The organism is Stagnihabitans sp., assembly GCF_964946895.1.
In genome coordinates, this window is sequence record NZ_CBBQHX010000024.1 from 1 (window position 1) to 55,982 (window position 55,982).

The 55,982-nt window shown below is 64.0% G+C and carries 49 protein-coding genes and 2 tRNA genes (1 of these 51 running past the window's edge); 23 read left to right on the forward strand and 28 right to left on the reverse strand.

Translation table 11 applies throughout. The features are described 5' to 3' along the window. Positions 1–194: 194 nt before the first annotated feature. The 4 genes from AC1Y2B_RS15175 to AC1Y2B_RS15190 form a co-directional block, all read right to left on the reverse strand. A complete protein-coding gene (locus tag AC1Y2B_RS15175; RefSeq protein WP_482253949.1) occupies positions 195–1,184 on the reverse strand; it encodes a uroporphyrinogen decarboxylase family protein in 990 nt (329 codons plus the stop codon). Then, the gene (locus AC1Y2B_RS15180; RefSeq protein WP_482253950.1) at positions 1,181–2,236 is read right to left on the reverse strand and encodes a DUF4037 domain-containing protein; all 1,056 of its coding nucleotides are present in this window, start codon (positions 2,234–2,236) and stop codon (positions 1,181–1,183) included. Before AC1Y2B_RS15180 ends, AC1Y2B_RS15175 begins: the two co-directional genes overlap by 4 nt. A gap of 114 nt (positions 2,237–2,350) precedes the next feature. Then, positions 2,351–3,631 carry an L-rhamnose catabolism isomerase gene (gene rhaI, locus AC1Y2B_RS15185; RefSeq protein WP_482253951.1) on the reverse strand — a complete coding sequence of 427 codons (1,281 nt, stop codon included), beginning with the start codon at positions 3,629–3,631 and terminating at the stop codon, positions 2,351–2,353. A 3-nt stretch (positions 3,632–3,634) separates the two neighbouring features. Continuing rightward, on the reverse strand, positions 3,635–5,704 hold the full coding sequence (locus AC1Y2B_RS15190; RefSeq protein WP_482253952.1) for a bifunctional rhamnulose-1-phosphate aldolase/short-chain dehydrogenase: 2,070 nt from the start codon (positions 5,702–5,704) through the stop codon (positions 3,635–3,637). A 154-nt stretch (positions 5,705–5,858) separates the two neighbouring features. Here AC1Y2B_RS15190 and AC1Y2B_RS15195 point away from each other — a divergent pair, with 154 nt between their 5' ends. The 6 genes from AC1Y2B_RS15195 to rhaM all read left to right on the forward strand — a co-directional run bounded on the left by AC1Y2B_RS15195 (position 5,859) and on the right by rhaM (position 11,585). Then, positions 5,859–6,659: a DeoR/GlpR family DNA-binding transcription regulator gene (locus tag AC1Y2B_RS15195; RefSeq protein WP_482253953.1), complete on the forward strand. Its 801-nt coding sequence runs from the start codon at positions 5,859–5,861 to the stop codon at positions 6,657–6,659. A gap of 27 nt (positions 6,660–6,686) precedes the next feature. Next, positions 6,687–7,730 (forward strand): rhamnose ABC transporter substrate-binding protein, encoded by a 1,044-nt coding sequence (locus tag AC1Y2B_RS15200; RefSeq protein WP_482253954.1) that lies wholly within the window; start codon positions 6,687–6,689, stop codon positions 7,728–7,730. Between the two features lie 75 nt (positions 7,731–7,805). After that, the gene (locus tag AC1Y2B_RS15205) at positions 7,806–9,317 is read left to right on the forward strand and encodes a sugar ABC transporter ATP-binding protein (RefSeq protein ID WP_482253955.1); all 1,512 of its coding nucleotides are present in this window, start codon (positions 7,806–7,808) and stop codon (positions 9,315–9,317) included. Then, entirely contained in the window at positions 9,314–10,315 is a 1,002-nt protein-coding gene (locus AC1Y2B_RS15210) for an ABC transporter permease (protein WP_482253956.1), read from the forward strand. Before AC1Y2B_RS15205 ends, AC1Y2B_RS15210 begins: the two co-directional genes overlap by 4 nt. Continuing rightward, positions 10,315–11,265: an ABC transporter permease gene (locus AC1Y2B_RS15215; protein ID WP_482253957.1), complete on the forward strand. Its 951-nt coding sequence runs from the start codon at positions 10,315–10,317 to the stop codon at positions 11,263–11,265. Before AC1Y2B_RS15210 ends, AC1Y2B_RS15215 begins: the two co-directional genes overlap by 1 nt. A gap of 8 nt (positions 11,266–11,273) precedes the next feature. Continuing rightward, the gene (rhaM, locus tag AC1Y2B_RS15220) at positions 11,274–11,585 is read left to right on the forward strand and encodes an L-rhamnose mutarotase (RefSeq protein ID WP_482253958.1); all 312 of its coding nucleotides are present in this window, start codon (positions 11,274–11,276) and stop codon (positions 11,583–11,585) included. 30 nt (positions 11,586–11,615) lie between these two features. On the opposite strand, the gene AC1Y2B_RS15225 is transcribed toward rhaM, so the two are convergent. The 3 genes from AC1Y2B_RS15225 to AC1Y2B_RS15235 all read right to left on the reverse strand — a co-directional run bounded on the left by AC1Y2B_RS15225 (position 11,616) and on the right by AC1Y2B_RS15235 (position 13,712). Next, on the reverse strand, positions 11,616–12,983 hold the full coding sequence (locus tag AC1Y2B_RS15225) for an FGGY-family carbohydrate kinase (protein ID WP_482253959.1): 1,368 nt from the start codon (positions 12,981–12,983) through the stop codon (positions 11,616–11,618). 164 nt (positions 12,984–13,147) lie between these two features. Continuing rightward, positions 13,148–13,222: transfer RNA gene (locus AC1Y2B_RS15230), tRNA-Gly, on the reverse strand. Positions 13,223–13,637: 415 nt separating this feature from the next. Continuing rightward, positions 13,638–13,712: transfer RNA gene (locus AC1Y2B_RS15235), tRNA-Gly, on the reverse strand. Between the two features lie 312 nt (positions 13,713–14,024). On the opposite strand from AC1Y2B_RS15235, the gene AC1Y2B_RS15240 reads away from it, so the two are divergent. Next, complete coding sequence (locus AC1Y2B_RS15240) at positions 14,025–14,261, forward strand: EF-hand domain-containing protein (protein ID WP_482253960.1); 237 nt, start codon at positions 14,025–14,027, stop codon at positions 14,259–14,261. 315 nt (positions 14,262–14,576) lie between these two features. On the opposite strand, the gene AC1Y2B_RS15245 is transcribed toward AC1Y2B_RS15240, so the two are convergent. Both AC1Y2B_RS15245 and AC1Y2B_RS15250 read right to left on the reverse strand, forming a co-directional pair. Beyond that, entirely contained in the window at positions 14,577–18,023 is a 3,447-nt protein-coding gene (locus AC1Y2B_RS15245; RefSeq protein ID WP_482253961.1) for a pyruvate carboxylase, read from the reverse strand. A gap of 161 nt (positions 18,024–18,184) precedes the next feature. Then, positions 18,185–19,708, reverse strand: a complete 1,524-nt coding sequence (locus tag AC1Y2B_RS15250; RefSeq protein WP_482253962.1) for an MDR family MFS transporter — start codon at positions 19,706–19,708, stop codon at positions 18,185–18,187. Between the two features lie 116 nt (positions 19,709–19,824). On the opposite strand from AC1Y2B_RS15250, the gene AC1Y2B_RS15255 reads away from it, so the two are divergent. The 3 genes from AC1Y2B_RS15255 to AC1Y2B_RS15265 all read left to right on the forward strand — a co-directional run bounded on the left by AC1Y2B_RS15255 (position 19,825) and on the right by AC1Y2B_RS15265 (position 23,689). Further along, positions 19,825–20,406 (forward strand): MarR family winged helix-turn-helix transcriptional regulator, encoded by a 582-nt coding sequence (locus AC1Y2B_RS15255; RefSeq protein ID WP_482253963.1) that lies wholly within the window; start codon positions 19,825–19,827, stop codon positions 20,404–20,406. Between the two features lie 53 nt (positions 20,407–20,459). Next, the gene (locus AC1Y2B_RS15260) at positions 20,460–21,224 is read left to right on the forward strand and encodes a pyrroline-5-carboxylate reductase family protein (RefSeq protein WP_482253964.1); all 765 of its coding nucleotides are present in this window, start codon (positions 20,460–20,462) and stop codon (positions 21,222–21,224) included. 98 nt (positions 21,225–21,322) lie between these two features. Continuing rightward, the gene (locus AC1Y2B_RS15265; RefSeq protein ID WP_482254005.1) at positions 21,323–23,689 is read left to right on the forward strand and encodes an ATP-dependent helicase; all 2,367 of its coding nucleotides are present in this window, start codon (positions 21,323–21,325) and stop codon (positions 23,687–23,689) included. A gap of 103 nt (positions 23,690–23,792) precedes the next feature. On the opposite strand, the gene AC1Y2B_RS15270 is transcribed toward AC1Y2B_RS15265, so the two are convergent. The 10 genes from AC1Y2B_RS15270 to AC1Y2B_RS15315 all read right to left on the reverse strand — a co-directional run bounded on the left by AC1Y2B_RS15270 (position 23,793) and on the right by AC1Y2B_RS15315 (position 35,493). After that, positions 23,793–24,947 carry a benzoate/H(+) symporter BenE family transporter gene (locus AC1Y2B_RS15270; protein ID WP_482253965.1) on the reverse strand — a complete coding sequence of 385 codons (1,155 nt, stop codon included), beginning with the start codon at positions 24,945–24,947 and terminating at the stop codon, positions 23,793–23,795. Between the two features lie 40 nt (positions 24,948–24,987). After that, positions 24,988–26,043, reverse strand: a complete 1,056-nt coding sequence (locus AC1Y2B_RS15275) for an endonuclease/exonuclease/phosphatase family protein (protein ID WP_482254006.1) — start codon at positions 26,041–26,043, stop codon at positions 24,988–24,990. After that, positions 26,040–26,714, reverse strand: a complete 675-nt coding sequence (locus tag AC1Y2B_RS15280) for a TerB family tellurite resistance protein (protein ID WP_482253966.1) — start codon at positions 26,712–26,714, stop codon at positions 26,040–26,042. The genes AC1Y2B_RS15275 and AC1Y2B_RS15280 overlap by 4 nt, the downstream gene beginning before the upstream one ends. A 31-nt stretch (positions 26,715–26,745) precedes the next feature. Beyond that, the gene (locus tag AC1Y2B_RS15285; protein ID WP_482253967.1) at positions 26,746–27,240 is read right to left on the reverse strand and encodes a GNAT family N-acetyltransferase; all 495 of its coding nucleotides are present in this window, start codon (positions 27,238–27,240) and stop codon (positions 26,746–26,748) included. Continuing rightward, on the reverse strand, positions 27,237–27,845 hold the full coding sequence (locus tag AC1Y2B_RS15290; protein WP_482253968.1) for a VOC family protein: 609 nt from the start codon (positions 27,843–27,845) through the stop codon (positions 27,237–27,239). Before AC1Y2B_RS15290 ends, AC1Y2B_RS15285 begins: the two co-directional genes overlap by 4 nt. Continuing rightward, complete coding sequence (locus tag AC1Y2B_RS15295) at positions 27,845–29,395, reverse strand: Ppx/GppA family phosphatase (protein ID WP_482253969.1); 1,551 nt, start codon at positions 29,393–29,395, stop codon at positions 27,845–27,847. Before AC1Y2B_RS15295 ends, AC1Y2B_RS15290 begins: the two co-directional genes overlap by 1 nt. A 70-nt stretch (positions 29,396–29,465) precedes the next feature. Further along, the gene (locus tag AC1Y2B_RS15300) at positions 29,466–31,634 is read right to left on the reverse strand and encodes an RNA degradosome polyphosphate kinase (protein WP_482253970.1); all 2,169 of its coding nucleotides are present in this window, start codon (positions 31,632–31,634) and stop codon (positions 29,466–29,468) included. Positions 31,635–31,677: 43 nt separating this feature from the next. Next, positions 31,678–32,346, reverse strand: coding sequence for a P-loop NTPase family protein (locus tag AC1Y2B_RS15305; protein WP_482253971.1), 669 nt, complete (start codon positions 32,344–32,346; stop codon positions 31,678–31,680). Positions 32,347–32,348: 2 nt separating this feature from the next. After that, on the reverse strand, positions 32,349–33,419 hold the full coding sequence (locus tag AC1Y2B_RS15310; RefSeq protein ID WP_482253972.1) for an AI-2E family transporter: 1,071 nt from the start codon (positions 33,417–33,419) through the stop codon (positions 32,349–32,351). A gap of 268 nt (positions 33,420–33,687) precedes the next feature. Continuing rightward, positions 33,688–35,493, reverse strand: coding sequence for a HAMP domain-containing methyl-accepting chemotaxis protein (locus AC1Y2B_RS15315; protein ID WP_482253973.1), 1,806 nt, complete (start codon positions 35,491–35,493; stop codon positions 33,688–33,690). Positions 35,494–35,625: 132 nt separating this feature from the next. On the opposite strand from AC1Y2B_RS15315, the gene proS reads away from it, so the two are divergent. Further along, positions 35,626–36,963: a proline--tRNA ligase gene (proS, locus tag AC1Y2B_RS15320; RefSeq protein WP_482253974.1), complete on the forward strand. Its 1,338-nt coding sequence runs from the start codon at positions 35,626–35,628 to the stop codon at positions 36,961–36,963. Positions 36,964–37,098: 135 nt separating this feature from the next. Here the strand turns inward: proS and AC1Y2B_RS15325 are convergent, their stop codons facing one another. Continuing rightward, entirely contained in the window at positions 37,099–37,980 is an 882-nt protein-coding gene (locus AC1Y2B_RS15325) for a DMT family transporter (RefSeq protein WP_482253975.1), read from the reverse strand. Between the two features lie 166 nt (positions 37,981–38,146). Between AC1Y2B_RS15325 and AC1Y2B_RS15330 the strand changes: the two genes are divergently transcribed. Continuing rightward, positions 38,147–39,136 carry a potassium channel beta subunit family protein gene (locus tag AC1Y2B_RS15330; protein ID WP_482253976.1) on the forward strand — a complete coding sequence of 330 codons (990 nt, stop codon included), beginning with the start codon at positions 38,147–38,149 and terminating at the stop codon, positions 39,134–39,136. A gap of 144 nt (positions 39,137–39,280) precedes the next feature. Further along, positions 39,281–39,937, forward strand: coding sequence for a ThuA domain-containing protein (locus AC1Y2B_RS15335; protein WP_482253977.1), 657 nt, complete (start codon positions 39,281–39,283; stop codon positions 39,935–39,937). 17 nt (positions 39,938–39,954) lie between these two features. Here the strand turns inward: AC1Y2B_RS15335 and AC1Y2B_RS15340 are convergent, their stop codons facing one another. Beyond that, positions 39,955–40,632 (reverse strand): NADPH-dependent F420 reductase, encoded by a 678-nt coding sequence (locus tag AC1Y2B_RS15340; RefSeq protein ID WP_482253978.1) that lies wholly within the window; start codon positions 40,630–40,632, stop codon positions 39,955–39,957. Positions 40,633–40,699: 67 nt separating this feature from the next. On the opposite strand from AC1Y2B_RS15340, the gene AC1Y2B_RS15345 reads away from it, so the two are divergent. The 6 genes from AC1Y2B_RS15345 (at position 40,700) to AC1Y2B_RS15370 (ending at position 44,468) form a co-directional block, all read left to right on the forward strand. Further along, positions 40,700–41,284, forward strand: a complete 585-nt coding sequence (locus AC1Y2B_RS15345; protein ID WP_482253979.1) for a TetR/AcrR family transcriptional regulator — start codon at positions 40,700–40,702, stop codon at positions 41,282–41,284. Further along, the gene (locus AC1Y2B_RS15350) at positions 41,281–41,499 is read left to right on the forward strand and encodes a DUF4287 domain-containing protein (RefSeq protein ID WP_482253980.1); all 219 of its coding nucleotides are present in this window, start codon (positions 41,281–41,283) and stop codon (positions 41,497–41,499) included. The genes AC1Y2B_RS15345 and AC1Y2B_RS15350 overlap by 4 nt, the downstream gene beginning before the upstream one ends. A 1-nt stretch (position 41,500) precedes the next feature. Continuing rightward, entirely contained in the window at positions 41,501–41,992 is a 492-nt protein-coding gene (locus AC1Y2B_RS15355) for a DUF2937 family protein (protein WP_482253981.1), read from the forward strand. A gap of 112 nt (positions 41,993–42,104) precedes the next feature. Continuing rightward, positions 42,105–43,352, forward strand: a complete 1,248-nt coding sequence (locus tag AC1Y2B_RS15360; protein WP_482254007.1) for a lipoprotein-releasing ABC transporter permease subunit — start codon at positions 42,105–42,107, stop codon at positions 43,350–43,352. Beyond that, positions 43,345–44,019, forward strand: coding sequence for an ABC transporter ATP-binding protein (locus tag AC1Y2B_RS15365; RefSeq protein ID WP_482253982.1), 675 nt, complete (start codon positions 43,345–43,347; stop codon positions 44,017–44,019). The genes AC1Y2B_RS15360 and AC1Y2B_RS15365 overlap by 8 nt, the downstream gene beginning before the upstream one ends. A gap of 44 nt (positions 44,020–44,063) precedes the next feature. Continuing rightward, complete coding sequence (locus AC1Y2B_RS15370) at positions 44,064–44,468, forward strand: c-type cytochrome (protein ID WP_482253983.1); 405 nt, start codon at positions 44,064–44,066, stop codon at positions 44,466–44,468. 226 nt (positions 44,469–44,694) lie between these two features. Here AC1Y2B_RS15370 and AC1Y2B_RS15375 read toward each other — a convergent pair whose 3' ends face one another. Together AC1Y2B_RS15375 and parE are read right to left on the reverse strand one after the other, a co-directional pair. Beyond that, a complete protein-coding gene (locus tag AC1Y2B_RS15375; RefSeq protein ID WP_482253984.1) occupies positions 44,695–45,498 on the reverse strand; it encodes a hypothetical protein in 804 nt (267 codons plus the stop codon). A gap of 47 nt (positions 45,499–45,545) precedes the next feature. Further along, entirely contained in the window at positions 45,546–47,498 is a 1,953-nt protein-coding gene (gene parE, locus AC1Y2B_RS15380) for a DNA topoisomerase IV subunit B (protein ID WP_482253985.1), read from the reverse strand. A 97-nt stretch (positions 47,499–47,595) separates the two neighbouring features. On the opposite strand from parE, the gene AC1Y2B_RS15385 reads away from it, so the two are divergent. Beyond that, a complete protein-coding gene (locus AC1Y2B_RS15385; protein ID WP_482253986.1) occupies positions 47,596–48,489 on the forward strand; it encodes an NAD-dependent epimerase/dehydratase family protein in 894 nt (297 codons plus the stop codon). 300 nt (positions 48,490–48,789) lie between these two features. On the opposite strand, the gene AC1Y2B_RS15390 is transcribed toward AC1Y2B_RS15385, so the two are convergent. Further along, entirely contained in the window at positions 48,790–49,446 is a 657-nt protein-coding gene (locus AC1Y2B_RS15390; protein WP_482253987.1) for a glutathione S-transferase family protein, read from the reverse strand. A gap of 102 nt (positions 49,447–49,548) precedes the next feature. On the opposite strand from AC1Y2B_RS15390, the gene AC1Y2B_RS15395 reads away from it, so the two are divergent. Further along, a complete protein-coding gene (locus tag AC1Y2B_RS15395) occupies positions 49,549–50,898 on the forward strand; it encodes an MATE family efflux transporter (protein WP_482253988.1) in 1,350 nt (449 codons plus the stop codon). Here the strand turns inward: AC1Y2B_RS15395 and AC1Y2B_RS15400 are convergent. Together AC1Y2B_RS15400 and AC1Y2B_RS15405 are read right to left on the reverse strand one after the other, a co-directional pair. Further along, complete coding sequence (locus tag AC1Y2B_RS15400) at positions 50,895–51,308, reverse strand: hypothetical protein (RefSeq protein ID WP_482253989.1); 414 nt, start codon at positions 51,306–51,308, stop codon at positions 50,895–50,897. The genes AC1Y2B_RS15395 and AC1Y2B_RS15400 overlap by 4 nt on opposite strands. A 23-nt stretch (positions 51,309–51,331) precedes the next feature. After that, on the reverse strand, positions 51,332–52,534 hold the full coding sequence (locus AC1Y2B_RS15405) for a pyridoxal phosphate-dependent aminotransferase (protein WP_482253990.1): 1,203 nt from the start codon (positions 52,532–52,534) through the stop codon (positions 51,332–51,334). Positions 52,535–52,605: 71 nt separating this feature from the next. On the opposite strand from AC1Y2B_RS15405, the gene AC1Y2B_RS15410 reads away from it, so the two are divergent. Both AC1Y2B_RS15410 and AC1Y2B_RS15415 read left to right on the forward strand, forming a co-directional pair. Next, positions 52,606–52,875, forward strand: coding sequence for an FAD assembly factor SdhE (locus AC1Y2B_RS15410; protein ID WP_482253991.1), 270 nt, complete (start codon positions 52,606–52,608; stop codon positions 52,873–52,875). Positions 52,876–52,986: 111 nt separating this feature from the next. Then, a complete protein-coding gene (locus tag AC1Y2B_RS15415) occupies positions 52,987–53,484 on the forward strand; it encodes a MarR family winged helix-turn-helix transcriptional regulator (RefSeq protein ID WP_482253992.1) in 498 nt (165 codons plus the stop codon). Positions 53,485–53,811: 327 nt separating this feature from the next. On the opposite strand, the gene AC1Y2B_RS15420 is transcribed toward AC1Y2B_RS15415, so the two are convergent. Continuing rightward, on the reverse strand, positions 53,812–55,851 hold the full coding sequence (locus tag AC1Y2B_RS15420; protein WP_482253993.1) for a capsular polysaccharide biosynthesis protein: 2,040 nt from the start codon (positions 55,849–55,851) through the stop codon (positions 53,812–53,814). Then, positions 55,852–55,982, reverse strand: partial view of a polysaccharide biosynthesis/export family protein gene (locus AC1Y2B_RS15425; RefSeq protein ID WP_482253994.1) — the 3' end only. 1,027 nt of this gene lie beyond the right edge of the window; 131 of the gene's 1,158 nt are visible here — the last part of the coding sequence; its start codon lies off the right edge, out of view — the gene reads right to left on this strand; the stop codon is at positions 55,852–55,854. It lies immediately after the preceding gene.

Genomic DNA, 55,982 nt, shown 5'->3' on the forward strand with positions numbered 1-55,982 from the left:
GGTCGCGGCGGAAGTTGATGTAGACCTCGTGCAGGTCGAAGGGGTGGTCGGAGCCGATCCAGAAGGTGCCTTCGGGGGTCGTGGGATGGGTCATGTGGCAAGCCTCCCTTGGGCACGGACTTGTGCGACGTCTTTGGGGTTAGAGTGCCGGGTATGGGCCGCCCTTGCCAGCGCAATCGGGGCGGCCCTCGGCCTCAGGCGGCCAAGGTGCCGTAGAGGGGGGCCAGTTTTTGCACCACGCGGTAAGCGTGGATCAGGCGCGCGGGCGGGATGTCGGGCTGGATGAAGTGGCCGCCGTTGAAGATGAAGCCGCCGCCGGGGGCGTAGATGGCGAAGCGGTTGGTGATGTATTCCTCAAGCTCGTCGCCTTCGAATTTCAGGAGGCCGTCGATCACGTCGAGGGAGCCGTAGATGGTGATCTTGTCGCCCCATTTGGCTTTGACCTCTTTGGGGTCCATGCCGGCGGATTCCTGCACGGGGTGCCAAGAGGTGTAGCCCATCTCGATGATGTCATCGACGATTTGCAGGATATAGCCGTCGGAATGGAGGTTGACAGGCAGGCCTCGGCTGCGGGCGTGCTGGACGACGCGCATGGCGTAGGGTTTGATCAGCTTGCGCCAGCTTTTCGGAGAGAAGAGCATGGTGCCGTTCGAGCCCCAGTCATCGGACAGGGTCATCATGTCGACCCCGGCTTCGACAAGGTTATCGACCTGGATGCACATCCAGTCGGCGTATTTGTCGAACCATGCGGCCATGCGGTCGGGCTGGCCGCCGAGATGCATCCAGCAATTCTCGATGCCAAGGAAGGAGGAGGTGCCTTCCACCATGCCCCAGCAATGCGCCAGAACGGCGCGCTTGCCCTTTTGCTGGGCCACGGCGGTGGCGATGTTGGTGCCGCCGAAGTCATAGTTCCAGGCGGTGTAGTTCAGCCATTTGGGGTCTTTGGGATCCTCGAAACTGAGGGAGTCCAGTTCCATGATGTCGAACTTGCGGCCGTATTGGTTGGGGAAGGGCATGAGGCCGACAAAGACATCGACGCCGAACTCCTCCATGAATTTCTCGCGGGGGCCGTAGTCTGCCTCCAGCCGGTCAAGGAACTGGCGTTGATAGAGCCAGCAGTCGATGGGGGTGCGGTCAGTCGGCTGGCGGTTGATCGTGGCCATCACGCGTTCTAATGAGTTCATGCTTGCTCCAATACCAACATGCGCCGCCAATCGGCGATATCCACCCCGTCGACGAAGCCGGAGTGGAAGGATTCCCAATGAACCTGTTCCCATTGCGGGATCAGGAGTTTGATGTCTGCGGGGCATTTCTGGATCAGTTCGGCATAGGCCGATTCCAGAAGCCGGTAGCCCGAGGTGGGCGAGACCTTGAAGCGCGGGTGCGGGGCGATCAGGCCGTCTTCGACCATGGCGGCGTCGAGGATGTCGGACATCTGATGCAGCAGGTCCAGCTTCTCCTCCCACGATGTGGAAAGCTGGGGCGCCTTTTCGACGATATGGGCCAGACGCGCGCCCATGCGGGGCAGGCGGTGGAACATCTCGGTCAGCCATTTGTCGTAGGGGTAATAGGTGCGGTCCAGCAGGAAGGCCATCTGCACGCCCCAGCGCAGCGAGCGGGCGAAGGTGGTGGAGGCGTAGAGGGTGTTGTTTCTGAGGAGCGCACGTTTCAACGCATAGACGCCCATGCCGGAGAAGTAACGGGACCAGTGGGCAAGGCGGCGCAGGCGGACAGGTTCGGGATAGTAGTTGAGGAGTGCCGTGCGGATGGCGGAGAATTGCTGCGAGGGGTCGTGCCAGACCTCGCCGGCGATGATGTGGGTGATGTCCTCCTCGGGGATCGTCAGCCACTCGGCCAGGGTTTGCGGTGGATGGTCAAGGCCGATGGTGGAGAGGAGGTGGTGGTCCAGCGAGGCCAGCGCCACGCCCTTGGTGCGGGTGTAGCCCTCGCGCAGTTCCCGGCCGCGCCAATGTTGTGGCAGGAGGGCGGCCAGCGTGTCTTCGATCTGCGCGCCCTTGGTGTCCATCAGGGTTTGGGGGAGGAGGATGTTGACCCGCAGGCCAAAGTGATGGTCGGTGGAGTATTCGTCGTCCAGCCGCAGCACTTCCGAACCGTAACCAAAGAAACCGGCGGCCATCTGGGCTGTTTCGGCGGGGTAATGCTGGGTCAGCAGGGGCAGCACGATGTCGGACCAGAAATCGTGGCTTTCGTCGATGATGGATCGTTTGTCTGCCATGGTCCCGGCCTCCCCTCCGGTGTCTGGCGTCAGGTAGGGTGGGGTTAAACCCCACCCTACGGTGGCAGGCGGTGCTTGTAGGGTGGGGTTTAACCCCACCCTACGGGGTCGGCGTCAGACGATGCCGGACGATGCACCGATCACTGCGGGGCGCTCTTTCGCCTTCTCGGCCCGGTAGCCCGAAGCGCGGTAGGTGGCGATCGGGTCCAGGGCGCCACCTTGCCGGGCGCGGGCCTCGGCCAGAATGGGCGAGACGTCGGTGATATAGGCGGCTTTCAGCAAACGGTGCGCGGCGAGAACGTCGTTGGCGTCCTGCGCTTCGGTCAGGGCCTTGCGGTCCACAAGGCTTGCCTGCACGTAGGCGCGGGCGATTTCGATGGACGAGGACATCAGGCTTTCGATCGGGTCGGTGACGTTGTGGCTTTGGTCGATCATATAAGCGAGGTTGAGGCCCTTGGGTTCGGCATACACCAACTCGTTGAAGACGAGGAACAGGCGGAAAGGGTCGACGGAGCCGGCATCAAGGTCATCGTCGCCGTATTTGCTGTCGTTGAAGTGGAAGCCCGCGAGTTTGCCGACATGGATCAGGCGGGCGACGATCTGTTCGATGTTGGTGTTGGGGGCGTGGTGGCCAAGGTCCACCAGACATTTGGCTTGGGACCCAAGGGTTTGGGCGGCGATGAGGCTGCTGCCCCAGTCGGAGATGACGGTGGAATAGAACGCCGGTTCATACATCTTGTGTTCGATATACATCGTCCAGTCTTGCGGCAGGCCCTCGTAGATCTGGCGCATGGCGTCGAGGTAGTGTTCAAACATCCGGCCCATGTTCTGCTGGCCGGGGAAGTTGGTGCCGTCGCCGACCCAGACCGTCAGGGCGGTGGAGCCAAGCTTCTGGCCGATCTCGATGCATTCAAGGTTGTGCTCGATGGCCTGATGGCGGGTCATTGCGTCGGCATTGGACAGGGAGCCGAACTTGTAGCTGTGGGTCTGGCCCGTCTGATCCTGAAAGGTGTTGGAGTTCATTGCATCAAAGCCGAGGCCATACTGGGCGGCCTCTTGCCGGAGCGCGTTGTAGTCGGTGACCTTGTCCCACGGGATATGGGGGGAGACGGTGCGGGTGCCGCGCGTCAGGGCCTGGATGACGCCGCAGTCTTCCAGCTTGTCATGGATGTTGCGCGGCTCCCCCAGCCCCGGGAAGCGGGCGAAGCGGGTGCCGCCGGTGCCGACGCCCCAGGTGGGGATGGCGACAGACCAGTTGATCGCGCGTTGGGTCAGGGTTTCGATATCGACACCGCGGCGGGCGAGTTGGCGGCCAAGGGAGGCGTAGTCTTCGGCTTGGGCTTCGGCGGCTTGGTGGTTCAGTGTGCCGATCAGGTCGGTTGAGATTTCGGTCATCGCTTACCTCGTAAACGACACGGCATTGCCCGCGTCGACGTTCAGGAAATTGCCGGTGCTCTTGTTCGACAGGTCGGAGGCGAAGAAATAGACGCCTTCCGCGATATCCTCGGGGAAGACGGACCGCTGCAGGAGGGAGCGCTTGCGGTAGTGATCCTCCAGTTCATCGACGGAGATCTTGTTTGAGGCGGCGCGTTGCTGGCTCCATTCGCCTTTCCAGATCTTCGAGCCGCGCAGGACGGCGTCGGGGTTGACCACGTTGACGCGGATGCCCATGGGGGCGCCTTCCAGCGCCATGCAGCGGGCGAGGTGGATTTCAGCGGCTTTCGCGGTGCAGTAGGCGCTGGCGCCGGGGGAGGCGGCGACGCCGTTTTTCGAGGCGATGAAGATCATCGAGCCACCGAGGGCTTGGGTTTTCATCACCCGGTAGCCTTCACGCCCGACGAGGAAATAGCCGGTGGACAGGATGTCCATCGTCTTGTTCCACATGGCCAGCGTCGTATCCTCCACCGCTGCGGCAGAGGTGATGCCGGCATTGTTCACCAGCACGTCCAGCCCACCGTATTCGCCGATGGTATGCTCGATGGCGGCGAGGACTTGCTCTTCCGAGGTCACGTTCATCAGGACGCCGCGCACCATGTCCTTACCGTAGCGTTTGGCGAAGCCTGCGGTGACGTCGTCCAGCGCGGTCTGGTCGATATCGGCCAGAACCACATTGCAGCCTTCGCGCAGCAGGCGTTCGGCGGTGGCCGAACCGATCCCGCCAGCCCCGCCGGTGATGAAGGCCACACGGCCCTGCATCGACTTCGGTTTGGGCATGCGTTGCAGCTTGGCCTCTTCGAGGAGCCAGTATTCGATGTTGAAGGCTTCTTGGGTGTCGAGGCCCTGGTATTCGGAGACGCCAGAAGCGCCGCGCATGACGTTGATGGCGTTGACGTAGAACTCGGCCGAGATGCGGGCGGTCGCCTTGTCCTTGGCAAAGGACAGCATGCCGACGCCGGGGATCAGGTAGATCACGGCGTTCGGGTCGCGCATCGCGGGGGAGTTGGCGTGCTTGCAGCGGTCGTAATAGGCGGCGTAGTCGGCACGGTAGCCGGCGATCAGGGTGTCCAGGGTGGCGGCATCGGCGTCGGCGGGGACGATCAGCGGCTTGATCTTGGTGCGCAGGAAGTGGTCGGGGCAGGAGGTGCCCAAGGGGGCCAAGGCCTCCAGCATGTTGGAATTCACGAATTCAAGCACTTCCGGCGCGTCGGTGAATTGGCCCGCCTTCATCTCGGATTTCGAGATGCGGCCGCGGATCAGCGGCATCAGGCGACGGGCGGTGGCGGCTCGTTCGTCTTGCGGTAGGGTGGGGTTCTTTACCCCACCAAACGCTGGGCGTTTCACATGCGCATCCAGCCAGACGGCGGCCTTGTTGATGATGCGCAGGGTTTGTTCATAGGACTCTTTGGCCGTGGCGCCCCAGGTGAAGAGGCCGTGACTGCCCAGAACCAGCCCGACCATGTTGGGGTTTTCTTCCGCCATCTTGCCAAGCTTGATGCCAAGGTCGATGCCGGGGCGCTGCCAGGGCAGGTAGCCGATCTCATCGCCGAAGATCTCGTTGGTCAGGGCGATCTGGTCTTTCGAGGCGGCAATCGCGATCACGGCGTCGGAATGGACGTGATCGACATGGATGTGCGGCACGAAGCCATGCAGCCAGGTATCAATCGACGGCGCACGCGGGTTCAGGTTGAAGATGCAATGCCCCAAGGCATCGACCATCGCGTCTTCCTGATCAAGGCTTTTGTACTGCGCCTTCAGTTGGAAGAGCTTGTCCATGTACAGCGTGGCAAACCCGTCCAGCTTCATGCTGCCGATGTCGCCACCCGAGCCCTTGACCCACAGCACCGTCACCTCCGCCCCGGTCAGCGGGTCTTTCGCCTGAACCTTGGCCGAGGTGTTGCCGCCGCCGAAGTTGGTGATCCTGAGGTCCGAGCCCAAGAGGTTGGAGCGGTAGAGCAGCTTGCCCGGCTCATCAAGCGTGGCAGCATGGGCGTCGTCCCACAGGGACGGAAGAAGGATGTCTTGGGTCATCGCTTTTTCATGTTTGGGAAGGTTGCGGTCAAGGATAGGGGTAAAACGCTCATAGTCAATCACGAAACGTCGCGCTGCGCTGCAGAGAATCTACTGCGATGCAGCATTGCGATTGTTTGTTGACGGATGTGAGCGATTCTGACTAGCTTGAGCTATGCATGAACGTGAAAGATGGCAACTTATCCTGACCCGGCTGCGCGAACGCGGGATTGTTCGTGTAAACGATCTTGCCGCAATGACGGGTGCCTCATTGGCCACACTGCGCCGGGATCTGGCGCGGCTGGAAGATACTGGGCAACTGCGCCGTGTGCATGGCGGGGCGGAAACGGCGGAAGTCTCCAGTCAGGGTGACCTGACGGCGGTTTCGTTTGGCGCAAGCCAGACGACGAATGCCGACAACAAGCTGGCGGTGGCGCGCAAGGCGGCCAGCCTGTGTGCGGATGGCGATTCGATCATCCTCAACGCGGGATCCACCACATGGTTCATGGCGCAGTGCCTGCGCCAGCACCGGATGCAGGTGCTGACCAACTCTTTCCCGATTGCGCAGGAGTTGATCGCCAACTCTGGCAACCGGGTCGTGCTGCCGGGCGGGGAATTGTACCGCGAGCCGGGGATCATCCTGTCGCCGTTCGAAGAGGATGCGATCCAGCACTTCGCGGCCGGCAAGATGTTCATGTCGTGTTATGCGATCACGCCCATGGGCGTGATCGAAAGCGATCCTTTGATCGCGCGGGCGGAAGCAAAACTGCTCAGCCGCGCGGAAAAGCTGATCGTCATTGCAGATTCCTCGAAGTTCGAGGCGCGGGGCAACATGGTTGTCTGCCCCCTGACGCGGGTCTCCACGGTGGTCACCGATGCCGGTGCGCCAGCGGGGATGGTGGATCATCTGCGGTCGGTGGGGGTGGAGGTCCTCATTGCCGAAGATGAACGGATAACGAAGCTATCGGCGGCTTGAAGCCGGGAACCAAACGGGAGGACGACAATGAAGATGAATAAATTTGGTGTGGCCTTGACCATGGCGGCAAGCCTCTTGGGCTCGACCGTGATGGCGGATGTGATCGAGGCCAAGCCGGGCCAAGCGGTGAACATGGTGCTGCTGCCGAAATTCCTGGGCATTCTGCCCTTCGATCAGGCCGATCGTGGCGCGCAGGAAGCGGCGAAGGAACTGGGCAACACCGGGACCTATCAGTACATCGGCCCGACCGCCGAAAACTCGGCGGCCGGTCAGATCGAAATGCTGACCACGGCCACCACGCAAAAGCAAAACGTGGTGATGATGTCGAACAACGCCGGCGACCAGATCGCGCCGACGGCCGAGGCCGCACAGGCCGCGGGCACCAAGGTTGTGACGTGGGACTCGCCCATTCCCTCGGGCAAGGGCGAAAGCCTGTTCGTGGCGCAGGTTGACTTCGGCTCGATCGGCACCGTTCTGGCCGACATGGTCTATGACGAAGCCGGTGGCAAGGGCGAGTTCGCCATCCTGTCGGCAAGCCCCGATGCGGCCAACCAGAACGCCTGGATTGATGCCATGAAGAAGGTCCTGGCGTCCGACGCCAAGTACAAGGACCTGAAACTGGATGACGTCGTTTACGGCAATGACCAGTCGGAAGAATCCTACAACCGCGCCTTGGGCCTGGTCGACAAATACAAGGACCTGAAGGTGATCATGGCCCCGACCACGGTCGGTATCGTGGCCGCTGCCAAGGCGATGCAGGACGAAAAGCTGTGCGACAAGGTCAAGGTATCGGGCCTTGGTTTGCCGGCGGAAATGGTGTCCTACACGATGAACGGCTGCGCGCCGGAATTCGCGCTGTGGTCCTTCGTCGACCTTGGGTATCTGACCTATTACACCAGCTACCTGCTGGCGACCGGGTCGATCAAGGGTGAGATCGGCGAAGAGTTCAAGGCTGGCCGTCTGGGCACCATGAAGATCGACGAGGATCCGGGCCGCAAGGGTGCCAAGCGCGTCCTGATGGGGCCGTTCACGGTGTACAACAAGGACAACGTCGAAGCCGCCTCGAAGTAATCGCGGGCCGTTTCAACGATTTGCAGGGCCGCCCCGGTGGCGGCCCTGTCTTCTCTCATATCCCGGATTCCGCCCGTGACAGCTGTTCTGGAACTGCGCAACATCGCCAAGAGCTTTGCCGCCACCGCGGCGCTGAAGGAGATGAACCTGGCCATCGAGCCGGGGGAAATCCACGCCATCGTGGGCGAAAACGGCGCGGGCAAATCCACGCTGATCAAGATCATGACCGGGGTGCATCAGCCTGACACCGGCGAGATCCTGGTGGATGGCAAGGCGGTCGCAGTACGTTCGACCCAGGATGCGCAAGGTTTGGGGATCGCGGCCATCTATCAGGAACCAATGGTGTTTCCCGATCTGGACGTGGCCGAGAACATCTTCATCTCGAACCGGGCCGAGGGCGCTTTCATGAACTGGAAGCGCATGTATGCCGAAGCGGCCAAGCTGATCGCGCAGTTGGGCGTGACCCTTGATGTCCACCGTGCCGCCGCCGGCCTGACGCTGGCCGAACAGCAGACGGTGGAAATTGCGCGGGCCTTGTCCTTGAACGTCAAGGTCCTGATCATGGACGAACCCACCGCCAGCCTGTCGGCGCATGAGGTGGCGCGGCTGTTGAAGATTGCGCGCGCGCTGAAGGCCAAGGGCGTGTCGGTCATCTACATCTCGCACCGCTTGGATGAGATTTTCGAGGTGGCGGACCGGGTTACGGTCATTCGCGACGGTCAGCACATCTCGACCAAACCGATTGCTGCGGTCACGCCGGATGGCATGGTCAAGGACATGGTCGGGCGGGCGATTGACTCGTTTGCCGTCAAGACCCACGCCAACCCGCATGGCGCATCGGTGCTGCGGCTAGAGGGTCTGGGGCGGGCGGGGGTGTTCGGGGGCATCAGCTTTGATCTGTCAGCCGGAGAAGTCTTGTGTTTTGCGGGCCTTGTGGGCGCGCGGCGGACGGATGTCGGGCTCGCGGTTTTCGGCATTGCGCCGGCGACCGAGGGGCGGATCCTGATCGACGGGCAAGAGGTGCAGATCACCAGCCCACAAGAGGCGATGGCCAAAAGCATCGCCTATGTCTCGGAAGACCGGCGCAAAATGGGGCTGGCGATGACGCTGCCGATCTTCGCCAATATCTCGCTGGCCAGTCTGGGGAAACTGCTGGGCGCGTTTGGCATCATTGACCGGCGGGCCGAGATGGCCATGGCCGAGAAATACCGCAAGCAACTGGCGATCAAGTCGCCGGGGGTGACGATTGACGTGGGCAAGCTGTCGGGCGGCAATCAGCAAAAGGTCATGCTGGCGAAATGGCTGGAGACCAAGCCGCGCATCCTGATCTTTGACGAACCGACGCGAGGCGTCGATGTGGGGGCCAAAGCGGAAGTGCACAACATCATCCGCCAATTGGCGAAAGAAGGCGTTGCGGTGCTGGTGATTTCGTCCGACCTGCCCGAGGTGCTGGCCTTGGCCGACCGCGTGCTGGTGATGCGGGAAGGCCGTCAGGCGGGGATCCTTGAAATTGCGGATGCAACGCAGGAACGCGTGATCGGTTTGGCTGCAGGACATGAAGCCCGTTTGCCGGAGGCGGCGCTATGATTGCCAAGATCCACCCCCAGACCCTGCGCATCATCGCGCTGTTCGTGGCGCTGCTGGCGACGGTGCTGTTCTTTTCCACCCAGATCGACAGTTACCTTAGCCCGCGGATGTTCACCCGCATCACCACCTCGGCGGCGGTGATCCTGCCGATTGCGGTGGGGCAGGCGATCGTGGTGATGACGCGCAACATAGACCTGTCGATCGGATCGACCGTGGGCGTCGTGGCCTATCTGACCGGCGAGTTTCTGGGCGGGCATCCGGATTTGAACCCGCTGCTGGTCGCCGTTCTGGCGATGGGGATCGGGGGCTTCATGGGGGCCATCAATGGCGTGCTGGTGTGCTGGGGCCGGGTGCCCTCGATCATCGTGACCTTGGGAACGCTGGCCTTGTACCGCACCTTTCTGGTGCAATATTCCGATGCCAAGACGATCACCACGGCCAGCTTGCCGCAATGGCTGGTGGACCTGCCGCAGGCCAATGCGTTTTCCATCTTCGGGCTGGATATTCGCGTGACGGTGGTGATGGCCCTTTGCGCCGCGATCGCGATGGGGCTGGCGCTGACACGGCTTAGGGCGGCGCGGCGGATCTATGCGGTGGGGTCCAACCCGGATGCGGCGGTGATGGCGGGGATCAATTCGGCCATGGTGGTGTTCGTGGCCTTCGTGCTGTCGGGCGCGTTTGCCGGGCTTTCGGGGCTGATTTTCCTGGCAAAGTTCGGGAATATCACGGTCGTGGCCGGCATGGGGTTCGAGTTGAAGGCAGTGGCTGCGGTGGTCGTGGGCGGGGTTTCGATCCTTGGCGGTTCCGGCAGCATGATCGGCGTGGTGATCGGCTGCGTGCTGGTCGATACGATTGACAACTCGCTGACCCGCTGGGAACTGGTGTCAGAGTTCTGGCGCGATGCCCTGCTGGGCATGCTGATCATGGCGGCGGTGACGGTCGATACGGTGATGTCACGCTCGCTTGGTCGGCTGGGTGCGAAGAAGGGAGCGCAGTGATGGCGCGTTTGAAATCCTGGGAGGGGATGCTGCTGGTCCTGTTCCTGATCACCTTCGCCGGCAACGTGGCGCTGGCGCCCGAGTTTCTGACCATTCAGAACCAGATCAACCTGTTCCAGTTGTCGATTGAAAAGATCATCGTGGCCCTGGTGATGACGCTGATCATCATCAACGCCGAGATCGACCTGTCGGTCGCCTCGGTCATGGGGCTGTCGGCCTGCGCCTTTGGCTACATGCTGACCAATGGCTGGTCTGCGGGGCTGGCGATTGTGATCTGTCTGGCGCTGGGGCTTTTGGCGGGGCTGATCAACGCGCTGTTGATTGCGCGGGCGAAGATCCCCTCGCTGGTGGTGACGCTGGCCATGCTGATCGGGTTTCGCGGCTTTGCGCGCGTGCTGGTCAAGGATCAGAGCATGGGCGATTTCCCGGCTTGGGTCACGTTCTTGGGTCAGGATGCGCTGGTGGGACCGTTTCCGCTGTCGCTGATCCTGTTTGTCGTGTTTTTGCTGGGGCTTGGCGTGTTGCTGCACCGCACCGGATTTGGCCGACAGATCGTGGTGATTGGCACCAATGCCGAGGTGGCGCGGTTCTCTGGCCTCAATGTGGCAAGGGTCAAGACGGTGCTGTTCTTGATGAGCGGCTTCATCGCGGCCCTTGCGGGGCTGCTCTATGCCGCCCGCTTGGGCTCGGTGCGCGGCGATGCCGGGACGGGGTTTGAGCTGGATATCATCACGATGGTGCTGCTGGGCGGCGTCAGCATCTTTGGCGGCAAAGGCTCGATGACGGGGGTGCTTTTGTCGATCCTGATCATCTTGAACCTGAGGAACGGCATGGCGCTGACCAATATCACCGGGCATATCCAAACCGGGGTGATCGGCGTTCTGCTGATCGCCTCGGTCCTGATCCCCAATCTGTTGTCCGATCTGCGCGCCCGCCGCGCCAAAGCCTGAGGGTTCCCATGCGCCACGCGTTCAAGATGTATATCAACCCCGGGATGGAGGCGGAGTATATCCGCCGCCACGATGCGATCTGGCCGGAACTGTCGGCGCTGCTGACGGCTTCGGGGGTGTCGAACTATTCGATCCACCTTGACCGCGAGACGAACACGCTGTTCGGCTATCTGGAGCGCAGGGCGGGCCACACGATGGCCGATCTGCCCAAACATCCGGTGATGCAGAAATGGTGGGCCTACATGGGCGACATCATGGCCACGAACCCGGATGGCTCGCCCGTGGCGATTGACCTGACCGAGACGTTCTACTTGGCGTAAGGGCTTGGCAAGATGGGCAGATTGCCCATCTTACCCCAGGGCCGCCCACAGCGCCTGAACCTTGGCGCGCCAAAGTGTGGCATAGGCGGCAAGGCGCGGGTCGCCAGAGGGCAGAACCGGCGCGACCTGCGCCTTGGCGGCGGTCAGCGGCCCGGCCAGCAGGGCCGCACCCAGGCCGGTGCCGGCGCTTTGGCCGGCGGCAAGCACCGGTCGGCCGGTGACCGTGGCCAGCATCACCACAAAATCGGGATTGCCGCCGAAGGGGCCCTCGACATGGATCGGACCTTGCGCCCCGATCAGCGCCAGACACTCGGCCCCCATCAGCGCGGTGTAATAGCTGGCGGTAAGGGTGCGCTGGCCATCGGTGGCAGGCTCTGCCGTCCAGACCTGGCGCAGGCCGGGGAAGGGGCCGGTGTCAGGGTGTAGCGAGGGCAGGGCCATGAGGCCTGTCAGAACCGCCGCCCGGTCCGCCTCGGACGGGGAGGCGATCTGGCCGCGTGTCATTTCGTCAAACTCGCGGCCGCCCATGTAGCGGGCCGTGGGGGTCGGTGTGCCACGCGCATTGACGTTGACCAGCGTGTCGCGGCGCTGGTCCAGCGTGACCGTGGGGCCACCCACCGCAAGGTTGATCATCCAAGTGCCTGTGGAGACAACGGAAAACGCCTGCGCCTCGCCCAGATAGGGCAGAAGCGAGGCGTTGGAATCGTGGATGCCTGAGAGGACCGGCAGGCCTTGCGGCAGGCCGAGGGAGGCCGCCAGATCGGCACGCAGCGGGAAGCGCGCTGCGGCGGGCTGGACGGGCGGGAACAGCGAAGACCAGCCCAGCGTCGCCACCAGCGACGAAAACCGCGCCTGCCAGGGGTTCCAAAGGTCAGTATGGCAGCCAAGCGAGGTCAACTCGCTGGCCGCAACGCCGGTCAACCGATGCGCCCAGTATTGCGGATAGGTCAGGATATGGGCGGTGCGGGCAAAGGCCTCGGGGAAGGTCTGCGCTTGCCAGTACAGCTGCGCGCCAAGGTTGAGACCGCCGGGCAGGCGGGGGGAGCCTGTCTCGGCGAAGGGGGGGCGCAGGGTGTTGTAGGCGGGCAGGCTGTCGGGGCCGGGGTATTCGTAGTCCAGGATCGGCAGGGTCAGGACGCCCGAGCCATCCACCAGCGCCGCACAGGCCCCGTGGGTGGTGATGGAAATCGCGTCGATCGGATGCTGTTGGCCAAGGGTTTTCAGGCTGGACATGAGGAAGGTCCAAAGCCCCTCGGTGTCGAACTGCGGATAGGGGGGCGTGTCCAGCACACGGTTGGGCGTCTTGAACACCTGCACCTCTGCCCCGGTGGCAAGGTCGATCAGCAGGAGTTTGGCATTGGTCTTGCCAATGTCGATGACGGCCACATGCTGCACCATGATTTCCCCCGGAAAGCCTGTTGAAACCCTATCGGCAAGGCGACGAAAACCCAAGGAAAACAACGCGGCGCAGGGCGGTTTGGGTTTGATTTCCGCGGCTTGCCACGGGCCGATCCCGCAGGTCTGGAAACCAAAAAGGCCAGCCTTGCGGCTGGCCTTTTTATTGGAGCGGGCGAAGGGATTCGAACCCTCGACCCTAACCTTGGCAAGGTTATGCTCTACCCCTGAGCTACGCCCGCACTCCGTGGCGGCTTACTAGCGCGTGTCCGTGGCGGGGGCAAGCGGGTTTATTGCAGGATTTTGACAAGCTTGCTGCAATTGCGCCAAAAGCCCGGACAAGTCCGGCAAAGCAGGCGTCAGGCGTGGTGGAGGGTAGGACCTGCGCCGGAATTTGGGGGCGCGGGCGGGATGGGGGCTGGCGGTGCCATGACGGGGCAGTGGGGGCTGGGACATAGGGCTTGCGGTTGCGCGTGATTTGAACCGCCATCGGTGGTGGTGCCAGCGGCGGTTGCGCTGCGGCGGATCCGGGAAACTGCTGGCCTTGGGCGCGGTGTGCCGCAAGACGACCCGATCAACGCAGGGCGGTCTTTATGTGCAACTTCGTCGCCGCGCCAAAGCAAAAGGGCACCCTAGGGTGCCCTTTGAGCCTTCAACTGGAGCGGGCGAAGGGATTCGAACCCTCGACCCTAACCTTGGCAAGGTTATGCTCTACCCCTGAGCTACGCCCGCACTCCGTCGATGCGGACTATCTAGGCAAGGGCGCGTCGGGCTGCAAGAGGAAAAGTGAGGCGCAGCATGATTTTACCGCGTCCGAACCGCAAAAGAGCAAGACTCATCTGCGGATCGGGCCAAGCCAACCCGCCACCAAACGCGTTTTGCTGCGCCGCGTCAATTTGCTTTGCACCTGCAGTAAACTCGCCGTGAAGTGAGCGCTATCGGTGCTGTCTCCTCTGGAATTCATGATCAGAATCAATATGGTGCCCGGCGAAGGTCTTAACCTTCCCTATGGCTCGCAATGAGCCTGATTTTTTGGAGAACACCATGAAGTACACCGTTCTGGCCGCCGCTGCCCTGTTTGCCCTGACCTCGGTTTCCGCGATCGCCGCAACCGAAATCAAAGACACCGACGGCAATGGCACCTATTCCTTCGACGAACTGAAGGCCGCTTTCCCGGACCTGACCGCTGAAGTGTTCAAGGCTGCTGACACCAACGCTGACGGCCAACTGTCGGCTGACGAGCTGGCTGCTGCGCAAAAAGCTGGCAAGATCCCGGCTTGATTTGACGCGTCTGATCGTCTGATCAGAACGGGGCCGTCGTGGGAAACCACGGCGGCCTTTTGCGTTGCGGCGGCGGGGTTTGTTCATCATTGGCGCGGGGCTGCGCCGAATCGGGGCGGTTTTCCGGGGTTAACGCGGCACATCAGCGGGTTGGGGGCGTCGGGGGGCCGGCATTTCCGCGTCAGGTTTGCGTCGGGTTTGCGTAGCTACAGGGCGCGCGGCGGGCGGACTTAACGCAACGCGCGCTGCACAGGGCAAACCAAAGAAAAACGCGCCCCGGAGGGCGCGTTTGGGGGGCTGGACCGTGGGCCGGGATCACTCGAACTCGACGAGCAGGTCCTTGGCTTCGATCTGGGAACCGGGGTGGACGAAGACGGCTTTGACGGTGCCGGCGCGTTCGGCATGGATGCCGGTTTCCATCTTCATGGCTTCGATGGTCAGCATCAGATCGCCGGCATTCACCTTCTGGCCCGCCGCAATGCCGACCGAGGCGATGGAGCCGGGCATCGGCGCGCCGACATGGGCGGGGTTGCCTTCCTGGGCTTTCGGTTTGGCGGCGGTCTTGCCCTTGATGGCGCGGTTGGGGACGCGGATCACGCGGGGTTGGCCGTTGAGTTCGAAGAACACGCGGACATCGCCGTCTTCGGTGGTTTCGCCGACGGCTTGCAGGCGGATTTCGAGCGTCTTGCCGGGGTCGATTTCGGCGGAGATTTCCTCGCCCGCTTCCATGCCGTAGAAGAAGGTCTTGGTCGGCAGCACGCGGACCGGGCCATAGGCGCGGTGACGGGCGAGGTAGTCGAGGAAGACCTTGGGGTACATGAGGTAGCCGTTCAGGTCTTCGTCATCCAGCTTGTAGCCGTCGAGGTCTTTTTCGAGCTTGGCGCGGGTGGCTTCGAAATCGACCGGGGGCAGGGATTTGCCGGGGCGGTCGGTCAGGGGGGCTTCGCCCTTCAGGACTTTCTTCTGGATGGCTTCGGGCCAGCCGCCATGGGGTTGGCCGATGTTGCCTTTGAGCATGTCGACGACGGATTCGGGGAAGGAGACTTCCACGTTCGGGTCTTCGACTTGGGCGCGGTTCAGGCCTTGGGCGACCATCATCAGGGCCATGTCGCCTACGACCTTGGAGGAGGGGGTCACCTTGACGATATCGCCGAACATCTGGTTGGCATCGGCATAGGCCTGGGCGACCTCGTGCCAGCGTTCTTCGAGGCCCAAGCTGCGGGCCTGAGCCTTGAGGTTGGTGAACTGGCCGCCGGGCATTTCGTGCAGGTAGACCTCGGACGCCGGGGCGGGCAGGCCGGATTCGAAGGCGGCGTATTGGCCGCGGACGGCTTCCCAGTAGTTCGAGATTTCGCGGATGGCGGCGATATCAAGGCCGGTGTCGCGGTCGGTGTGGCGGAGGGCCTCGACAATCGAGCCGAGGCAGGGTTGCGAGGTGCCGCCGGAGAAGGCGTCCATCGCGGCGTCGACTGCATCCACTCCGGCGTCGCAGGCTGCGAGGATGGTGGCGGCGGCGGCGCCGCTGGTGTCATGCGTGTGGAAGTGGACGGGGAGGCCGACTTCCTGCTTGAGCGTCTTGACCAGCAGGCGGGCGGCGGCGGGTTTGAGGAGGCCTGCCATGTCTTTGAGGCCGAGGATGTGGGCTCCGGCGGCCTTCAGTTCCTTCGCAAGGTCGACGTAGTATTTCAGGTTATACTTGGCCCGGTTGGGGTCGAGCATGTCGCCGGTATAGCAGACAGTGCCTTCGCAGACCTTGTTGGCCTCCAAGACTGCGTCCATGGCGACGCGCATGTTTTCGACCCAGTTGAGGGAGTCGAAGACGCGGAAGACATCAACGCCGGATTTGGCGGCTTGGGCGACGAAACCCTGGACGACGTTGTCGGGGTAGTTGGTGTAGCCGACGCCGTTACTTGCGCGCAGCAGCATCTGGGTCATCAGGTTGGGCATGTGGCTGCGCAGGTCGCGCAGGCGTTGCCACGGGCATTCCTGCAGGAAGCGGTAGGCGACGTCGAAGGTGGCACCGCCCCAGCATTCAACCGAGAAGAGTTGCGAGAGGTTGGCGGCGTAGGCGGGGGCGACCTTGATCATGTCGAAGGAGCGCATGCGGGTGGCCAGCAAAGATTGGTGGCCGTCGCGCATGGTGGTGTCGGTGATCAGGACCTTTTTCTGCTTCAGCATCCAGTCCGCGACGGCTTGCGGGCCTTTTTGTTCCAAGAGGTTGCGGGTGCCCATCAGGGCCTCGGCGCCGACGCGCGGTTTGGGGGCGCGGGCCTTGCGGGCCTCGGCATGGGGTTTGGGGCGGCCGGCGGTTTCGGGGTGACCGTTCACCGTGATGTCAGCGATGTAGGTCAGGATCTTGGTGGCGCGGTCTTGGCGCTTCTTGAAGGTGAAGAGTTCCGGCGTCGTGTCGATGAATTTGGTGGTGTAGGAGTAGTCGAGGAAGGTCGGGTGTTTCAGCAGGTTGATGACGAATTCGATGTTCGTGCTGACGCCCCGGATGCGGAATTCGGACAGGGCGCGGTCCATGCGGGTGATGGCGGCTTGCGGGGTTTGGGCCCAAGCGGTGACCTTGACCAGCAAGGAGTCGTAGTAACGGGTGATGACGGAGCCTGCGTAGGCGGTGCCGCCGTCAAGGCGGATGCCGTTGCCGGTGGCGGAGCGGTAGGCAGTGAGGCGGCCGTAGTCGGGGATGAAGTTGTTTTGCGGGTCTTCGGTCGTGACGCGGCATTGCAGGGCGTGGCCGTTCAGGCGCACCTCGGCTTGGCTGGCGACGCCAGTGGCGGCGGCGAGGGTTTTGCCTTCGGCGATCAGGATTTGCGCTTGGACGATGTCGATGCCGGTGACCTGTTCGGTCACGGTGTGTTCGACCTGAACCCGGGGGTTGACCTCGATGAAGTAGAACTTGTCGGTGTTCATATCCATCAGGAATTCGACGGTGCCGGCGCATTCGTAGCCCACATGGGCGCAGATGCGGCGGCCGAGGTCGCAGACTTCGGCGCGTTGGGCCTCGGTCAGGTAGGGGGCGGGGGCGCGTTCGACGACCTTTTGGTTACGGCGCTGAACGGTGCAGTCGCGTTCGTAAAGGTGGTAGATCTCACCGTGCTTGTCGCCGAGGATTTGAACCTCAACGTGGCGCGCGCGGATGATCATCTTTTCCAGATAGCCCTCGTCGTTGCCGAAGGCGGCGGCGGCCTCGCGGCGGCCTTCCAGCACTTTGGCTTCGAGTTCTTCGGGGTTGTTGATCGGGCGCATGCCGCGACCGCCGCCGCCCCATGACGCTTTCAGCATCAGGGGGTAGCCTACCGCAGCGGCCTCGGCCTTGATGGCGGTGAAGTCGTTGCCCAAGACTTCGGTGGCGGGGATGACGGGGACGCCTGCGGCCATCGCCACCCGGCGGGCGGAGGCCTTGTCGCCCAAGGCGCGCATGGTTTCGGCTTTGGGGCCGATGAAGGTGATTCCATTCTGGTCGCAGGCATCGACCAGATCGGGGTTTTCCGAGAGGAGGCCGTAGCCGGGGTGGATCGCATCGGCGCCCGCCTCTTTGGCGACGCGGATGATCTCGGCAATCGAGAGATAGGCGCCGACCGGGGACAGGCCTTCGCCGATCAGATAAGCCTCGTCGGCCTTGAAGCGGTGGAGCGAGAGCTTGTCTTCCTCGGCATAGACGGCGACCGTCTTCTTGCCCAACTCGTTGGCGGCGCGCATCACGCGGATGGCGATTTCGCCGCGGTTGGCGATCAGAATCTTCTTGAATTCGGTCATGTCAGCCCCTTGGTCCCTGCGGGCGTTTGTCGCAGGTTTGGGACGCCATCCTAAGTCTGCTGCGGTGCGGCGCAAGGGGGGCAAAGGGGCAAACGCGCAAGAATTCCGCAAATGACTTGCCCCTGCCTTGGAATCAGGCAGGGGCGTGACCGGTTGCGGTCCTATTCGCCCTTGGGGACCATGCGGTTGACCAAGGCGACCTCTTCCAGCACGAAGGCGAAGCCCAGAGCCACGACGGCCATGGCGGCGGCGATCCAGTAAATCGGGTGGATCGCGTTGATCACGGCGGCGGCGACGGTGGCTTGCAGGTCGGGGGAGAGTTTGGCCATGGTTTGCGGGCCAAGATCGGCGCCGCCGCCCAGTTGGGCTGCCGCATCGCCCAGGCCGGACAGCAGGCGGGCCGAGAAGAGCGCGCCGAAGGCGGCCACGCCCAAGGCGCCGCCGCATTGCCGCAACAGGATGCCGGCGGCGGTGGCGGTGCCAAGGGTCTGGCGCGGCACGGCGTTCTGCACGGCGGTGGTGACGACCGGGAAGATGCAGCCCATGCCAAGGCCGACCATGACCAGCACAAGGCTGAAGGGCAGGATGCCGGTGTCGCGCGCCAGTTGCGTCAGGGCCAGCATGCCGATGGACAGAAGGCTGGCGCCGATGATCGGCAGGATCTTGTATTTGCCGGTCTTGCCCATGTAGCGGCCCGCAAGGGTAGAGGCCGCGACGATGCCCATGGTCAACGGGATCAGCTGCAGGCCTGATCCGGTGGGCGAGGCGCCCTTGGCGATTTGCAGGTAAAGCGGCAGGAAGGTGATTGCCCCGAACAGGGCCGCCCCCACGACAAAGCCAAGGATGGCGGTGACCCAGAAGACGTTCATGCCGAAAAGCCACATCGGCAGGATCGGCTCGGCGGCGCGACGCTCGATCAGGACGAAGGCCACCAGCGCCATCAGGGTGACGGCGGCCAAGGCTGCGGCGTTCAGCGAGGCCCAGTCGAAGCTGCGCCCGCCGAGGCTGGTCAGCAAGGTCAGCGCGCCAAGGCCGAGGGTCAGGGTGATCGCGCCCCACCAGTCGATCTGGTGATCGGTGCGGGCGGGACGGGCCTTGAAGCTGAAGGCAAAGCCCACGAGGGCGATCAGGCCGAGCGGGATGTTGATGAAGAAGATCCAATGCCAGTTGGCGTTTTGCGACAGCCAGCCGCCCGCCAAGGGGCCCAGCACGGAGGAGGTCGAGAAGACGGCGGCAAAGACGCCCTGGATCTTGCCGCGCTCCCGCGGGGGGACGACGTCGCCCACCACGGACAGGGCCAGCACGAACAGGCCACCGCCGCCAAGGCCTTGAATGGCGCGGGCGATGATCAGGAAGGTCATCGAGGAGGCCAGGCCACACAGCGCCGAGCCCGCGATGAAGATCGCCACGCACGAAAACACCATGATCCGGCGGCCATAAAGATCGCCCAGTTTGCCGTAGAGCGGGGCCACGATGGTCGAGGTCAGGATGTAGGAGGTCACCACCCAGGACAGGTGATCGAGACCGCCGAGGTCCGAGACGATGGTGGGCAGGGCGGTGGAGACGATGCTTTGGTCCAGCGCCGCCAGCAACAGCAGCAGGCCGATCGACAGGATGGTCAGCCGAAGCGACCCTGTCTCGTGCGGGGCGTGGCCGGGCGGGGCTTCGGAGGGGGCTTGGCTCATGGTTTTCTCCTGTTCGCAGGCGTCAGGACTAGGGGAGGGGCGTTTATATGTCAACAGCACATGATTGCGCAGGTCACATACTTGACAGTGGCACAGAAGGTCTTTTAGTCAAGGCCATGCCCGAGAAAACCCTGTCTTCCGCACCCTTGCCCCCGCCCCAGCCCCAACGCCCGCATGAGCGGGTGAAGGCCGCGCTGCAGGCGGCGGGCTTTGCCGAAGCGGCGGTGATGGCCATGCTGGCGTTGGATGCCGACCATTTCCACTATGTGCGGCGGGTGATGAAGGGCGACGTGCCGCAAAGCCTGATGGCAGAGCTGGGCGCCGGGCTGGAGGCGACGCAGTTTCACGCGCTGTCGGCGATCTTGCGGATCAAGGGCGGCTATGGGCGGCCTGCGGCAGAGGCGACGGTGGGGCTGTTGGCGGAAGAGATGGCGCTGGACCCCTCGCGCGCCAGCCGGATTGCGGCGGATCTGGTGGAGCGCGGGCTGTTGAGCCGGGCGGTCAGTCAGGAAGACGGCCGCCGGTCTGTTCTGGTGCCGACCGAGGCGGCCTGGGCCTTGATGGACGGTTTCTTGGCGGCCAAGTGGGCGCGGACGATGAAGCTGTTCGCCACCTGGTCCGAGGCGGATATCGTGACCTTCGCCCGCCTCTTTGGCCGCTATAGCGACGGGATGCGGGAACAATATCCGGCGGCCTGACCTTGCGGTGCCCGGCGCTTTGGCCGAGGCTTGCGGCAAAACGAGGGGCTGCGATGAAGCTGGGCATTCTGGGCGCGACGGGTTGGCTGGGGCAGGCTTTGGGGCTGCGGCTGATCGGTCAGGGGCTTTGGGCCGAGGGCGATCTGGTGCTGGCCAATCGCTCTGGCCGGCGCGCGGCTTACGGGGCCGGTGTCGTGTGGGGCGATGCGGCGGCGGTGTCGGCCTGTGACGTGGTGGTGATTGCCGTGCGGCCCGAGGACTTTCCGGTGGCGGGATTTGATCCGGGCGACCGGCTGGTGATTTCCTTCATGACGGTCTGGACGCAGGCCAAGCTGCGCCGATTGTTCCCGCAGGCGCGGATCGTGCGGGCGATGCCGAACGGGGCGGCGCCGGTCGGGCGGTCTTACACGCCTTGGGTGGGGGATGTTGACGCGGAAGATGCGGCGTTGGTCGGGCGGATCTTGTCCGCGATGGGCGGGCAGGACCGCGTGGCGGGCGAGGATGACCTGGACTATCTGGCGGCGTTGAGCGGATCGGGCGCGGCCTATCCGGCGCTGATGGCGCAGGCGATGCTGCGCGATGCCTTGGCGCGGGGGTTGCCCGAGCCTGTTGCCATGGCGGCAGTGGAGGCGGTGATCTGCGGCTCTGCCCCGTTTCTGGAGGGCAGGATGGGGGAACTGGGGGCGATCCTTGACACCTATCGCGGCTATCAGGGGGTGACGGCTGCGGGGATTGAGGCGGCGGAGGCGGGGCTTTCGCGTGCCGTAAAGGCCGCATTGGCCGCAGCAACGGCAAAGGCCAAGGCGCTGGGCGCTTAGGCTATCTTGCGGTGGAGAGGCGGATTTCTACCGTTCTTTGTGGCGCGGCAAGAACATAAGCGGAACAGCGCTTCCCATCCGGCCCGCATCGCGCTAGGCTGGCGCGCATGAGCGAGTCTGCCCCTTCGGAAGTCATTCCCCTGTCACGCCGTGCGCTGGCCGCCCGGCCTGCGCCCTATCTTGACGATCTGAACCCCGCGCAGCGCGCGGCGGTTGAGGCGCTGGACGGGCCTGTGCTGATGCTGGCGGGGGCTGGCACCGGCAAGACCAAGGCGCTGATTGCCCGGATCGTGCATCTGCTGGCGATGGGCAAGGCGCGCCCGAACGAGATTCTGTCGGTGACCTTCACCAACAAGGCCGCGCGCGAGATGAAGCTGCGGGTGGGCCGCATCCTGGGTGAGACGGCGGAGGGGATGGGGTGGATGGGCACCTTCCACTCATTGTCGGTCAAGATCCTGCGGCGGCATGCGGAACTGGTGGGGCTGAAAAGCAATTTCACCATTCTGGACACCGATGACCAGATCCGGCTGATGAAACAGCTGATTTCAGCGGCGAATATTGACGAGAAGCGCTGGCCGGCGCGGTTGTTGGCCAGTTTGATCGACAGCTGGAAGAACCGGGCGCTGTTGCCGGATCGGGTGCCGACCTCGGAGGCGTCAGCCTACAACAACCGTGGGACGGAGTTGTACGAGGCCTATCAGAACCGGCTGAAGACGCTGAACGCGACCGATTTCGGCGATCTGCTGATGCATTGTGTCACGATCTTCCAAGGCCACCCGGACGTGCTGGAGCAGTATCAGCGCTGGTTCAAATACATTCTGGTGGACGAGTATCAGGACACCAACGTGGCGCAGTATCTGTGGCTGCGGCTCTTGGCGCAGGGGCATCGGAATATCTGCTGCGTGGGCGATGACGACCAGTCGATCTATGGCTGGCGTGGCGCGGAAGTGGGCAACATCCTACGGTTTGAAAAGGATTTTCCCGGCGCGAAGGTGGTGCGTCTGGAGCAGAATTACCGGTCAACGCCGCATATTCTGGCGGCGGCCTCTGGCGTGATTGCGGCCAATGCCGGGCGGTTGGGCAAGACGCTGTGGACCGAGGAGACCAAGGGCGAGAAGGTGCGGCTGATCGGCCATTGGGATGGCGAGGAAGAGGCGCGCTGGATTGGCGAAGAGATTGAAGCGCTGCAGCGGGGCGGGCGCGGGATCGGGCTGTTGTCGTTGGATGACATGGCGATTCTGGTTCGCGCCTCGCACCAGATGCGGGCGTTTGAGGACCGGTTTCTGACGATCGGCATGCCGTACCGGGTGATCGGCGGGCCTCGGTTCTACGAGCGGCAGGAAATTCGCGACGCGATGGCGTATTTCCGGCTGGCGGTGAGCCCGGAGGATGATCTGGCGTTCGAGCGGATCATCAACACGCCGAAGCGGGGCTTGGGCGACAAGGCGCAGGCGGATGTGCAGCGGGCGGCGCGGCTGGCGGGCCTGCCCTTGCTGGACGGGGCGCGCGAAGTGCTGGCCAAGGGGGCGATTGGTGGCAAGGGCGGCAGTCATCTGCGCGCTTTTGTCGAGAATGTGGACCGCTGGCACCGGGTCATTCAAGGGCCGCACAACCATATCGAACTGGCCGAGCAGATCCTGGAGGAGTCGGGCTACACCGACATGTGGCAGAACGACAAGACGCCGGAAGCGCCGGGGCGGCTGGAGAACTTGAAGGAACTGGTCAAGGCGCTGGAACAGTTCGAGAATTTGCAGGGGTTTCTGGAGCACGTCTCGTTGATCATGGACAATGAGACGGAGGAGGCCGCCGAAAAGGTCTCGATCATGACGCTGCACGCGGCCAAGGGGCTGGAGTTTCCGGCGGTGTTTTTGCCGGGCTGGGAAGAGGGGCTGTTTCCCAGCCAACGGTCGATGGACGAAAGCGGGTTGAAGGGGTTGGAGGAGGAGCGGCGGCTGGCTTACGTGGGGATCACGCGGGCGGAACGGTTGTGCACGATCTCTTTCGCGTCGAACCGGCGGGTTTATGGGCAGTGGCAGTCGCAACTTCCCTCGCGGTTCATTGATGAACTGCCGAGCGAGCATGTGACGGTGCTGACGCCGCCGGTGCTGTATGGCGGCGGGTTCGGGGCGGCAGCGGTCAGTTTCAATTCCTCGGTCGAGCAACGGGCGACCAAGGCGGATGTCTATGCCTCGCCGGGGTGGAAGCGGATGACGGAGCGGGCCAATGCGGGGCCGGTGGGACGCACGCTGAGCCAGCCCCGCGAAGCGCGCGGCATCACGATCGATGCCGAGGCGGTGTCGGGGTTTGGCATTGGCGACCGGGTGTTTCACCAGAAGTTCGGCTATGGCGAGGTGATGATGGTGGAAGGCGACAAGCTGGACATCGAGTTCGACCACGCCGGAAGCAAGAAGATCGTCGCGCGCTGGGTGATCCCGGCGCATCAGGTGTCAGACGTGCCGTTCTGAAGCGGGCGGGGGGGCAGGCCCCCCCGCACCCCCCCGCCCCCCCGAAGAGCGGGGGTTTCACACCCCCGCGCCCCCGTGGGATATTTGGACCTGGATGAAAGGGTCAGCGGCGCAGGCGTTTGGCTTGGGTTTCCAAGGCGAGCATGGCAAGGCCGGCGAGGAGGCCCCAGAAGGCGGCGCCGATGCCGAAGAGGGCGATGCCGGAGGCGGTGACGGTGAGGGTGATGCTGGCGGCGAAGCGGCTTTGCGGTGGGGTGTAGGCGCTGGCGAGTGCGCCGGTCAGGGGGCCGAGGAGGGCCAGGCCGATCAGGAGGGTCAGGATCTGCGGTGGCATGGCTTGCAGGATGGTGATCAGGACCGGGCCCACGAGGGCGAGCGCCAGCCAGACCCCGGCATAGGCGAGGCCGACTTTCCAGCGTTGGCTGCGGTCGGGGTGGACATCCTCGTCCAGGCAGATGGCGGCGGTGATGGCGGCCATCGAGATTGTGTGGGCGCCGAACAGGGCGCCGAGGGCGGAGAGGCCCCCCGTCGTGATCAGGGCAGGGGCCACGGGGGGCTCGTATCCTGCGGCGCGCAGGGTCGCGAAGCCGGGCAGGTTCTGGCTGGCCATGGTGACGAGATAGAGCGGCAGGCCGAGGCCGATCAGGGCTTGGGCGTGGAACTGGGGCGGGATGAAGGTCAGCGTCGGCAGGGGCAGGGTGAGGGCGGGGAACAGAGCTGCGCCGGGGCCGAAGGCGGCGATCAGGCCGGCGGCCAGGGCGGCGAGGACGGCAAGGGCGGGGTTGTAGAGGCGGACGAGGGCGAAGACCATGCCCATGGCGAGGGCCATGGGACCGATCAGGCCTGCGGCGGCCATGCCCTTGAGGCAGAAGGGCAACAGCACGCCGGCCAGCATGGCGGCGGCCACGGCGTCAGGGATTTGGGCGATGATCTTGCCCAAGGGGCGCAGCGCGCCGGTCAGGGCGATGAGCGCTCCGGTGAAGAGGAAGGCGCCCACGGCTTCGGCCATGGTGAGGCCTTGGGTGGCGGCGATGAGGGCGGCGCCGGGGGTGGACCAGGCCAGCACCACCGGGACGCGGGACCTGACCGAGAGGAAGGCCGAGCCTGCGGCCTTGATCAGGCAGATGGCGGTGATCCACGAGGCGGTTTGCGCGGGTGAGGCGCCAAGGGCCTGGGCTGCGGCGAGGATCAGGGCGATGGTGCTGCCATAGCCGACAAGGGCCGCGACAAGTGCGGCTGAAATCATGGAAAAGCGCATACTGCCCCCGGTTTTCGCCATGTATCGGGGGTGGGGCGGTTCAGGGCAAGTCGATTGTCACCGGAAAATGGTCGGAGGCGGTGAGGATCGCCTCGGCCAGATCGGGGATGGCGGTGATGCGCGGGTCGTTGAACGGGTGCCAGATGCGCCAGCCGGGGTGGGTGTCATAGAGGTCGGCCGAGACCATGATGTAATCGAGAAGCGCCTCGTAATAGCACTGTTGCGGCGGCAGCCAGAAGCGGGCGGTGGTGGGGGTCAGGCCGGCGCGCTGGTTCAGGGCCATGAAGGCATGCGGATCGTACAGGCGGTTGGGGCGCGGGGTGCCAAGGCCCAGCACCACCTCGACCCCGGATTGGCCGAAGAGGCGTTCGTATTTGTCCAGACCGGGGCCATCGTTGAAATCGCCCATCACGATCAGGCTTTCGTGCAGGGCAAGGTGTTCATCGGCACGGGCCCGCAGCCAGTGACACTCGGCCAGTTGCTTGCGGCGGTTCTCGATCGAGATGCGGCGGAACTCGTCCTTGGACAGGGTCCCGTGGGGCGCCTTGGACTTGGCGTGGACGCCGATGAGGTGAAGGGTGCGCGCACCGGCGGTGACGGAAAGTTCCAGCGGGGGTTTGGAGAAGATCACCAGTTCATCGACCCCATCGGCGTTGATGTCATGGCGCAGGCCGGTGTCGAAGCGCGGGGCCCCGGCCGGGCCGAGTGGGGCGCCTTTGGCGGGGGCGGGCGCGCCGCGCGGGTCGTGGGTGACGGTGAGGACATCGGGGTCGTAAAGGAAAGCGATTTCCTGTTCGGTGTCGGAGGCAAAGCCGATCACGGCCTTGCGGGTGCGCAGACCGAAGTGGGCGGCGAAGGTTTCAAGGGCGCGGGTGGTGGAGCGTTTGCTGCCTTGATCCGGCGCCTCGATGATCATCACGCCGTCGGCGTTCAGCGCGGTAAAGACGATGCCGAGCGCGGTGAGCTGGTCGGCCTTGGAGATGTTGTAGCGGGCTGAAAGCGCGTTGGTGGCCAGAAGGTGGCCCTGATCATCGAAGAGGGCGTTCATCCATTCGACGTTGTAGGTGGCCACTCTTAGCAGGGGGGGCCGCATCAGGCGGCCCGCCGGGTGATTTCCTCGTAAGCGGCGTTGAGTGCGCGCATGCGGTCTTCGGCGAGCTTGACGGCCTCGGGCGGGACGCCGCGGGCGATCATCACATCGGGGTGGGAGGATTTTACCGCCGCGCGCCAGGCTTTCTTGATGACCTCTGGCGGGGCATCGGGGGCGACGCCCAGAACGGCATAGGGGTCATCGGCCACGTAGCGGGCGCGCAGCGAGCGGAAGCACCGCTCGTCAAGGCCGAAGATGCGGGCGACCTCGCGCAGGAAGTTTTCCTCGGCGGGGTGGAATTCGCCGTCGGCCATGGCGATGTGGAACAGGCCCTCCATCAGGTCGATCAGCACGTCGCGGTCGGTGGGGCCGAACATGGCGCGGATCTGGCGGGCATAGGCGTCAAAGCCCGCGACGTCCTGCCGGGCGAGGTTGAAGACGCGGGCGGCGCTGCCCTCTTCGGACTTCGGGATGGTGAAGACGCGGCGGAAGGCTGCAACCTCGTCCCGGGTGACCTGACCGTCGGCCTTGGCCATCTTGGCGCCCAAGGCGATGACGGCGATGGTGAAGCCGACCGATCGTTCGGGCGTGACCTTCAGGCGGTCGAACAGGGTGCCAAGCCCTTCGCCTTTGGCGAGGGCGGCGAGCGCTTCGGTGATGCGGGACCAGAGTGACATGGGCACAGTCTAACCCGGCCCGCGCCCGCTGTCAGGAGAGGAATTTCTGCATCAGCACAAGATCCATGTAGCGCCCGAACTTGTAGCCGGCCTCGCGGATGCGGGCGCATTCGTCATAGCCCATGGCAAGATGGAACCGGATGCCATCGGCGTTTTCCGAACTGACCCCGGCGATGATCTGATGCGCGCCTTCTTCGCGGGCATGGGCCTCGATCCGGGTCAGGAGGGCGCGGCCAAGGCCTTTGCCCCGGGCAAGCGGTGACAGGATGATGGAATGTTCCATGGTGCGGGCATAGCCGATGCCGCCGCGAAACTGGCTGTAGGTGGCAAAGCCGAGGATGCCGCCCGTGTCATCATCGGTGGCGACCAGAAAGCCGTGGCCGGCGGTGGTGCGCGCAACGATCAGGTCTGCGATGTCTTCGGGGTGTTTGTCGACGGCGTTGAAGGTGATGCCGGTGTCGCGGATCCAGGGGTTCCAGACGTCGGCGATGGCTTGGGCGTCAAGGACGATGGCGGGGCGGATCATGACAGGCTCCTGTCACCGGAGGGGGTTGAGAAGGTGGCACTCAGGGCTTTGGCGGGCCCCTGGACGATCTGGACGCGGGGATCTTGCAAGGGGACGGCGGCGCGCAGGGCAACGGCCTGCGGGTGGGTCAGGGTCAGGGTCTTCAGCCGCACGCCGGAGTCCGGCAGGGTTTGCGTGGGGTGCAGCGGGGTCAGCCACTGGATCAGCGCGGGAAAGCCGTTGTCGAAGGGCAGGATGCCATCGGCCGGCACGGCCATTTTCCAGCGGTAGTCGCCCCGGGCCAGAGAGACGGGGACGCCGACACCCTGCGGGCTGCGCGCCACTTCGGCCGTGATGTCATCGGTGCGGGTGATCCAGTTGGTCAGGCGGGGCGGGCCGCGGAAGCGGTCCATGTCGAACCAGCGGGGTTGGGCAGGTGGGGCGCCTTCGGGGTCGATGGCGATGACTTCAAGGTAGAGGTCGCCCAAGCCAAGCAGGCGGTTGTGGGTGGCCATCAGGTTGTGTTTGCCGCCGCCCGCCAGTGTCACGCCCAGCGCGGCTTCGACCCAATCGACCCCCTCCTGCAATGTGGTTGCTGTGATGGCGATATGGTCGAAGGTCAGCATCAGACGGGCTCCACCACTTTGACTTCGGCCCGCATCGCCAGGGCCAGCGAGGCGAAGCGGGCCTGCGCCACCTCGCCGTAAAGATCGTGGCCGTCGGGGGTAAGGTGCAGTTCCAGAATGCGCTTCTTGGCGGACCAAGCCAGCCGCCCGGCCTGCGCCGGGTCGCCAGCGGCGAACATGGCACCAAAGCGCATGGCTTTGCCCAGCACCTCGGCCTCTTGCATCTGTTGGTCGGTCAGCAGGCGGAACAGCGGTTCCAGGCGCGAACCGGCGCGGGAGTTCTTGTAGCGGTGCAGCAGCGCCAGCCCCAGGAAGACGCGGCCCGGATGGTCAAGCCCGCCCAGGTTGGCGCGGGTGGCATTGTCAAAGCAGGCCTCGGCCCGGTAGTCGGGGTGGGCGCGCCATGTCGTGTCATGCAGCAGGCAGGCGGCCTTCATCAGGCGCTGGCGTTCGGGATTGGCGTTGGGGAACAGCGGTTGCAGAAATTCATAGAGCCGCTTGCCGGTGCCGGGGATGCGGGCGGCGGTGAGTTCGCTGATCCGGGCCGCCTCGATCAGCGGGTCGCGCTGGCGGAGTTTTTCGGGCATCACCTCGTAGAGAAGACCTTCGCGGATGCCGTAGGCGGAGATGTCAATCTCGGACGGTTTCAGCATCAGGATCAGTTCGCGCAGCACTTCGCAGGCCAGAGGAACCAGTTCCATCCGTTCGGCACTGGTGCCGGTGCGGGCGCGCAGCACGGCAAGGTCAGAGGACTGGATCCAGGCCAGCGTGTCCAGCAGGCTTTGCGGCATCATGCGGTATTCGTGCAGGACGGTGAGGGGATAATTCCGCCGTTCCATATCCAGCCTTGCGATCACCCGCCATGAGCCGCCAACCAGATAAATCCGCTCGCCCTCGGATTTGATTTCGGACTGCAAGCCTTTGAGAATCTTGTCAATGTGATCGGCCCGCGCCTTCGGTCCGCCCAGCACCTGCTGCAGGCGGAACGGGCCCAGCGGCGAGGTGGCGCGGCGGCCAACTTTGCCGTCGCCGATGCGGGCCAGTTCCATCGAGTTGCCGCCCATGTCACAGACGACGCCCTTGGCATCCGGCCAGCCCAGAAGCACGCCTTGGGCCGACAGCCGCGCCTCTTCGTCGCCATCGACGACCCAGATCTTCAGGCCGGTCTGTTCAAGGACCTCTTGCTGGAAGGCCGGGCCATCCTCGGCTTCGCGCGCGGCAGCGGTGGCGACCACGGTCAGCTTTTCGATGCCCATGCCCTTGGCCAGCAAGGCAAAACGCTTCAACGCCTCCAGCGCGCGCTTGCGGCCTTCGGGGTTCAGTTTGTTGGTTTCGGCCAGACCCTTGCCCAGACCGCACATGATCTTTTCGTTGTAGAAATAGGCAGGGCTGCGCGCCGCGCCGTCAAAGACCACCATCCGGACCGAGTTCGAGCCGACATCCACCACGCCAACGCGGGACAGCGCCCGGACAGACGGGTCATCGAACAGAGGCCTGCCGAAGGGACCCCAGTCGGCATCTGCGGGGGCGGTGGTTCTGTCAGCCGTCATGTCGATTCCCCCCGGAACGTCTTCTTTGCCCCTGCATGGCCCAAGGCAGCACCTTGGTCAATGCAATGGATCAGTCTCCGGCGAGGCGCGGTGCGTCCTTGGCCCCGGCGGTGCCGCGACCGGAGAGGGAGGGATTTTCCATGAAGAAGCGGTGGCAGTTGAACAGGGTCTTGCCATCCGAGGCGAGGTCGCGCTGGTAGCCGCCATCGGGGGTCAGCATCCAGCTTTGCGACTCGTCCGCCATGTTGGCGGCCATGATCTGGCCCATGATCTGGGCGCGGACGGTGGGGTTGTGAATCTCCACCAGCGTTTCCACCCGGCGCGACAGGTTGCGGTCCATCCAGTCGGCCGAGGACAGGAAGACATGGGCCTGCTTGGACGGCAACCCGTGGCCCGCGCCAAAGCAGACGATGCGGGAGTGTTCCAGAAAGCGGCCCACCACGGACTTGACGCGGATGTTTTCCGACAGGCCCTTGATCCCGGGGCGCAGGCCGCAGATGCCGCGGATGATCAGGTTGATCTTCACGCCGGCTTGGGAGGCGGCATAGAGGGCGTCGATCACATCCGGCTCGAACAGCGAGTTCAGCTTGATCCAGATTTCGGCGGGGCGCCCGGCCTTGGCATGCTCCGCCTCGGCGGCGATGAGGGACAAGAGGCGGGGTTTGAGCGTGGTGGGCGCGATGGCGAGGTTTTCCAAGCCTTCGGGCTGCACATAGCCCGACAGGTAGTTGAAGACCTTGGTGGCATCGCGGCCCAAGGGCGCGTCGCAGGTGAAGAACGACAGGTCGGTGTAAATGCGGGCGGTGATCGGGTGATAGTTGCCGGTGCCGTAGTGCGTGTAGGTCACAAGGTTCTCGCCCTCGCGCCGCACGACGGTCGAGATTTTCGCGTGGGTTTTCAGGTGCATGAAGCCGTAGACGACATGGGCACCTGCGCGTTCTAGACGGCGGGATTGCAGGATGTTGGCGGCCTCGTCAAAGCGGGCTTTCAGTTCGACCAAGGCGGTGACGGACTTGCCGTTCTCGGCGGCCTCGCACAGCGCCGAGACGATGGGGCTGTCGTGGCTGGTGCGGTAGAGGGTTTGCTTGATGGCCAGAACATTGGGATCGCGCGCCGCCTGTTCCAGAAAGCGGATCACCATGTCGAAGGTTTCATAGGGGTGGTGCAGCAGCATGTCCTTTTGCTTGATGGCGGCAAACATGTCGCCGCCATGGTCCTGCACGCGTTCGGGCACGCGGGGGGTAAAGGCGGGCCACAGCAGATCGGGGCGCGAGGACAGGACGAGTTGCTTGAGGTCTGCAACCCCCAGAAGGCCACGGGCTTCCACCACCTCATCGGGGGTGACGGCCAGTTCTTCCATGATCAGGGCGCGCAGGTCGGCGGGGGCCCCGGCTGACAGTTTCAGGCGGATCACCTCGCCCCGGCGACGGCGTTTCAGCGCGGTTTCAAATTCGCGGACGAGGTCTTCGGATTCCTCTTCGACATCCAGATCGCTGTCGCGCAGCACGCGGAACATGCAGTGGCCGCGGTCTGTGTAGCCGGGAAACAGCATGTCGAGGTGGAGGAGCAGCAGTTCCTCCAGCGGCAGGAAGCGCGCCTCGCCGGGTTTGCCGGGCAGGGGGACGAAGCGGGCGATCTGCTGCGGGATCGGCAGCAGGGCCTTCAGGGTGCGGTGGTCGGTGACGCGTTCCAGCTCCAGCGCCAGCGAGAAGCCGGTGTTGGGGATGAAGGGGAAGGGGTGGGCCGGGTCGATGGCAAGGGGTGACAGAACCGGGAAGACCTTGGTCAGGAAGTTCTCTTCCAGCAACCGCAGATCGCGGGCGGTCAGCTTGGAGCGGGTGAGGATGATGATCCCCTCGGCCTCCATCTCTTTCTTCAGCTTGTTGAAGACGGTTTGCTGCATCTGCATCAGGCGGCGGGCATCGGCGTGGATCAGGGTCAGCTGTTCGGCCGGGGTGCGGCCATCATCCGACAGGGGGGCGTTGCCATTGCGCACCTGAGCGCGCAGGCCTGCCACGCGGACGGTGTAGAATTCATCCAGATTGGCGGCGGAAATCGACAGGAAGCGCAGACGCTCCAGCAAGGGCACGCCGGGGTTCGAGGCCTCTTCGACCACGCGCCAATTGAAGGCCAGCCACGAAAGCTCGCGGTTGAAGAAGCGGCGGGGGCCGGCGGTTTCGGCGGCAGGATAGCTGACTGCGGCGGGAAACGGGGCTTTGAGGAAATCAGCTTGGGTCATGGGCCGGCTTATCGCTGCGAATTGTGACAGGTGAGTGACTGTTTCACTCGTCAGCGGCCAAGTCCAGCACCTCGGCTGCAAGTTGGCGTGTAACCGGGCGCTGGGTGGCCAGCGAGCGGGCGTCCAAGGCGGCCGTCACGGCACGGGCGGCGGCGATCGACCGCTCCATCCGGGGCAGAAGGTAGGGGATCAGGTTGGCGGGCGCGGTGATCTGACGGTCGGCCAGCATCTTGACCAGCACGCCGGCCAGCAGCGCATCATCCGGCGCGTCAAGCCGGGCGACGGCCATGGCTTGCAGGCGTGACAGAAGGTCCGGCAGGGTCAGTCCCCAGTCGCGCGGGGCGGCGGGGGCGGTCAACAGCAGGCGGCCCTGCGGGATCAGGCGGTTGTACAGGTAGAACAGCGCGGTTTCCGCATGCCCCGCCACGCGCTGCGCGCCGTCGATGATGACGCAGGCATCGGCCGCAATCTGGGGCAGGCGGTCGGCCAGATCATCAGGGGAAAGCCACAGCGCCCGGGTTTGCGCCGCCCAGATATGCGCCAGATGGGTCTTTCCTGAGCCCTGCGGCCCCAAAAGCAGCATCCGGCCGCCGGGCCAGCCTTGCCAGCCCTCTACCGCGCGCAGGGCGGCCTCGTTGGCGGGCGAGGTGAAGAAATCCTGCCGCGACCACGCCTCACGCGCGGGAAGATCGAAAGCGAGTTGATCGGTCACGTCTAGCCTCCTGCGCTGTCTTGGCCGTTGGCTTTGCCAAGGTACAGCAGGCTGTGCTGATAGCGCGCCAGTGCGAAGCGGGCCAGAACCCCGATCGCCGCCGAGATGGGAACCGCCACCAGCATGCCGACAAAACCGAAGACGCTGCCAAAGATCGACAGGGCGAAGATCAGCCAGACCGGGTGGACGCCAATGGATTTGCCAACCAGACGCGGGGTCAGGACGTTGCCCTCCATGAACTGGCCGATGGCGAAGATCGCGCCGATGGTGCCAATGGCGACCCAATTCCCCCAGAACTGGTAGAAAGCAAGACACATGGCCAAGGCGCCGCCAGACATCGCCCCGATGAAAGGCACCACCGTGATCGCCCCGGCAAAGGCGCCGACGATCAGGCCGAACTGCAGGCCGGCCAGCATCAGCGCCGAGGCATAGTAAACCGCCAGCGTCAGGCAGACCGTCACCTGCCCGCGCACGAAGCCTGCCAGTGCCGTGTCAATCTCCCGCGCCAGTTGGCGGATCACCGGCGCATGGTCGCGCGGCAGAAGGTCATCGACGCGTGCCACCATGCTGTCCCAGTCCAGCAGCAGATAGAAGGCCACGACCGGGACCACGACGATGAACAACACCCATCCGACAACCCCGAAGACCGAGGCGATCAGCCCCTGCGCCACCGCCCCGCCGCGGGCCTGGATGGCTTGGGCAATCTCGGCCAGGGTGGTGCGCATGACCGAAGTGCTGTCGGTCAGGTCGGGGAACCGCGAGATCAGAAACGCCTCCAGCCGGGCCGAGATTTGCGGGGCGGCGTTGATCAGGGCGGTCAACTGCTGGATCAGGATGGGAAAGACGGCCAGAACCAGCAGAACGACCAGAAGGAACGCGACCAGCGTGATCAGCGCCGTGGCCAGCAGGCGTGACAGGCCAAGGCGCTGCAGCTTGTCGGCCACCGGATCCAGAAAGTAGGCCACCGCCCCGCCGACGAGGAAGGGCAGCATGACCGAGCCGAGATACCAGAGTGCCACAAAGAAGACGATCCCGACGATCGTCCAATAGCGTCCCTGAAGCTGGATTGGCACCGCGGCTCTCCTTGTCCGTCCCCGCCTGATATTGCCCCTGAAGGTCCGGGATGCAAGACCGGGAGAACAGGGGAAGCTGACAGGGCTGCGCTGGGTCCCGCGTCAGGGGCCGCATTGCGGGCCGGCCCGGCCCTGGAGGGCGGCGCACCTGCTGGCCGCCGGCGGTCAGCCTGAAAGGTCAGTCGCTGCGGCGGTTGGCTTTGCCCGGGCCTTGGGTGCCGCCCCGCGCGGGGCGCCTTTGCCGATGGATTGAGCAAGGCCCACGCGGTCAGCCCACCGCCCTGAGGCGCTGTTGCGGCGCGAAGGTCGGATCGCTGGTGGTGAAATGGGTCACCAGACCGTCCAGCCCGACCGCCTCTTCGCGCAGGGACTGGGTGGCCAGCATCGACTGTTCCACCATTGCGGCATTCTTCTGGGCCACCTGATCCAGCTGGTTCACCCCCACATTGACCTCGCCCAGACCGACCGACTGTTCCTGCGCCCCGACCGCGATGGCCGAAACGAGGTTGGAGATATTGGCCACCCGGTCCACCATCGTGGTCAGGGCCTTGCCCGCGCTGCCCACCGCTTGGACGCCGCGCCCGACGAGTTGCGAGGAGGAGCTGATCAGCGTCTTGATTTCCTTGGACGCATCCGAAGACCTTTGGGCCAGCGCGCGCACTTCCGAGGCCACCACGGCGAAGCCGCGCCCGGCGTCACCCGCCCGCGCCGCCTCGACCCCGGCGTTCAGCGCCAGAAGGTTGGTCTGGAAGGCGATGTCGTCGATCACCCCGATGATCTGCGAGATCTGGTCGGAGGATCTTTCAATTCCGTTCATCGCGTCGACTGCGCCAAGAACCACCTTGCCGCTGTCTTCGGCCTCGCGCCGCGCGGCTTGTACGATGGTTTCGACCTCTCGCGCCGACTGCGCGGCCGAGCGGACCGAGGTCGTCAGTTCATCAAGCGCCGCGGCGGTTTGTTCCAGCGTGGCGGCCTGGGTTTCGGTGCGGCGCGCCAGATCTTCCGAGGCGCGACTGATCTCGTCCGATTTGCCGCGGATGCTGCCGGCGGCGCGGACCACTTGGGAAATCGTCTGGTTCAGCCGGGCCAGGCTGGTATTGTAATTGGCGCGCAGGGTTTCGTAATGCGGCGGAAAACTGTCATGCAGTGCTTCGGTCAGATTGCCCGAAGACAGATTGCTCAGCCCGACACTGAGGGCGTTGACCACGCTTTCCGTTTCGGCCTGGGTGCGTTTGATGGCGGCTTCCATGTCAAGCGCGTCCTGCAAGCGTTGGTTCAAAAGCACCATGTAGCTGGCAATTTCGGCAACCTGATCCTTCTGGCCCGCCGCCGCCGCAATGGCGGGCGCATCGGACCCCATGCTGTTGACGACCACCGCCTTGATGGCATCGCGGGTGCGGACGATGGGTTTGGTGATGCTGCGCGCCAGCAGGATGCCCGAGACCAGCAGCACGGCCACCGCGACCCCCGCAGCGATCAACAGAACCTGAAGCAGTTCGGCATTGCGCGCCTTGGCATCATCGCTGACGTCCTTGTCGTGCTGCAAGATCAGTTTCCCCTGCTCGTCCATCTGGCCTTCAAGCACTTTGAAGGCGGCCAGAAAGGTCGGCAGTGCGTTCTGGGCGGCTGCACGGTCGGTCAGGGCGAGTTTGACGGCGTCATGCGCTGCCCCAATATATGTCGCGACAAGCGGCTCGGTCTTTGTCAACTCGGCTTTGACCTCGGGGGCGAGTTGCAGGGAGTTCAGCCGGGCCAGATCGGCGTTAAAGCGGTCGGCGTGGTCGCTGACATCCTGAAGGATGGCTTGGCGCACCGCGTCCGGGGCTTCGGGTCCGTTGACGATGGCGTTCAGCACATCCGCCCGCAGCGCATCATGCATTTGGTCGCCATCGGCGGACTCCAGAATGGACGCGGTGCCGGTGATCGAGCGCGTCAGCCCGTCGTCGCTTTGCAGCAGCCCCGAATACCCGGCATAGGCCGTTACCGTGATGCAGACGATGGCCAGAAACCCGGCGATCCCCAGCCGGGTCGTGATTGACATGTTCTGAAACAGGCCAGACTTACGCGTATCCATAGGGCAAACCCTTTCAAAAGACATTCCGTCCGACCTTCGACGCAAAGGATTGAAATTGGCTTAAGCGCCTCTGGCTTGCTTGCCCCCCTGCAACCCGCTAGGAACGGGAAAACCGTCAAAAAGAGGCCGTCCATGCGTCTGTCGCGCTACTTCCTGCCCGTCCTGAAGGAAAACCCCGCCGAGGCGCAGATCGTCTCGCACCGCTACATGCTGCGCGCCGGCATGATCAAGCAGCAGGCGGCGGGGATCTATTCCTGGCTGCCGCTGGGTCTGCGGGTGCTGCGGCGGATCGAGACGATCGTGAACGAAGAGCAGGTTCGCGCGGGTCACATTCCCTTGCTGATGCCCACCCTGCAACCCGCTGACCTGTGGCGCGAAAGCGGGCGCTATGACGACTACGGTCAGGAAATGCTGCGCATCACCGACCGCCAGAAGCGCGAGCTGCTGTACGGGCCCACGAACGAAGAGATGGTGACGGATATTTTCCGGTCACATGTCAATTCCTACAAGGACTTGCCGCTGACGCTGTACCACATCCAGTGGAAGTTCCGGGATGAGATGCGGCCGCGTTTTGGCGTGATGCGGGGGCGCGAGTTCCTGATGAAGGACGGCTACAACTTCGACATCGACAAGGAATCCGCGCTGCACGCCTACAACCGGCACATGGTGTCCTACCTGCGGACCTATGAGCGGATGGGGCTGACGGCGATTCCGATGCGGGCGGCCTCTGGCCCGATCGGCGGCGACAACACGCATGAATTCCTGGTGCTGGCCTCGACTGGAGAGTCGGAAGTATTCTATGACTCGGCCGTCGTTGATCTGAAACTCGGCCAGCGCGACGTTGACTATGACAACCGGGCCGAAGTGGCGAAGGTTTGTGAGGAATTCACCACACTTTACGCCCGCACCGACGAAACCCACGACGCATCCCTGTTCGACGCCATTCCGGAAGAGCGCCGCAAGGTGGGCCGGGGCATCGAAGTGGGTCAGATCTTCTACTTCGGCACCAAGTATTCGGAATCGATGGGCGCCAATGTCGTCAACGACAAGGGCGAGAAGGTTCCGGTCGAGATGGGCTCGCACGGGATCGGCGTCAGCCGTCTGCTGGGGGCGATCATCGAGGCCAGCCATGACGACAAGGGCATCATCTGGCCCGAGGGGGTGACGCCCTTCCCGGTGGGGATCGTCAACCTCAAGCAAGGGGATGCCGCCGCCGATGCCGCCTGCGCGTCGTTGGAGAAGGCGCTGCTGGCCAAGGGGCTGGAGCCTTTGTACGACGACCGCGATGAACGGGCTGGCGCGAAGTTCGCGACGATGGACCTGATCGGCCTGCCGTGGCGCATCACGGTTGGGCCTCGGGGCCTTGCGAATGGCGTGGTCGAACTGACCTCGCGCCGGACCGGCGTGTCGGAAGAAATGGCGCCGGACGCGGCAGTGGCGCGGTTGGTCGAGATTTACGCGGGGGTCTGATCCCGTCTGCAGGTTTGAAGGGGCCGTGGCCGTGAGGCTGCGGCCCTTTTCGTTTGGATCTTTGGGCCGGGCCACGACAGGGCGGGGTTTTACTTGCACGCCCCGTTGCCGAATAATTCGCGGCAGGGATGCGGGTCAGCGTGGCGCGCTGGCGAGCCAGACGCCCGCCAGGGTGATGACGAGGCCAATGATCATCAGATGCGACAGCGGTTCATCGAACATGGCCCGGGCCCAGAGCATGGTGACCGGCGGGCTGAGCAGCAGGACGCTGGAGACTTTGGCCGGCGAATAGAAGCGCAGGCAGAGGTAATAGGTGCCGTAGCCGCCGAAGGTGGCGAACAGCACCAGCCAGCCGATGCCAAGCGCGAAAGATCCGGTGGCGGGCGGGGCAAGTTGGCCTTGGGCGCAGAGCGCGAAGAGGGCGGCGGCGGTCAGGCATTGCAGGCAAAGCCGCTGGATTACGGCAAGCGCGACGCCGGGATGCTTCTTTTGCAGCAGGGTGGCATAGGCAAAGGAAACCATGCCGAGGAAGGGCAGCGCATAGGCGTAAAGCGGGGCGGAACCCAGGTGCAGCGTATCGGCTGAGACGAGCAGCACTCCTGCCAGGCCAAGGGCCATGCCCAGCCATTGCCGCGTGCTGGGCCCTTGGCCCAGGACCGGCAGTGACAGGGCGGCGATGGCCAGTGGCATCATGTCGGCGATCAGGGCGACGAGGCCGGTGGGCACGCCCTTGCCAATCGCCAGCGCAAAGCCCCCCAGATAGACGAACATGCCAAGAATGCCGAAGCCCGCCTGTTCCGCCACCGCGCGAAGGGTCAGGCGCGGGCCGAGGGTCAGGGCGAAAGGCAGCAGAACGATCCCGGACACGAAGCTGCGCCAAAAGAGCACGGTGAAGACCGGCGCCTGGGCGGTGGCAAAGCGGATGCCGACGAAACCGGAGCTCCACGCCAGCACCAGCAGGGTGGCCAGCAGCGGGAACAGAAGGCGGCTCTGCCGTATCGAAGGGGAAAGCTGCATGGCGCCTCGGCTCGGGTCGGCGCATATTGGCCCGGCGGGGCAGGTCCACGCGACTGCAAACGACCCTCGCGGCCCGTCCGCCGACACCGACCGGGAAAGACAGGCTTTGGCACTGGCGAAGTGGCCCCGCCGCTCCTAAGTCTGTGCGAACCATAGGGAGAGCATCATGGAATATCGTCGTCTTGGCAAATCGGGCCTCAAGGTCTCAGAGTTTTCGTACGGGTCCTGGGTGACCTTCGCCAAACAGGTGGATGTGGCGCCCGCAAAAGAGATGTTGACGGCGGCTTATGACGCCGGGATCAACTTCTTCGACAATGCGGAAGGCTATGAGCAGGGCCGCTCGGAACTTGTCATGGGGCAGGCCATTCAGGAGCTGGGGTGGAGCCGGGACAGCTATATCGTCTCCTCGAAGGTGTTCTGGGGCGGCACCAAGCCGACGCAGCGCGGGTTGTCGGCCAAGCATGTGACCGAAGCCGCCCATGCGGCGCTGAAGCGGCTGCGGGTGGATCATCTGGACCTGTACTTCTGCCACCGTCCCGACATCGACACGCCGATCGAAGAGACGGTACGCGCGATGCACAATCTGGTGGTGCAGGGCAAGGTTCTGTACTGGGGCACCAGTGAATGGTCGGGCCAGCAGATCACCGAGGCGCATGCGGTGGCCCGCGCCAATGGCCTGACCCCGCCGACGATGGAACAGCCGCAGTACAACCTGTTCGAGCGGCACAAGGTCGAAGCCGACTATGCGCCGATCTATGACACCTATGGCTTGGGAACCACGATCTGGTCGCCCCTGGCGTCAGGTCTGCTGACGGGCAAGTACAACAACGGCATCCCGAACGATGCCCGCGCCAACCTGTCGGGCTATGAATGGCTGAGGGATGCCTTCACCTCGGATGCGGGCCGCGACAAGATCGAGAAGGCCAAGGCCTTGGCCAAGGTGGCGGATGAGGCGGGGCTGTCGCTGACCAACCTGTCGCTTTTGTGGTGCCTGCGCAATCCGCGGGTGTCGACCGTGATCCTGGGCGCGTCGCGGATCAGCCAGTTGACCGACAACCTGGGGGCCTTGACCCAGAAGGCCAAGCTGACCGACGACGTTTTGGCCGCAATCGAGGCCATCGTCGCCAACAAGCCTGCCGCACCGCAGCGGTTCTGACCTTCCGCCCTTGGCCGGCGCCGGAGGGTTTCACACCCTCCGGACCTCCCGTGGAGTATTTCCAAAGGAGCAAATGCAAGGGGTTTTGCCTTGCACTTGCGGCGGGTTGCGGGCCTATTGGCTGGACATCCTGGGGAGGACAGCATGGGCAAGCGGGCACTGATCACATGGGGCGGTTGGGACGGGCATCAGCCGGACAAGGTCGCGGCGCTGTTTGCCGGCATGTTGCGGGCGGAGGGGTTCGAGGTCGAGGTGGCCGACACCTTGGCCTGTTTTGACGATGGGGCTGCGCTGAAGGCGCTGGATCTGATCGTGCCGATCTGGACGATGTCGTCGATTGCCAAGGAGCAATCGCAGGCGGTGGCCGATGCGGTGGAAGCGGGCGTGGGGCTGGCCGGGTGCCATGGCGGAATGTGCGACAGTTTTCGCAATGACGTGGTCTGGCAGTTCATGACCGGCGCGCAGTGGGTCGCGCATCCGGGCAATGACGGGGTGGAGTACAGGGTGCGGATCACCGATCCGGCCAACCCCCTGGTCGCGGGGATCGGCGATTTCGCCGTCAAGACCGAGCAATACTACCTGCATGTCGATCCTGCGGTGAAGGTTCACGCCGTTTGCGATTTTCCGGTGGTGGATGGCCCGCATGCCGCCAACGGCCCTGTGGCAATGCCGGTGGGGTTCACCAAGATGTGGGGCAAGGGTCGGGTGTATTACAATGCGCTGGGGCACCATGCCGATGTGATCGACCAAGGCGCCCCGCGGGAGATGATCCGGCGCGGCCTGCTGTGGGCGGCGCGGTAGGCACCTGACGGCGGGGATCAACCGTGGGCGACGTGGAAGTTGTGCAGATAGCCGCCCATCGGCCCGATCAGTTGCAGCCAGACCAGCACGATGGTCTCTTGCGCGCGCGCCCCCTTGATGTCGCCGAGGTCAATGATGTGCTGCCAGCCGAGGCTGCGGGCGAGGGCGGTGACCGTGGCCTTGGCGCCCGCGTCATTGCCCGAGAGGAAAAGGTCATGCGCGCCTTGCACCAGCCCGGGGTTGACGATGATCGCGGCCCCGATCGTGTTGAAGGCCTTGACGACATGGGACTTGGGGAAAGCGGTCTGGATCTGTTCGCCCAGACTGGTGTAGCCCGAATACTGCGCCGAGAGGGCAGGTGGAAAGCCCCTGGAGAAATCCAGCGGGTTGGAGACGTCGATGACGACCTTGCCCGCCAGACGCTCCGCACCGGCAAGCGTCAGCGCGGCGATGGAAGCCTCGCCCTGGGTGGCGTTGATCACGAGGTCGGCACCTGCCGCAGCCTCGGCCATGGTGACCACCGATCCGCCGGTGTCCTTGATCCAATCGGCCAAGGCTTTGCCTTGCGCCCGCGGTTTGGCCAATTCCGCGTCCGAGGGGGCGCGGATGCCCAAGGCCACCTGATGACCCAGCTGCAGCAGCGCCGCCCCCATCGCCTGACCCACGCCACCGCCGCCGATGATTCCGATATTCATGTTGCAATCTCCATGGTATCTACAGACAGGTACGTATACCCCTTCAAATCAACAGACAGGTCTGTCAATGTCAAGTGATTCCCCGGTGCCGAAGCCCGCGCCTTCCCTGTCGGCCCGTGACCGGATCATGGCGGTCGCGGGGCGGCTGTTTTATCGCGACGGGTTTCGCGCCATTGGCATCGACCGCGTGATTGCCGAGGCCGAGGTGGCCAAAGCCACGTTCTACAAGTATTTTCCGGCCAAGGATGACCTGATCGTCGCCTGGATCGAAGGGTCTGAGGCCGCAGCCCTGGCGTCGGTTCCCGCACTGGAGGGGCCGCAACCGCTGACCGACTACGCCTTGCACATGATCGCGGTGGCGGGGCGGCCCGCCTGCATGGGCTGCACCTATCAGGTCTCGGCGGCCGAATTCAGTGCGCCGGACCATCCGGCCCACCGCGCCGCGCTGGCCGTCAAGACCCGCGTGCTGGAGGCGCTGACGCAGCGCGCCACGGCGCAGGGGTTGGCCAGCCCGCGTCCGGCGGCCGAGGCGGTCTTTCTGGTTCTGGAGGGGGTTTGGGCCGCCCGCCGCATGTTCGGCCCTGACGCGCCGCTGGACCACGCCCCCCGCGCCGTGCAAGCCTTGATCGACAGCTACAGGAGGACATCATGAGTTTTCAGGCCTATCTGGACAACATTCAGGCCAAAACCGGAAAAACCCCGGCCGAGTTCAAGGCCATGGCGGCGGAAAAGGGCTTCTGCGGACCCGAGGGGATTGCGTCCGGCGTCAAGGCCACCCAGATTACCGATTGGCTGAAGGCGGACTTCGGGTTGGGACATGGCCATGCCATGGCGATTGTCGCCCTGTTGAAGGGCAAGAAGGACTGACATGTGGCGCCTGATGGCCATTCTGGGCGGCGTGACCGGGGCAATGGCCCTGTCGCAGTTCCCGGAATTCTCGCAACAATATCTGCAGCGGCTGGCAGGCAAGGTCGATGCCCTGTCGGCGGTCACGGCCGCTTTCGATGCCAGCGCCGCCAAGAACGGCCTGACGCGGGAAGCGGCCCTGGTGCAGATGACCGGGTCGGGCTTCAATCTGGATCATCAGGCCGATCTGCGGGCGACCTTCGCGCAAGTGTCTGTTTTGTCAGATAACCTTGTAACCCTGCGCAGCGCCACGCCTTTGGCACGGATGACCATGCCGCAACGGCTCGCCGATCCGGACACGCTGCAAGCGACATGGGCTGACTTCAAACCGGCAATGCCGACCACGCCTGATGGTGCGATGACGGCGGGCCTGGGCTATCTGGGCGGCTGGATGGTGACCGGGCTGCTGTGCAAGCTGCTGGTCTGGCCCTTCCGCCGACGCCGCCCCGCCTGACAGGATCGTGGCTTGACGAGGGCAGACCGGCCCCGCATGGTCCGGCGGACCGAAAAAGCCGCAGCGGAAAGAGCAAACCTTGGCCACGCGCCCGTTCTCATCCTACGAATTCATGATTGCCTGGCGCTATCTGCGCGCCCGCCGTGCTGAAGGGGGCGTCTCGGTGATGACCTGGATCAGCCTGGTCGGCATCACTCTGGCGGTCTTCGCCCTGATTGCCACGCTGGCCGTCCGCGCAGGCTTCCGGGCCGAGTTTGTCGACACGATCCTGGGTGCCAATGCCCATGTGACGGTCTATTCCACCGGCCATGCGGACGAAAATGGCAACATGGTCAAGGGCTTCACCGACTATGCCGCGATTTCGGAGCGTTTGAAGGCTATCCCCGGCGTCACCCGCGCGGCACCCCTGATCCGGGGCCAAGTCATGGTCACGGCCTTCGATCAGACCATGGGCGGCGACGTCTATGGCATGTCCGCCGCAGATCTGGCGACACTTCCGCGCATCGGGGTCGGGTCCAAGGCCGAGGGCAGTCTGGCGGATTACCCCAGGGGCATCGCCATGGGTTCGGAATTGGCGAAAGAGTTGGGGGTCAACATCGGCGACCGCGTGCGCCTGATCGCGCCGTCCGGGGTCAAGACCGCCTTCGGAACCAGCCCGCGCGTCAACGCCTACACCATCGAATACATCTTCACCGCGGGCCGCTATGACATTGATAAGGTGCGGATTTACATGCCCTTTGCCGAAGCGCAAAGCTACTTCAACCGCGAGGGCACGGCGGATGAATTCGAGGTCATGGTCAAGGACCCCGAGCAGGTCAGCACCTACACCGAGGCGCTTTTGAAGGCGGGCGGGCCAGAGGCGTTGCTGTGGACCTGGCAGCAAAGCTCCGGCAACTTCCTGCGCGCCCTGACGATCGAGGACAACGTGATGTTCGTCATCCTGTCCATCCTCGTGCTGATCGCCACGATGAACATCGTCTCGGGTCTGATCATGCTGGTCAAGAACAAGGGCCGTGACATCGGCATCCTGCGCACCATGGGCCTGACCGAGGGGTCCATCCTGCGCATCTTCTTCCTCTGCGGCTCCTTCACCGGGGTGATTGGCACGGCGATGGGGGTGGTTCTGGGCTGTCTCTTTGCCATCTACATCGACCCGATTTTCTCCTTCATCAACTACTGGTCGGGGGGTGGGGTGTGGGACCCCTCTATCCGTGGGATCTACAACCTGCCCGCCAAGTTGCAGCTGCAGGACGTGCTGAGCGCCATGGCACTGTCGCTGGGGCTGGCGTTCGTCATCACCCTGATCCCGGCGCGCAAAGCTGCCCGCATGAACCCGGTGGAGGCGCTGCGCTATGAGTAAAGCCTTGGATTTGCAAGGGATTGAGAAGGCCTACAACCGGGGCAGGGCCTCGGAAGTGGTCGTTCTGCGCGGGGCTTCGCTGTCCGTCGGGGCGGGGGAGGTTGTCGCATTGGTGGCACCCTCCGGTGCCGGCAAATCGACGCTGTTGCAGATTGCGGGCCTGCTGGATGTGGCTGATGCCGGCTCCATCCACTATGGCTTGCGCGAGATGACGGGGCTGAATGACCGCGCGCGGACTGAGGCGCGCAGGGCCGAGGTGGGCTTCATCTACCAGTTCCACCACCTGCTGCCAGAGTTTTCTGCCTTGGAAAACATAAGCTTACCGCAACTGGCCAATGGCATTTCGCGCCGTGATGCCGATGCGCGCAGCCGGGATTTGCTGGACCGGGTCGGGGTTTTGGCCCGTGCCGACCATCGGCCGGCGGCGCTTTCGGGCGGTGAACAGCAGCGGGTGGCGTTTTGCCGGGCTTTGGCGAACAGGCCGAAGTTGCTGCTGGCGGATGAGCCGACGGGCAACCTTGACCCGGCCAACTCCGCGCATGTCTTTGATGTTCTTATGGAAGTTGTCCGAGAGACCGGGCTTTCGGCGCTGATTGCCACCCATAACATGGAGCTTGCGGCCCGGATGGACCGCATCGTGCGGCTGGATCAGGGGCGGGTGGTATAGGGCTGTTTTCGGGTGTAAACTGGAGGAAATCGCAGGAGAATCCGATGCTTGCCGCCCGCGCCCTTCCCGTTGTTCTGCTTCTGGCCGCCTGCGTGCCGGCCGCTTCGACCGAACCCACCTCGGGCAAGGCCGATTTCAACGAGCTTTGCGCGCCGTGTCATGGGGTTTCGGGCAAGGGCGACGGCGAGTTGGGCAAGACCCTGGCGCACCGCCCGGCCGATTTGACCGGGCTTGCCGCACGGCATAAGGGCGTCTTTCCAATGGCTTACGTGATGTCGAAGATCTGGGGCTATGAAAAGGGCGGCGCACCGGGCGCCCTGATGCCGAAGTTCGAGCCGCTGATGGACGGGCCGACGGTGCTGGTCGATACCGGCGACGGGATCCAGACTCCGACGCCGCAGCGGTTGGTGGAGATCGCGAATTACCTGACGACGATTCAGGGCAAGTGAAACCGCGTAAGGGCTTGCGGGCGCTGGATTAATCCTGCGGTTTTGGCCGCAAGAGCCGGTCTTTTTCGCGTCTTCCTTCTGTCTTCCTTCCGTCTCTACGCGCGGGGGGAGAAGGCGGCGTTAACCATAATTTGCGAATCGCGGGGGTGGTTTGGGCGGGGTTGGGGTGAAGAACGGGCGGTAAGGGGTTGATTGGGTGGCGGTTTTTGGGAGTAATGAGCTAACTTTAGCGTTCGTCAACTATTTCACCGCGCTCCCAAAATGCTTCACCCGAAATATGGTTGATGCTTAGCACAACGCGTCCGTCGAACTTACCATCAGTCCCAAGAGCCTCTATTGAACGCGCAATCTCCCAAGCCTGCTCAATAGATACTACGTTCCAAGAGCCGTCAGAGAACATGACAAGAGCAGGTTCAACATCCCAAACAATCGGTCGCTTTGAGTTGCGAATACGTTTGATGGCTTTGTAATCGACAAGCTCGTCAAACGAGTCTTTGTATACAAAGAACGAAGTGCCTATGTCATTTAAAAACTGAGTCATATCCAGAAGTTTTCGAATTTCTATTGGGCGATTCCAGCCCATGTCGCCGGCAATAAGGCGGCTAGCCAACTGATCGCGTTCTGCACTCAACAGTTTTCGAACAATCTCAACAATCTGATTCGGTGAAACATCATAGTCCCCTGCAACCTTATCGGCGCTGATTCCGAGTTCAAACACATTCTTGAGGATATCACGCTTCCCACCGGACAGTATCTCCGTTATTGTCTCCTTGCTAAGTTCGAACTCGTGGGCCAATTCGCGCCTCGGTGTTCCATCGAGGTTTCTTTTCAATATTTGTCGATTTCGTTCTGGAATAGTTAAGCGTCGATTTCTCTCAGATGTTCTCTTTAGAATTTCTGAGTTTACCTTTGAAGCAAGCTCTGCCGCATTCCGGGCAAGAGTTTCAGCGTCGATTTTGTGCTTAATCGCAATACCTGCGAGCACTGCGATTAGGTCGTCTTCATCATATTCGTTTCTATCGGCTGGCATTTCTTACCTATTTAGGTGTCAATAGATTCGGCACATGATCAATCCCGTTAAACATCCAACTCCTCCACAAACCTTGCATTCTCCTGAATATACTGAAACCGCAGTTCCGGTTTCTTGCCCATCAGACGCTCCACCAGATCGCCCGTTTCGCCGGGGTCTTCCTCGACGATGGTGACGCGGATCAGCTGGCGGGTCAGGGGGTTCATCGTGGTGTCTTTGAGGTCTTTGGCGTCCATCTCCCCAAGCCCTTTGAACCGCTGGACGTCGATTTTTCCGCGTCCGCCCAAGCCCTTGGCCAGCATCAGCTCTTTCTCGGCATCGTCGGCGACGTAGATGCGGCGCGCACCCTGCGTCAGGCGGTAGAGGGGGGGGCAGGCGAGGTAGAGGTGGCCTTTGTCGATCAGGGGGCGCATCTGGGAGAAGAAGAAGGTCATCAGAAGGCTGGCAATATGGGCGCCGTCGACATCGGCGTCGGTCATGATGATGATCTTGTCATAGCGCAGGTCGTCGACATTGAATTTGGCGCCCATGGTGACGCCCAAAGCCTCGCAAATGTCGCGGATTTCGGAATTGTCGTGGAGTTTGGCGGAAGCGGCCCCCAGAACGTTGAGGATTTTGCCTTTGAGGGGGAGAAGGGCTTGCGTCTCACGATTGCGGGCGGCTTTGGCGGAACCGCCAGCGCTGTCGCCTTCGACGATAAAAAGCTCGGTCCCTTCGCGGTTTTTAGCGGAACAGTCGGTGAGTTTACCGGGCAGGCGGAGTTTCTTGGTGGCGGTCTTGCGGGCGGTTTCTTTTTCTTGGCGGCGCTTCAGGCGTTCTTCGGCGCGCAGGATGACGAAATCGAGGATGGCACCGGCGGATTTGGTATTGCCGGCGAGCCAGTTGTCGAAATGGTCACGCACGGCACCTTCGACGTATTTGACGGCTTCCTCGGTCGCCAGACGGTCCTTGGTTTGGCCGACGAATTGCGGTTCGCGGATGAAGCAGGAGACCAGCGCGCAGCCGCCGGTGGTGAGGTCGTCGCGGGTGATGAGTTCAGTTTTGCGGTTCTTGGTGAGGTCGCCGTAGGCGCGGATGCCTTTGAGGATGGCGTTCCAGAAGCCGGTTTCGTGCGTGCCGCCCTCGGGCGTGGGCACCGTGTTGCAGTAGGATTGGATGAAGCCGTCGCGGACGGGCGTCCAGTTGATGGCCCATTCGACGGAGCCTGGGACGTTGAACTTTTCAAGGAACACGACTTTGCCGGCGAAGGGTTTGTCGGCGTAGGTGGTTGTTTTCTCTAGCGTATCGGCGAGGTAGTCGGCGAGGCCGCCGGGGAAGTGGAAGGTGGCCTCCATCGGTGTGTCGCCGTCGGGGATGGCGGTTTTCCAGCGGATTTCGACGCCGGAGAAGAGGTAGGCCTTGGAGCGGACGAGGCGCATCAGGCGGCCGGGGCGGAATTGCTGGCTGCCGAAGATTTGCGGGTCGGGGTGGAAGGTGGTGGAGGTGCCGCGGCGGTTGGCTATGGGGCCGACCTTGCGGATGGGGGCGAGGGGTTTGCCGCGCGAGAAGTTCTGGGCGTAAAGCTCTTTGTTTCGCGCGACTTCGACGTCCATGCGGTCTGAGAGGGCGTTGACGACCGAGGAGCCTACACCGTGCAGGCCGCCGGAGGTCTCGTAGGCTTTGCCGCCGAATTTGCCGCCGGAGTGGAGGGTGCAGAGGATGACCTCCAGCGCGGATTTGTCGGGGAATTTCGGGTGGGGGTCGACGGGGATGCCGCGGCCGTTGTCGCGGACCGTCAAGGCGCCGTCTTCGTGGAGTTCGACCTCGATGCGGGTGGCGTGACCGGCGACGGCTTCGTCCATCGAGTTGTCGATGATTTCGGCGGCGAGGTGGTGGTAGGCGCGTTCGTCGATGCCGCCGATGTACATGCCGGGGCGCAGGCGGACGGCCTCCAACGGTTCCAGCACCTCGATGGAGGAGGCGTCATAGGTTTCGGGTGTGCCGGAGAGAAGGTCGGACATGAGGGGCCTGATGTTGTTGTTGTGCCATTAGACTACGGCAAAGGGTTGCGGCGCAAGGGCAGGGGGCTAGGTTAGGGGGAAAGCAGAGGAGCGTGTGATGCGGGTGTTGTTTACGGGCGGTTCGGGCAAGGCGGGCAAGCATGTGGTGGCTTATCTGGCCGCTGCTGGCCACAAGGTGTTGAATGTGGACCGGGTGCCGTTGCGGCATCCGGGGGTGGCGGATCTGGTGGCCGATATCACGGACTCGGGCCAGATGTTCAACGCGATGACGGCCTATGCGGGCGGCGATGAGCTGGAGGATGGCAAGGGGCATCGGCCTTTCGATGCGGTGGTGCATTTCGCGGCGATCCCGGCGCTGATGCTGGCGCCGGACAACGAGACCTACCGGGTCAATGTGATGGGCACCTACAACGTGCTGGAAGCGGCGCTGAAGATGGGCATCCGCAAGGTGATCATTGCCTCGTCGGAGACGACCTATGGGGTGTGCTTCTCGGATGGGCAAACGGATCCGGCCTATCTGCCGCTGGACGAGGCCTATCCGATCAACCCGATGGACAGCTATGGCATGTCCAAGAAGGTCAACGAAGTGACCGCCGCGGCCTTCCAGCGCCGCACCGGGGCGGATGTCTATGCGCTGCGGATCGGCAATGTGATGGAGCCTTCCGACTATGCCCGCTTCCCAGACTTCGCCAAGGACCCAGGGAGCCGTCGCCGGATCACCTTCAGCTATATCGACGCCCGCGATCTGGGGCAGATCGTCGATCTGGCGCTGAAGAAGGACGGTTTGGGGTTCCAGGTCTTCAACGCGGTCAATGACACCAACTCGGTGCCGCAGCCCAATGCGGAGTTGCTGGCGCAGTTCTTCCCGAAGGTGCCTTTGACCCGCGCGGTGGGTGAGAACGAAAGCCTGCTGTCCAACCAGAAGATCCGCGAGGTTCTGGGCTTCAAGGAACAGCACAACTGGCGGCAATACGTGCCAGCAAGTGTCTGACGATCCGGTGCGGCGCCCTGCTTCAAGGCTGGGGGACTTCGCGTCCCCCAGACCCCCTGCGGGATATTTGGAGAAGGCGAAATCGAAAGAAGGCGCTTGGACACCCCAACGGGAGGCCCGGCCAAGCCGCGGGGTGTCTTCGCCTTCACGGTCATCGGCGTCCCCGCCTGTACCGTGATCTCAAAATAGACCCAAATGGTTGAAGAAGGGTTAATTGCTTTCATTTCGCCTTCCCCAAATATCCCACGGGGGTGCGGGGGTGTGAAACCCCCGCTTCCGCAGAACGGGGAGAGCGCGAACTTATGCCGGTTCGGCCAGACGCTTGGCCCACATTGCCTGGAAGGCGGGGCGGGCTTGGCAACGGTCGAGCCAGGCTTTGACAATGGGAAACTCGCTGATCAGGGTCGGGTGGCTTTGGGCGTAGCGCAGGCATTCGGCGGTGTTGATGTCTGCCACGGTGAAGCGGTTGCCGACCAGCCAGTCGGTGCCCTCCAGCGCCTTGGCCAGACGGGCCAGCGGTCGGCGGAGTTTTTCGGCGCTGATCGCGATGTGTGACTGGCCCTCGGCCGTCTGACCGGCATTGTTGGCGGTGTTGAGGATTTCCAGCGCCGGTCCCTCGACCGAGGTGGCGGCGAACAGGGCCCATTGTTCCATCAGCGCGGTTTCGGCGTCGGACTGCGGGCCGAGGCCGCCACCGAATTTGCGCGCGATGTAGAGCGTGATGGCCAGGCTTTCGGACAGGACCAGATCGCCTTCGACCATGGCCGGGATCTGGCCGATCGGGTTGACCGCCTGAAACGCCGGGGACGAGGTGTTCAGCGGGGCGTCTGCTGCTTTGGGCTGGTCCAGCCGATAGGATTGGATCACTGGGACATGGGTGAAGGGGACGCCACATTCTTCCAGAAGCCAGAGCGGGCGCGATGTGCGGGAGCGGTAGACGCCGTAGAGCGTGATCATGGGGATTCCCTTTCGTATTCTGGTGGCGCGACCATAGGGGCGGTTGCGCACAAGGAAAAGGGGCGGGCTTGCTGCCTGTCTTTGCAGCAGATAGAGAAAGCCATGGCCCGCAATTTCATCACTCATGCCCGTGCGATGCTGGGGCTGGGGCTGCCGTTGATCGGCAGTCATCTGGCGCAGATGTCGTTGCACGTCAGCGACACCATGCTTTTGGGCCGCTACGGCGTCGATGAACTGGCGGCGGTGACCATTTCGGGTTCGGCCTTCTTTGTGGTGTTCATCTTCGGTTCCGGGTTTGCCCAAGCGATCATGCCGCTGATTGCCGCAGCACTGGGGCGGGGCGATGAGACAGAGGTACGGCGCGATGCGCGGATGGGGCTTTGGCTGTCACTGGTCTATGGGCTGCTGACCTATCCGCTGTTCTGGACCGCGGGCAGTTGGTTGCGCGCCATGGGGCAGGCGCCGGAGGTGGCGGCCTTGGGGCAGGACTTCCTGCGGATTGCCGGGCCCGGCATGGTGCCGGCGTTGCTGGTGATGGCGCTGAAGTCCTATCTGTCGGCCCTGGGCAAGGCGCAGGTCGTTTTGTGGGTGACACTGGGCGCTGTGGTGTTGAACCTGTGTCTGGGTTGGGCCTTGATCTTCGGCCATTGGGGCGCACCGGAGCTGGGGGTGCGGGGGGCGGCGATCTCGACCCTGACAGTGCAGTGGGCCACCTTTCTGGCCTTGGGGTTTTATGCGCAGTTCCAGCCCGATTTGCATCGGTTCCGCCTGTTCAGCCGGTTCTGGCGGGCGGATTATCCGGCGATGGGGCGGGTGTTCCGGCTGGGTTGGCCGATTGGCGTGACCGGGCTGATGGAAAGCGGGCTCTTCTCGGGGGCATCGGTGATGATGGGCTGGGTGGGGACGGTGCCTTTGGCCGCGCATGGCATTGCTATGCAGGTGGCCGCGCTGGCCTTCATGGTGCATCTGGGCCTGTCCAATGCCGCCACGGTTCTGGCCGGCCGGGCCGAGGGCGCGGGCGACATCAGGACGATGCGCGAGATCGCGGTGACGGCGATCTGCATCTCGGCCGGGCTTTGCGCCGTGGGGATTGCGCTGTTTCTGAGCCTTGCCGCCCCGATCATCAGCCTGTTTCTGGACATGTCCAAGCCAGATGCGCCGCAGATCCTGGCGACGGGCACCGGCCTTCTGGCCTTTGCCGCGCTGTTTCAGCTGGGCGATGCGATGCAGGTCATGGCCTTGGGTCTGCTGCGGGCGATCCGGGATACCAAGGTGCCAATGTGGGCGGCGGCCTTCAGCTATTGGGGGATCGGCATTCCCAGCAGCTATGTGCTGGGGTTTCCCCTGGGTCTGGGCGGGCAGGGGATCTGGCTGGGCCTGTGTGTGGGGCTGTTGTTCGCCTCGACCAGCCTGATGTTGCGCTTCTGGCACAGGGCGCCGAAGGCAGCCTAGTCCTGGGCCGGCGTTCTGCTCAGCTGGTCCGCCTTGCGCCGGACGAGCGTGGTGCGCAGGTCGTGCATGGCCAGCAGCAGGTCATCGGTGACGCGGTCCAGTTGCGCCTCGGTCGCCTTGCTTTGCACCCATTGTGTGGTCAGGTTGAGGGTGTCGACGGTGCGCAGAATGTCATCGATATCCCGTTGCGCCAGCAGGGCGGTGCGTTTGGCTTGCCAGGCGCGGATTTCCGCAAGGTCAGCGGGGGTCAGCTCCGTGTCACCATGCGGTTTGACGGAGCCGTTCTTGAGGTTGACCGTGGCGATCTCGACCAGCTCGATCCGGCGCTGGCGGTTTTCGGTATCGACCCGAAACACCACCGCGCCGTTCTCGCGGATGCGGAAGTAATAGTCCGGCAGATCGCCCGGCATCGTGTCCCCTTGGTCAGGCCCGGTTATTTCAGGCCGGCACAGAAGGTCTGGATGCGGCGGCACGCCTCTTCCAGCACCTTTTCCGAGGTAGCGTAGCTGACGCGGAAGTTCGGCGAAAGCCCGAAGGCAGCCCCGAAGACAACGGCGACGCCGGTTTCCTCCAGCAGGGCGGTGGCGAAGGCTTCGTCATCGGCGATGAAGGCACCGCCGGACGAGGTCTTGCCGATGCAGCCGGAAATGTCGGGATAGACGTAGAAGGCGCCCTCTGGCTTGGGGCAGGTGATGCCCTTGGTGTGGTTGAGCATCGAGACCACCAGATCGCGGCGGCGTTCGAAGAGCTTGCGGTTGGGGGCAAGGAAGTCTTGCGGGCCGTTCAGCGCCTCGAGCGCTGCATATTGGCTGACCGAGGAGGGGTTGGAGGTGCTTTGGCTTTGGATCGTGGCCATGGCTTTGATGAGGGCCGCCGGGCCTGCGGCATAGCCGATGCGCCAGCCGGTCATCGCGTAGGATTTCGAGACGCCGTTGCAGGTCAGGGTGCGGTCGTAGAGGCCGGGCTCGATCTGCGCCGGGGTGACGAATTTGAAGTCGTCGAACACCAGATGTTCATACATATCGTCCGACATGATCCAGACATGCGGATGCTTCATCAACACATCGGTCAGACCGCGCAGTTCGGCCTCGGTATAGCCGGCGCCGGTCGGGTTCGACGGGCTGTTGAAGATGAACCACTTGGTTTTCGGCGTGATCGCCGCTTCGAGTTGCGCGGGGGTCAGCTTGAAGTTGGTCTCGATCCCAGCAACCACCGGAACCGGGGTGCCGCCGGCCAGCAGGACCATGTCGGGGTAGGATACCCAGTAGGGCGCGGGGATGATGACCTCGTCGCCCGGATTGCAGGTTGCCATCAGGGCGTTGTACAGGATCTGCTTGCCGCCGGTCCCGACCGAGACTTGGGCCGGGGTGTATTTCAGGCCGTTTTCCCGTTCGAACTTGGCGCAGATCGCCTTTTTCAGCTCGGGGATGCCATCGACGGGCGTGTAGCGCGTCTTGCCCGCGTCAATCGCTGCCTTGGCTGCCGCGCGGATGTTTTCCGGCGTGTCGAAATCCGGCTCTCCGGCGCCAAGGCCGATCACATCGCGGCCCTGCGCCTTGAGTTCGGCCGCCTTGGTGGTGACGGCGATGGTGGGCGAGGGTTTGACGCGGGCGAGGGTGTCGGACAGGAAGGCCATGGCGGGCTCCGGATGGGTTTGATATGCGGGCGTCATAGGCCGCGATGCGGCCTTGATCAAGGAGGATGGCCATGGAAACCGATGATGCGCGGCTGAAACGGATGCGGATGCGCAGCTGGCGGCGTGGCACCAAGGAAATGGATCTGGTGCTGGGGCCCTATGCCGATGCCGAACTGGCGGGGATGAGCGCGGGCGATCTGGACGCCTTCGACTCGCTTCTGGAAGAGAACGATCAGGACCTGATGGCCTGGATGCTGGGGCAGAAGACACCCCCGTCGGCCCATGCCGGGCTGATCGCCACGCTGTCAGCCTATGCCACGCGGCGCCTGCGGGCGGGTTAACCTTGTAATTTGCTGCGAATCTAGGGCGAAAACGAGGCTTGTTTACGTTATGTTTGCGTTTTGTGCCGATTCTGTCCCCAGACCTACGGGATAACGGATCGGAGACTTTGCATGACGCTGCACGCCCCCCTTCTGGACGGATCGCAAAAAGCCCTTCTGGCTGGCTATCTGGACAGTCTTTCGATGCTGGAACGCCTGCATCGCCTTCTGCTGGACGTGATCAAGGATGAGTTTGAACGGCTCAACATCCTGGAAATCAACTCGGTCCAGGCCCTGCTTTTGTTCAACATCGGCGAGAACGAGGTGACGGCGGGGGAATTGAAGTCGCGCGGTTATTATCAGGGGTCGAACGTCAGCTACAATCTGAAAAAGCTGGTGGAACTGGGCTACATGCATCATCAGCGGTCCGAAATCGACCGCCGGTCCGTGCGGGTTCGGCTGACCGAAAAGGGCCGCCGGGTGCGCGGGCTGATATCGGAGTTGTTCGCGCGGCATTCCGAGGTTTTGGGCAAGCGTGGCGTGATCGACGCCGAGATCATGGAAACCATCAACTCCTCGCTGAAGCGGATGGAGCGGTTCTGGACGGAGCAGATCCGCTATATCTACTGACCCAAGGGCGCGCGGCGGCCCCGGCCGGGGGGCTTGCGCCGCCCCCCGGGCCCCCCGCGCCGGGAGGGCTGCGCACCCTCCCGGACCCTCGGCGGGATATTTGGAGAAGGCGAAGGCGGGGGCGGGCATTGGCGTGGGCGCGTGATTTGGAACGCGGTGTTGTCCACGCGGGGCTTGAGAACGAGGGATCCGCAGGCGGGGCCGTCGGGCAACGTCTTGTGGGGTGCCGGGCTTGGGCCTTGGGCTGCGCGGGACCGGGACCGGGGCGGTGGCAGGCAGGGACGCAAGGCCGCGGTGGTGCGGTGCCACGGCCTGTGGCCTTGTGCCTCAGCGCCAGAGATGGGCGCGGCTGGCAAGGGCGCCTTGCAGTTTCGCCAGCAGGCGCAGCCCGAGCCCGGGCTTGGGCATAGTCTCGCAGGCCAGACGCTCGACCGCCACTTCCGGCGGGCAGGGGCGGCGGGTCAGCGGATCGAAATAGCGCGGATAGGCGATCAGGGCGGCGTGTGTCAGGGCATCTAGTCCCGGCCGCGGCAAGGGATGGCCGTCGGCAGCGCGCAGGCGGCGGTCTGGCGTTGGGCCAAGGTCTTTGGTCAGCCCCCAGCCCGCATAGAAGGGCGCACCAAGGCAGGTCACGGGTTTGTCCCGCAACAGCGCCTCGAAGCCGAGGGTGGAGGTCATGGTCCAGACCGCGTCGCAGGCCTCGATCAGGGCGATGGGGCCGGCCCCGGTTGCGATGACATCGGCAAGTCCGCGCAGGGCCTCCGGGGCCAAGGCCCCGGGGCGAAGGCCGGCCTCGACATCGGGGTGGGGTTTGTAAACGATGACCGCACCGGGGTTGGCAGCGCGGGTGGCCTGCAGCAGGGCGAGGTTGGTTGCGACCTTGGTGGTGCCAAGGCGAATGGAGGCGTCATCCTCGACCTGACCGGGGACCAGAATGCGGTGACCCGGCGGCAGATCGGGCAGGGCGCCCTGCAGGTTATATTTGCTGAGCCGCGCGGCGATCAGGGTTCCGCGCAGCGCGCGGGCGCGGGCGGCGGCATCGGCGGACAGCGGCTGCTGGATCAGCGCCTCAAGCCGGCTCGGGCGGGTCGGGTCGAAGTAGATGCCGAGGTCGTCGGTGACGAGGGAGAGCGGCGGGACGAGGTCGGCGCCAAGGCCGCGCGAGCGCAGGAAGCCATCCTCGACGCGGGTTCCGGGCAGGTTGGTGGCGGCCTTGCTGGCCCAGATCAACAGACTGCGCTGGCTTTTATGGGCAAGGTCAGCTGCCGCTTCGGGATTGTCGCGAAAGACCAGCGGTTTCTGGCGGCCGAAGACCTGTTGCAAGCGCCCACGTTTCCACAGGCGCATGCCGACGGCGACGTGGCCATGGCGGTCCTGTCGGAACGCGCGAACCTCGGCCTCCAACTGGTCGATGACGTGCTCAAGGGGGCACAACCGGTCGCGGCAGGGGTCGTACCAGGTGGGGGCGAGGAGCATCGCCCCGGCGAACAGCTGGGTGCGGGTCAGGTTGCGGCTGCGGCGCGCCACGGGAAAACGGTCGTCGGTCAGGCCCCAGCCGGCGTAGAAGGGTTGACCCAGGACGACGGGCCGGTGACCGGCCAGGATCGCCTCGAACCCCAGTTGCGAGGAGACGGTGTAGACGGCCACCGCGCCCTCCAGCAGGCGGCGCGGCGAGACGGGTTGGTCGCAGAGGGTGACGCGACCTTCTGAGGTGGTGAAATGGCCGGGGCGCAGGCCCGCCTGAGTCTCGGGGTGGGTCTTGATGACGATGCGGGCGGCGGGGTGTTCAGACTGCGCCAGCGCCAGCATCTCGGCAAAGCGGGCGGCATTGGCGCCGGAATAGGGGATGGAGGCATCGCCCCTGGTCTGGTCGATCACCAGAACATAGCCGGGCGGCGGCAGAGGCAAGGTTGGATCGTGAATATTGTATTTTGACAAGTCGAGCGCAGAAATCCGCGTCATTGCGGCCCGTGCGCGGCCAAGAAGGTTTGAATCGTCCAAGGGGTGGCGGGCAAGGATAAGCTCTAGCGCCGAGGGGGCGCTGCTGTCGAAATGCACGCCTTGCGGGTCGATCAACAGGCCCAGGGGCGGATCGCCCATCCTGCCGGGGCGAAGTGAGCGCAGGAAGGCGTCTTCGATCCGCAAAAGGGGAACGCCGCGGCGGGCTGCCACGGCCTCGCCTCGATGGGCATAGCGAGAGCGGCCCCAGACCACCACCCCGTCGTCCGGCCCGGGAAGGCCAAGGCAGATCTCGTGCCCGGCGAGGTTCAGGATGCGGCGCAGCCGGGGTTGGGTGAAAAAGCCGGTGGAATACGCAAAAAGCCGCCGGGGGAGTACCCCGGCGGCTTTGATGTCCCTGCCGCCCATTCAGCCGCCGAGCTTGGTGACGGCGGTGTTTGCGGCGGACGACAGCGTGCTGGCCTGACTTGCCGTACCCGTGATGGCGCCGATCGTCTTGTTCCACTGAACGAAGGGGGCTTCGGTCACATAGACGGTGT

Bases quoted from the DNA above. Each gene is read 5' to 3' on its own strand.
- AC1Y2B_RS15175 (WP_482253949.1), bottom strand. From the start codon at position 1,184: ATGAACTCATTAGAACGCGTGATGGCCACGATCAACCGCCAGCCGACT.
- AC1Y2B_RS15180 (WP_482253950.1), bottom strand. From the start codon at position 2,236: ATGGCAGACAAACGATCCATCATCGACGAAAGCCACGATTTCTGGTCC.
- rhaI (WP_482253951.1), bottom strand. From the start codon at position 3,631: ATGACCGAAATCTCAACCGACCTGATCGGCACACTGAACCACCAAGCC.
- AC1Y2B_RS15190 (WP_482253952.1), bottom strand. From the start codon at position 5,704: ATGACCCAAGACATCCTTCTTCCGTCCCTGTGGGACGACGCCCATGCT.
- AC1Y2B_RS15195 (WP_482253953.1), top strand. From the start codon at position 5,859: ATGCATGAACGTGAAAGATGGCAACTTATCCTGACCCGGCTGCGCGAA.
- AC1Y2B_RS15200 (WP_482253954.1), top strand. From the start codon at position 6,687: ATGAAGATGAATAAATTTGGTGTGGCCTTGACCATGGCGGCAAGCCTC.
- AC1Y2B_RS15210 (WP_482253956.1), top strand. From the start codon at position 9,314: ATGATTGCCAAGATCCACCCCCAGACCCTGCGCATCATCGCGCTGTTC.
- AC1Y2B_RS15215 (WP_482253957.1), top strand. From the start codon at position 10,315: ATGGCGCGTTTGAAATCCTGGGAGGGGATGCTGCTGGTCCTGTTCCTG.
- rhaM (WP_482253958.1), top strand. From the start codon at position 11,274: ATGCGCCACGCGTTCAAGATGTATATCAACCCCGGGATGGAGGCGGAG.
- AC1Y2B_RS15225 (WP_482253959.1), bottom strand. From the start codon at position 12,983: ATGGTGCAGCATGTGGCCGTCATCGACATTGGCAAGACCAATGCCAAA.
- AC1Y2B_RS15240 (WP_482253960.1), top strand. From the start codon at position 14,025: ATGAAGTACACCGTTCTGGCCGCCGCTGCCCTGTTTGCCCTGACCTCG.
- AC1Y2B_RS15245 (WP_482253961.1), bottom strand. From the start codon at position 18,023: ATGACCGAATTCAAGAAGATTCTGATCGCCAACCGCGGCGAAATCGCC.
- AC1Y2B_RS15250 (WP_482253962.1), bottom strand. From the start codon at position 19,708: ATGAGCCAAGCCCCCTCCGAAGCCCCGCCCGGCCACGCCCCGCACGAG.
- AC1Y2B_RS15255 (WP_482253963.1), top strand. From the start codon at position 19,825: ATGCCCGAGAAAACCCTGTCTTCCGCACCCTTGCCCCCGCCCCAGCCC.
- AC1Y2B_RS15260 (WP_482253964.1), top strand. From the start codon at position 20,460: ATGAAGCTGGGCATTCTGGGCGCGACGGGTTGGCTGGGGCAGGCTTTG.
- AC1Y2B_RS15270 (WP_482253965.1), bottom strand. From the start codon at position 24,947: ATGCGCTTTTCCATGATTTCAGCCGCACTTGTCGCGGCCCTTGTCGGC.
- AC1Y2B_RS15280 (WP_482253966.1), bottom strand. From the start codon at position 26,714: ATGTCACTCTGGTCCCGCATCACCGAAGCGCTCGCCGCCCTCGCCAAA.
- AC1Y2B_RS15285 (WP_482253967.1), bottom strand. From the start codon at position 27,240: ATGATCCGCCCCGCCATCGTCCTTGACGCCCAAGCCATCGCCGACGTC.
- AC1Y2B_RS15290 (WP_482253968.1), bottom strand. From the start codon at position 27,845: ATGCTGACCTTCGACCATATCGCCATCACAGCAACCACATTGCAGGAG.
- AC1Y2B_RS15295 (WP_482253969.1), bottom strand. From the start codon at position 29,395: ATGACGGCTGACAGAACCACCGCCCCCGCAGATGCCGACTGGGGTCCC.
- AC1Y2B_RS15300 (WP_482253970.1), bottom strand. From the start codon at position 31,634: ATGACCCAAGCTGATTTCCTCAAAGCCCCGTTTCCCGCCGCAGTCAGC.
- AC1Y2B_RS15315 (WP_482253973.1), bottom strand. From the start codon at position 35,493: ATGGATACGCGTAAGTCTGGCCTGTTTCAGAACATGTCAATCACGACC.
- proS (WP_482253974.1), top strand. From the start codon at position 35,626: ATGCGTCTGTCGCGCTACTTCCTGCCCGTCCTGAAGGAAAACCCCGCC.
- AC1Y2B_RS15325 (WP_482253975.1), bottom strand. From the start codon at position 37,980: ATGCAGCTTTCCCCTTCGATACGGCAGAGCCGCCTTCTGTTCCCGCTG.
- AC1Y2B_RS15330 (WP_482253976.1), top strand. From the start codon at position 38,147: ATGGAATATCGTCGTCTTGGCAAATCGGGCCTCAAGGTCTCAGAGTTT.
- AC1Y2B_RS15335 (WP_482253977.1), top strand. From the start codon at position 39,281: ATGGGCAAGCGGGCACTGATCACATGGGGCGGTTGGGACGGGCATCAG.
- AC1Y2B_RS15340 (WP_482253978.1), bottom strand. From the start codon at position 40,632: ATGAATATCGGAATCATCGGCGGCGGTGGCGTGGGTCAGGCGATGGGG.
- AC1Y2B_RS15345 (WP_482253979.1), top strand. From the start codon at position 40,700: ATGTCAAGTGATTCCCCGGTGCCGAAGCCCGCGCCTTCCCTGTCGGCC.
- AC1Y2B_RS15350 (WP_482253980.1), top strand. From the start codon at position 41,281: ATGAGTTTTCAGGCCTATCTGGACAACATTCAGGCCAAAACCGGAAAA.
- AC1Y2B_RS15355 (WP_482253981.1), top strand. From the start codon at position 41,501: ATGTGGCGCCTGATGGCCATTCTGGGCGGCGTGACCGGGGCAATGGCC.
- AC1Y2B_RS15360 (WP_482254007.1), top strand. From the start codon at position 42,105: ATGATTGCCTGGCGCTATCTGCGCGCCCGCCGTGCTGAAGGGGGCGTC.
- AC1Y2B_RS15365 (WP_482253982.1), top strand. From the start codon at position 43,345: ATGAGTAAAGCCTTGGATTTGCAAGGGATTGAGAAGGCCTACAACCGG.
- AC1Y2B_RS15370 (WP_482253983.1), top strand. From the start codon at position 44,064: ATGCTTGCCGCCCGCGCCCTTCCCGTTGTTCTGCTTCTGGCCGCCTGC.
- AC1Y2B_RS15375 (WP_482253984.1), bottom strand. From the start codon at position 45,498: ATGCCAGCCGATAGAAACGAATATGATGAAGACGACCTAATCGCAGTG.
- parE (WP_482253985.1), bottom strand. From the start codon at position 47,498: ATGTCCGACCTTCTCTCCGGCACACCCGAAACCTATGACGCCTCCTCC.
- AC1Y2B_RS15385 (WP_482253986.1), top strand. From the start codon at position 47,596: ATGCGGGTGTTGTTTACGGGCGGTTCGGGCAAGGCGGGCAAGCATGTG.
- AC1Y2B_RS15390 (WP_482253987.1), bottom strand. From the start codon at position 49,446: ATGATCACGCTCTACGGCGTCTACCGCTCCCGCACATCGCGCCCGCTC.
- AC1Y2B_RS15395 (WP_482253988.1), top strand. From the start codon at position 49,549: ATGGCCCGCAATTTCATCACTCATGCCCGTGCGATGCTGGGGCTGGGG.
- AC1Y2B_RS15400 (WP_482253989.1), bottom strand. From the start codon at position 51,308: ATGCCGGGCGATCTGCCGGACTATTACTTCCGCATCCGCGAGAACGGC.
- AC1Y2B_RS15405 (WP_482253990.1), bottom strand. From the start codon at position 52,534: ATGGCCTTCCTGTCCGACACCCTCGCCCGCGTCAAACCCTCGCCCACC.
- AC1Y2B_RS15410 (WP_482253991.1), top strand. From the start codon at position 52,606: ATGGAAACCGATGATGCGCGGCTGAAACGGATGCGGATGCGCAGCTGG.
- AC1Y2B_RS15415 (WP_482253992.1), top strand. From the start codon at position 52,987: ATGACGCTGCACGCCCCCCTTCTGGACGGATCGCAAAAAGCCCTTCTG.
- AC1Y2B_RS15420 (WP_482253993.1), bottom strand. From the start codon at position 55,851: ATGGGCGGCAGGGACATCAAAGCCGCCGGGGTACTCCCCCGGCGGCTT.